The 57,671-nt window shown below is 69.7% G+C and carries 42 protein-coding genes and 3 pseudogenes (1 of these 45 cut by a window edge); 27 read left to right on the top strand and 18 right to left on the bottom strand.

Annotation, left to right across the window (positions count from 1 at the left end; all coding sequences use genetic code 11):
* Window positions 1-210 precede the first annotated feature (210 nt).
* Window positions 211-429 carry a hypothetical protein gene (locus OHA77_RS38235; protein ID WP_406314060.1) on the top strand — a complete coding sequence of 73 codons (219 nt, stop codon included), beginning with the start codon at window positions 211-213 and terminating at the stop codon, window positions 427-429.
* Here the strand turns inward: OHA77_RS38235 and OHA77_RS38230 are convergent.
* Entirely contained in the window at window positions 410-1,714 is a 1,305-nt protein-coding gene (locus tag OHA77_RS38230; RefSeq protein ID WP_406311517.1) for an ISAs1 family transposase, read from the bottom strand. The two genes, OHA77_RS38235 and OHA77_RS38230, sit on opposite strands and share 20 nt — an antisense overlap.
* Window positions 1,715-1,889: 175 nt before the next feature.
* Here OHA77_RS38230 and OHA77_RS38225 point away from each other — a divergent pair, with 175 nt between their 5' ends.
* Window positions 1,890-2,135, top strand: a complete 246-nt coding sequence (locus OHA77_RS38225) for a nuclear transport factor 2 family protein (RefSeq protein WP_406314058.1) — start codon at window positions 1,890-1,892, stop codon at window positions 2,133-2,135.
* Between the two features lie 9 nt (window positions 2,136-2,144).
* On the opposite strand, the pseudogene OHA77_RS38220 reads toward OHA77_RS38225, so the two are convergent.
* The 4 genes and pseudogenes from OHA77_RS38220 to OHA77_RS38205 form a co-directional block, all read right to left on the bottom strand.
* Window positions 2,145-2,273: pseudogene (locus tag OHA77_RS38220) on the bottom strand (IS5/IS1182 family transposase); the annotation flags it as partial.
* A gap of 159 nt (window positions 2,274-2,432) precedes the next feature.
* Entirely contained in the window at window positions 2,433-2,939 is a 507-nt protein-coding gene (locus OHA77_RS38215) for a hypothetical protein (RefSeq protein WP_326823328.1), read from the bottom strand.
* A 348-nt stretch (window positions 2,940-3,287) separates the two neighbouring features.
* The gene (locus OHA77_RS38210; RefSeq protein ID WP_406314056.1) at window positions 3,288-4,580 is read right to left on the bottom strand and encodes an ArsB/NhaD family transporter; all 1,293 of its coding nucleotides are present in this window, start codon (window positions 4,578-4,580) and stop codon (window positions 3,288-3,290) included.
* Entirely contained in the window at window positions 4,577-5,020 is a 444-nt protein-coding gene (locus OHA77_RS38205) for a CBS domain-containing protein (protein ID WP_326823330.1), read from the bottom strand. Before OHA77_RS38205 ends, OHA77_RS38210 begins: the two co-directional genes overlap by 4 nt.
* 116 nt (window positions 5,021-5,136) lie before the next feature.
* On the opposite strand from OHA77_RS38205, the pseudogene OHA77_RS38200 reads away from it, so the two are divergent.
* A pseudogene (locus OHA77_RS38200) lies at window positions 5,137-5,214 on the top strand (ABC transporter ATP-binding protein); the annotation flags it as partial.
* A 49-nt stretch (window positions 5,215-5,263) separates the two neighbouring features.
* On the opposite strand, the gene OHA77_RS38195 reads toward OHA77_RS38200, so the two are convergent.
* Complete coding sequence (locus OHA77_RS38195; RefSeq protein WP_406314054.1) at window positions 5,264-6,265, bottom strand: aldo/keto reductase; 1,002 nt, start codon at window positions 6,263-6,265, stop codon at window positions 5,264-5,266.
* A gap of 127 nt (window positions 6,266-6,392) precedes the next feature.
* On the opposite strand from OHA77_RS38195, the gene OHA77_RS38190 reads away from it, so the two are divergent.
* The gene (locus OHA77_RS38190) at window positions 6,393-7,037 is read left to right on the top strand and encodes a TetR/AcrR family transcriptional regulator (RefSeq protein ID WP_406314052.1); all 645 of its coding nucleotides are present in this window, start codon (window positions 6,393-6,395) and stop codon (window positions 7,035-7,037) included.
* Window positions 7,038-7,352: 315 nt separating this feature from the next.
* Here the strand turns inward: OHA77_RS38190 and OHA77_RS38185 are convergent, their stop codons facing one another.
* On the bottom strand, window positions 7,353-9,128 hold the full coding sequence (locus OHA77_RS38185; RefSeq protein ID WP_406314050.1) for a CARDB domain-containing protein: 1,776 nt from the start codon (window positions 9,126-9,128) through the stop codon (window positions 7,353-7,355).
* A gap of 617 nt (window positions 9,129-9,745) precedes the next feature.
* Here OHA77_RS38185 and OHA77_RS38180 point away from each other — a divergent pair.
* The 7 genes from OHA77_RS38180 (at window position 9,746) to OHA77_RS38150 (ending at window position 21,302) form a co-directional block, all read left to right on the top strand.
* The gene (locus OHA77_RS38180; protein WP_406319946.1) at window positions 9,746-10,552 is read left to right on the top strand and encodes an IS5 family transposase; all 807 of its coding nucleotides are present in this window, start codon (window positions 9,746-9,748) and stop codon (window positions 10,550-10,552) included.
* Between the two features lie 513 nt (window positions 10,553-11,065).
* The gene (locus OHA77_RS38175; protein ID WP_406314048.1) at window positions 11,066-13,120 is read left to right on the top strand and encodes a family 43 glycosylhydrolase; all 2,055 of its coding nucleotides are present in this window, start codon (window positions 11,066-11,068) and stop codon (window positions 13,118-13,120) included.
* A gap of 18 nt (window positions 13,121-13,138) precedes the next feature.
* Window positions 13,139-14,644: an endo-1,4-beta-xylanase gene (locus tag OHA77_RS38170; RefSeq protein WP_406314046.1), complete on the top strand. Its 1,506-nt coding sequence runs from the start codon at window positions 13,139-13,141 to the stop codon at window positions 14,642-14,644.
* 59 nt (window positions 14,645-14,703) lie between these two features.
* Entirely contained in the window at window positions 14,704-16,128 is a 1,425-nt protein-coding gene (locus OHA77_RS38165; protein ID WP_406319945.1) for a non-reducing end alpha-L-arabinofuranosidase family hydrolase, read from the top strand.
* A gap of 137 nt (window positions 16,129-16,265) precedes the next feature.
* Window positions 16,266-18,080, top strand: a complete 1,815-nt coding sequence (locus OHA77_RS38160; RefSeq protein WP_406314044.1) for a family 43 glycosylhydrolase — start codon at window positions 16,266-16,268, stop codon at window positions 18,078-18,080.
* 122 nt (window positions 18,081-18,202) lie between these two features.
* Complete coding sequence (locus tag OHA77_RS38155; RefSeq protein WP_406314042.1) at window positions 18,203-19,828, top strand: glycoside hydrolase family 27 protein; 1,626 nt, start codon at window positions 18,203-18,205, stop codon at window positions 19,826-19,828.
* A 409-nt stretch (window positions 19,829-20,237) separates the two neighbouring features.
* Window positions 20,238-21,302, top strand: coding sequence for a protein kinase family protein (locus OHA77_RS38150; RefSeq protein WP_406314040.1), 1,065 nt, complete (start codon window positions 20,238-20,240; stop codon window positions 21,300-21,302).
* Between the two features lie 124 nt (window positions 21,303-21,426).
* On the opposite strand, the gene OHA77_RS38145 is transcribed toward OHA77_RS38150, so the two are convergent.
* A complete protein-coding gene (locus OHA77_RS38145) occupies window positions 21,427-21,711 on the bottom strand; it encodes a DUF1540 domain-containing protein (RefSeq protein WP_326823339.1) in 285 nt (94 codons plus the stop codon).
* Window positions 21,712-22,316: 605 nt separating this feature from the next.
* On the opposite strand from OHA77_RS38145, the gene OHA77_RS38140 reads away from it, so the two are divergent.
* Together OHA77_RS38140 and OHA77_RS38135 are read left to right on the top strand one after the other, a co-directional pair.
* On the top strand, window positions 22,317-23,483 hold the full coding sequence (locus OHA77_RS38140) for a hypothetical protein (RefSeq protein WP_406314038.1): 1,167 nt from the start codon (window positions 22,317-22,319) through the stop codon (window positions 23,481-23,483).
* A gap of 160 nt (window positions 23,484-23,643) precedes the next feature.
* Complete coding sequence (locus tag OHA77_RS38135; RefSeq protein ID WP_406314037.1) at window positions 23,644-24,354, top strand: class I SAM-dependent methyltransferase; 711 nt, start codon at window positions 23,644-23,646, stop codon at window positions 24,352-24,354.
* Between the two features lie 179 nt (window positions 24,355-24,533).
* Here the strand turns inward: OHA77_RS38135 and OHA77_RS38130 are convergent.
* Both OHA77_RS38130 and OHA77_RS38125 read right to left on the bottom strand, forming a co-directional pair.
* Window positions 24,534-25,049 (bottom strand): annotated as a pseudogene (locus OHA77_RS38130) (IS5 family transposase); the annotation flags it as partial.
* Window positions 25,034-25,654: an LLM class flavin-dependent oxidoreductase gene (locus OHA77_RS38125; protein ID WP_406319944.1), complete on the bottom strand. Its 621-nt coding sequence runs from the start codon at window positions 25,652-25,654 to the stop codon at window positions 25,034-25,036. The pseudogene OHA77_RS38130 and the gene OHA77_RS38125, both read right to left, overlap by 16 nt.
* 602 nt (window positions 25,655-26,256) lie before the next feature.
* On the opposite strand from OHA77_RS38125, the gene OHA77_RS38120 reads away from it, so the two are divergent.
* Window positions 26,257-27,024: a MerR family transcriptional regulator gene (locus OHA77_RS38120; RefSeq protein WP_406314035.1), complete on the top strand. Its 768-nt coding sequence runs from the start codon at window positions 26,257-26,259 to the stop codon at window positions 27,022-27,024.
* A 414-nt stretch (window positions 27,025-27,438) separates the two neighbouring features.
* Here OHA77_RS38120 and OHA77_RS38115 read toward each other — a convergent pair whose 3' ends face one another.
* Both OHA77_RS38115 and OHA77_RS38110 read right to left on the bottom strand, forming a co-directional pair.
* Window positions 27,439-27,840 (bottom strand): hypothetical protein, encoded by a 402-nt coding sequence (locus OHA77_RS38115; RefSeq protein WP_406314033.1) that lies wholly within the window; start codon window positions 27,838-27,840, stop codon window positions 27,439-27,441.
* Window positions 27,837-28,085 carry a hypothetical protein gene (locus OHA77_RS38110; RefSeq protein ID WP_406314032.1) on the bottom strand — a complete coding sequence of 83 codons (249 nt, stop codon included), beginning with the start codon at window positions 28,083-28,085 and terminating at the stop codon, window positions 27,837-27,839. The genes OHA77_RS38115 and OHA77_RS38110 overlap by 4 nt, the downstream gene beginning before the upstream one ends.
* Before the next feature lie 293 nt (window positions 28,086-28,378).
* Between OHA77_RS38110 and OHA77_RS38105 the strand changes: the two genes are divergently transcribed.
* Entirely contained in the window at window positions 28,379-28,726 is a 348-nt protein-coding gene (locus OHA77_RS38105) for a hypothetical protein (protein WP_406314030.1), read from the top strand.
* 115 nt (window positions 28,727-28,841) lie between these two features.
* Here OHA77_RS38105 and OHA77_RS38100 read toward each other — a convergent pair whose 3' ends face one another.
* The gene (locus OHA77_RS38100; RefSeq protein ID WP_406314029.1) at window positions 28,842-29,576 is read right to left on the bottom strand and encodes an Lrp/AsnC family transcriptional regulator; all 735 of its coding nucleotides are present in this window, start codon (window positions 29,574-29,576) and stop codon (window positions 28,842-28,844) included.
* A 119-nt stretch (window positions 29,577-29,695) separates the two neighbouring features.
* Here OHA77_RS38100 and OHA77_RS38095 point away from each other — a divergent pair, with 119 nt between their 5' ends.
* From OHA77_RS38095 to OHA77_RS38070, 6 genes are read left to right on the top strand one after another with little or no spacing between them, the layout of a single operon-like run.
* On the top strand, window positions 29,696-31,303 hold the full coding sequence (locus OHA77_RS38095) for an ABC transporter substrate-binding protein (protein ID WP_406314028.1): 1,608 nt from the start codon (window positions 29,696-29,698) through the stop codon (window positions 31,301-31,303).
* A gap of 9 nt (window positions 31,304-31,312) precedes the next feature.
* The gene (locus OHA77_RS38090; RefSeq protein WP_326823355.1) at window positions 31,313-32,452 is read left to right on the top strand and encodes an ABC transporter permease; all 1,140 of its coding nucleotides are present in this window, start codon (window positions 31,313-31,315) and stop codon (window positions 32,450-32,452) included.
* Window positions 32,449-33,288 (top strand): ABC transporter permease, encoded by an 840-nt coding sequence (locus OHA77_RS38085; RefSeq protein ID WP_406314026.1) that lies wholly within the window; start codon window positions 32,449-32,451, stop codon window positions 33,286-33,288. Before OHA77_RS38090 ends, OHA77_RS38085 begins: the two co-directional genes overlap by 4 nt.
* Window positions 33,285-34,055: an ABC transporter ATP-binding protein gene (locus tag OHA77_RS38080; RefSeq protein ID WP_326823357.1), complete on the top strand. Its 771-nt coding sequence runs from the start codon at window positions 33,285-33,287 to the stop codon at window positions 34,053-34,055. The genes OHA77_RS38085 and OHA77_RS38080 overlap by 4 nt, the downstream gene beginning before the upstream one ends.
* Complete coding sequence (locus tag OHA77_RS38075) at window positions 34,052-34,966, top strand: ABC transporter ATP-binding protein (RefSeq protein ID WP_326823358.1); 915 nt, start codon at window positions 34,052-34,054, stop codon at window positions 34,964-34,966. Before OHA77_RS38080 ends, OHA77_RS38075 begins: the two co-directional genes overlap by 4 nt.
* The gene (locus OHA77_RS38070; protein WP_406314024.1) at window positions 34,963-35,937 is read left to right on the top strand and encodes a M24 family metallopeptidase; all 975 of its coding nucleotides are present in this window, start codon (window positions 34,963-34,965) and stop codon (window positions 35,935-35,937) included. The genes OHA77_RS38075 and OHA77_RS38070 overlap by 4 nt, the downstream gene beginning before the upstream one ends.
* A 20-nt stretch (window positions 35,938-35,957) precedes the next feature.
* Here OHA77_RS38070 and OHA77_RS38065 read toward each other — a convergent pair whose 3' ends face one another.
* Window positions 35,958-37,151, bottom strand: a complete 1,194-nt coding sequence (locus OHA77_RS38065) for an MFS transporter (RefSeq protein WP_406314022.1) — start codon at window positions 37,149-37,151, stop codon at window positions 35,958-35,960.
* Complete coding sequence (locus tag OHA77_RS38060) at window positions 37,148-38,212, bottom strand: alkene reductase (protein ID WP_406314020.1); 1,065 nt, start codon at window positions 38,210-38,212, stop codon at window positions 37,148-37,150. The genes OHA77_RS38065 and OHA77_RS38060 overlap by 4 nt, the downstream gene beginning before the upstream one ends.
* Window positions 38,213-38,286: 74 nt before the next feature.
* On the opposite strand from OHA77_RS38060, the gene OHA77_RS38055 reads away from it, so the two are divergent.
* Window positions 38,287-40,950, top strand: coding sequence for a LuxR C-terminal-related transcriptional regulator (locus tag OHA77_RS38055; protein ID WP_406314018.1), 2,664 nt, complete (start codon window positions 38,287-38,289; stop codon window positions 40,948-40,950).
* Here the strand turns inward: OHA77_RS38055 and OHA77_RS38050 are convergent.
* A complete protein-coding gene (locus OHA77_RS38050; RefSeq protein WP_406314016.1) occupies window positions 40,928-42,484 on the bottom strand; it encodes an MFS transporter in 1,557 nt (518 codons plus the stop codon). The two genes, OHA77_RS38055 and OHA77_RS38050, sit on opposite strands and share 23 nt — an antisense overlap.
* A 161-nt stretch (window positions 42,485-42,645) precedes the next feature.
* Here OHA77_RS38050 and OHA77_RS38045 point away from each other — a divergent pair, with 161 nt between their 5' ends.
* Window positions 42,646-45,948 (top strand): BTAD domain-containing putative transcriptional regulator, encoded by a 3,303-nt coding sequence (locus OHA77_RS38045; protein WP_406314014.1) that lies wholly within the window; start codon window positions 42,646-42,648, stop codon window positions 45,946-45,948.
* Between the two features lie 134 nt (window positions 45,949-46,082).
* On the opposite strand, the gene OHA77_RS38040 is transcribed toward OHA77_RS38045, so the two are convergent.
* Entirely contained in the window at window positions 46,083-49,088 is a 3,006-nt protein-coding gene (locus OHA77_RS38040) for an AfsR/SARP family transcriptional regulator (protein ID WP_406314012.1), read from the bottom strand.
* Window positions 49,089-49,295: 207 nt separating this feature from the next.
* Between OHA77_RS38040 and OHA77_RS38035 the strand changes: the two genes are divergently transcribed.
* From OHA77_RS38035 to OHA77_RS38020, 4 genes are all read left to right on the top strand, one after another.
* Window positions 49,296-50,279: a M23 family metallopeptidase gene (locus OHA77_RS38035; RefSeq protein WP_406314010.1), complete on the top strand. Its 984-nt coding sequence runs from the start codon at window positions 49,296-49,298 to the stop codon at window positions 50,277-50,279.
* A 77-nt stretch (window positions 50,280-50,356) separates the two neighbouring features.
* Window positions 50,357-51,790, top strand: coding sequence for an N-acetylmuramoyl-L-alanine amidase (locus OHA77_RS38030; protein WP_406314009.1), 1,434 nt, complete (start codon window positions 50,357-50,359; stop codon window positions 51,788-51,790).
* Window positions 51,791-52,206: 416 nt separating this feature from the next.
* A complete protein-coding gene (locus OHA77_RS38025) occupies window positions 52,207-55,938 on the top strand; it encodes a S8 family peptidase (protein WP_406314007.1) in 3,732 nt (1,243 codons plus the stop codon).
* A 164-nt stretch (window positions 55,939-56,102) separates the two neighbouring features.
* Window positions 56,103-57,548: an elongation factor G gene (locus OHA77_RS38020; RefSeq protein WP_406314006.1), complete on the top strand. Its 1,446-nt coding sequence runs from the start codon at window positions 56,103-56,105 to the stop codon at window positions 57,546-57,548.
* 50 nt (window positions 57,549-57,598) lie between these two features.
* Here the strand turns inward: OHA77_RS38020 and OHA77_RS38015 are convergent, their stop codons facing one another.
* Window positions 57,599-57,671 carry the 3' portion of a phosphodiester glycosidase family protein gene (locus tag OHA77_RS38015; protein ID WP_406314004.1) on the bottom strand. 3,374 nt of this gene lie beyond the right edge of the window, so 73 of the gene's 3,447 nt are visible here — the last part of the coding sequence; the start codon falls outside the window, past its right edge; it ends in the stop codon at window positions 57,599-57,601.

The raw sequence follows: 57,671 nt of genomic DNA, 5'->3' as shown, positions 1-57,671 counted from the left end.
TCCGGGCCTTGGATCCTCCCGGGCAGGTAGGGGTGAGCCGCCGTTGAGATCGGCCACGAGGACCACGCCGATGTCCTCTCCAGGTACGCACCGAACGAGGTGACCTGCCCTGTCCCGACCTCTGCGGGTCCCGTCTTACCCCGCTGGTAGGGTCCCGCTTTACCTCTTCGGTAATCGACGGGCCGTGCCCGGACCCGAGAGGGTTGCGACATGAGTGATGACACCCGTGACACCGTGCAAGAACTGCTGCGGCGGATGGCCGAGGGCGATCACGCCCGTACCGCGGAGTTGTTCGCCGAGCCGATCGACTGGCAGCTCAACTGGCCCGCTGAGGGGCATCCAGCGGTGCCGTGGATTCGCCCCCGGTCCGACCCAGGGCCCCGGCAAGTTTGTGATTTGGTCGGTGTGATCACTTCGGTCCGAGGTTGAACAGGTCAAGGACGCGCTGGTGGTCGTAGCCGTAATCGCGGCGGGCATGGGCGATATTGACATGGCCCGCTCGGCGTAGGGTGCCGGTGGCGAGGTTGCGGAAAGCAGCCAAGGCGCGGGGCAAGGTGGCGGTCCGCGCTTGGCAGGCGTCCTCGGCGAAGGTGACGTCGCGGACGTGATGGACGCCGTTTTCGATGGCCTTCCAGTGGCCGCGGACGTAGGCGGCGAGCTGGGCCGGTCCGGCCTGCCGCGGAGTCAGATCGGTGATGCCGTAGCAGACTTCCTTGCTGTGACGTATGCCGTCCAGGCCACCTCGATGGCGCAGGATGCGAAAGACCTGAGCGGCATGGGGGAAATCGATGTCGCCGGCCGGGGCTGTGCGAAGGATGCGGTGCTCGGTGCGGCCGTGTCCGCGGTCGAACTCGCGGTGGGTGACGGTAATGAAGTTGGCGTCGGGGCCGGTCAGTGCGGTGATGGCGGCGGCGCGCAGAGTGGGCTGATTGGCTTTGACGATCATGACGTAGTGCGCGTGATGGTCGTCGATCAGCAGTCGTGCGGAGGCGCGCTGGGTGTGCAGGGCGTCGGCGGTGATGACAGCGCCGGTCAGTTCGGTGTCGGTGGCCTGACGCAGCAGCGCGTCCAGGGCGCTGATCTCGCTGCTTTTGGCGGGGATCTGGCGTTGTGCGTGGACGGTGGCGTCGAGGTGGGCGGCCAGGCTGATCAAGTGAACGCGGCCGCCGCCGGGGTGGTGGGCACCTTTGAGGCGCTTGCCGTCGACGGCGTAGGCCGGCAATAGGCCCGGCGTCTGCGCGGGAGATCGGCGAGCGGCGCGGCGGGCTTCGCGCTCGGTGCGCCGGCTCACCGGTGCTGGGGCGCGCTCGTGCGGTTCGACGGTGGGCGGCTGGCCGAGGAAGGTTGCCAGGCAGGCGTCGAGTTCGTCACCGTCCAAGCCGGCCAGGACGCGGCGGATGGTGCGTTCGCTGGGCGGCTGGTGCAGGCCGGTGAATGGATCGCGCCAGATGTGCAGGTCGGCCAGGACCTGCTGGGGGGCGTTGTCGGCCCACTGTTCGATCGCGGTCAGGCAGTCGCCGCCCACCGCCACGGTGGCACATGCCACGATCGCCAGGATCGAGGCCAGCGAGTGGCGTCGCCCTCGCGCTGAGCGTGGGTCGGAAATCAGGGCGAACCGGTCGGTGAGCTTCAGCCGGGCGGAAGAATCGGTATCCGTTTGCCCAACTTGCTCGCAGCCGACAGCGTTGATCAGCGATGATGGCGCGACAGGCACGGTTTCCTCATTCGATCAGGCGGCTTTAGACACCTCTGATCTTCGGGAGCCGTGCCTTTCCGTCGTTGCGGGCTTGGTATTTCCTTACCCGCCCCTACTTACGCCGCTGGACGAATACGAACGAATCCGTTCAAAACATCAACTTGCCGGGGCCCTGCGGTCCGACCGGGGCGATGTGGCAGACCACTTCCGGTCGCTGGAGGCCCATCACGTGCCCGAGTTGAACGGCACCTCGGTGACACGGATCCTGGTCGACGGAGCGCATGCCGTCGTGCTCGGGGAGATCGTGCAGACGGTGCGGGACGGCGGCGTCGCGTACACCTCGCCGTTCGCGCTGCACCTCACCGTCGAAGACGGGCTCGTCACCCGCTACCACATCTACGAGGACAGCCTTACGGTCGCGCAAGCCCTCAGCGCTTAAGACCGTGACTCATTCGGTCATGCGGCGGTAGCAAATAAGGGCAGCGGCGATGGCAACGAAGGACGCGAAGTGGTCAGCGCGGCGTTCGTAGCGCCGGTGAAGGCGTCGGCAGCCGGCCGGCCAGGAGACGGTCCGCTCGGTGATGAGGTCGATTTTCGACCCGGCCTTGCCTCGATCGACGTCGCGGAGTTCCTCACGGGCGCCCGGCGCCGCGCACAACGCAGCGGCGCACAAAGAACCACGGGGACCGGCCGTGACGGCCGGATCCCCGCGGGCGGGACGAAAGGGCGGGGAAGGTTACCGGCTCACTCGGGTTTCGGTGCCTGCCAGCACGTTGCCCGTGTCGATGGCGACCAGGACGAACGACGCCCCGGAGGGGTCGGCGTACACGTTGAAGTTCGCCGAACTGTCGCCCAGGTGGAACGCCGCCTTCCCGCTGCAGTCGCTCTTGATGTTGTAGGAGAGCGTGATCGGGGTGTGGTCGTTCACCAGGGCGTCCTTCACCACGAAGGTGGCGATGCCGGTGCCGCCGCCCTTGCCGTCGAAGTAGTCGAGGCCGCCCGTGGAGACCGGGATGCTCTCGCCGCTCGGGGACACCGACGTGCCGTTGGCGCCGAAGATGTAGTGCCCCTTCAGCGTGGCGTTGCTGCACTGGATCGTCGACTTGCTGGGCGCTTCGGCGTCGGCGTCGGCGTTGGTGGGGCCGACGAACGTGAGGGTAGCCGCGGTGGCCAGGAGGCTGGCCGAGGCAAGGACGGCGATGCTCTTGCGCGGGCCGATTCTGGAGATGAGTGATCGGGACATGGGTCGCTCCACTTCTGGATGTTCGGGGGCGTGAAAGGCTCAGGCGCGCTGGAAATACTGACATCGTTCGCAAACCGACGCTTCTCCTTCTTTGCGGTCATGGTGGTTTGTTTTCGGCCGTGATAGCCGCCGCCCGGGGAAGGCGGCAGGAAGCCCGCTGAGGATAAGGAGGGGGCATGTGCTTTGTGACGCCGGCGCCGGGCGGAAGAGCAAGACCAGTACGGACAATGGCGCGGTATCCCGCCGATCCGCTCTCGCCGCGGACCGTGACGTCGCCGACCGGCGAAGCTTCATGGTGACAAGGGCTGCGTTTTCCGTCGCGGGGCCGGAGCCGGCCCCGGGAAGGGGTCACATCAGGTAGCGCAGCCACAGATAGGGCGTCACCAGCACCACGGTGACCGAGGCGACGATGAGGCCGTACTTGGTGAACTCCCAGAAGCTGATCGGGGTGCGGTTGCGGGCGGCGATGCCGATGATGACGACATTGGCCGCGGCGCCGACGGCGGTGGCGTTGCCGCCCAGATCGGCCCCGAAGGCCAACGCCCACCACAGCACCTGGGCGTGGGCGTGGCCGCCGTTCGCCTGCACCAGGTCGGCGACGATCGGGCTCATCGTCGCCACGTAGGGGATGTTGTCCACGATCGCCGAGATGCCGGTCGAGGCCCACAGCAGGCCGATCGCGGTCAGCCCCAGCCGACCCTCGGTGGCATCCACCGCGGCCTGGGAGATCTGCCCGATGACGCCGGTCTCGACCAGGGCGCCGACCATGACGAACAGCCCCATGAAGAACACCAGGGTGGGCCACTCCACCTCGGCGATGGCCTGCTCGGTGGTGACCTTGGTGGCCGCCACCAAGGTCCCCGCACCGAGGATCGCCACGACCGACGGTTCGTAGTGCAGCACCGGATGCAGCACGAAGGCGGCCATCACCAGGGCGAGCACGGACAGGCTCTGCCACAGCAGAGTGCGATCGGCGATCGCCTCGCGCTCGTCCAGGTTCATGATCTCGGCGGCACGTTCGGGATCGTAGACGAACGCCTTGCGGAACATGATCCGGCACAGGCCGATGAACACCACGACCAAGATGACGACCATCGGTGCCATGTGTGCCAGGAAGTCGTTGAAGCTCAGCCCGCCCCGGCTGGCGATGATGATGTTGGGTGGATCGCCGACCAAAGTGGCGGTGCCTCCGATGTTGGAGGCCATCGCCTCGGCGATGAGAAACGGCACCACCGGCAGCGCGAGCCGTTCACACACCAGGAACGTCACCGGTGCGATCAGCAGCACCGTGGTGACGTTGTCCAGCAGCGCCGAGGCCAGCGCGGTGATGACCACCAGCAGCACCATCAGCCGAAACGGACGGCCCTTGGCCCGTTTGGCCGCCCAGATCGCCAGGTATTCGAAGATCCCGGTCTGCTTCAGCACCCCGACGATCACCATCATGCCCAGTAGCAGAAAGATGACGTTCCAGTCGACGCCCGTCTCAGGGGAGAAGAACGCCGCTCCGGCGTCACTGGCATGAATCAGCAACATGATGCCGGCCCCGCCGAGGGCGGCGGCGACCCGGTGGACACGCTCGGTCGCGATCAGCGCATAAGCACCGAGGAAGACCGCCACCGACAGCCAGGCCAGAGCCGTCATGAGGCGAGCATCCGGTCCATGAGCGCCTGTAGCGTCACCGCGCCCCGCAGGCGGCCCTCGCTCACCACGGCCACCAGCGGGGTGTGGGTGCGGGCCATCAACGCGGCGATCTCCAGCACGGTGGCACCGGGGTCGGTGATCGGTAACTCGCGCGGTTTGGGCGGCAGCGCCTGGCGTACGGTCTGCCCGGCCACCGCGTGCAGGAAGGTATCGGCGTGGGCCTCGTCCACCACCCGGGCCAGCGCCGGATCATCCAGGCAGTAGCCGGGCACCGCCAGAGCCAGCACCTGGGTGCCCGCCAGGATGCTGAACGGCAGCCCGTCGGAGTCCACCACGATCAGGCCCGGCAGATCTTGGCCGGCCAGCAGCCGGGCGGCGTCCAGGACCGAGGTGTCCAGGGTCACGGTGGGAAAGTCGGTGAGCAGGTCGCGAGCGCGCATGGTGGCCCTCCGGGATCGACGAAAGAACTGCCGACCAGACTTCCCGGCGCACCTTCGGCAACCCTATCAATGATCACCGATCTGGGAGAGAGCGGGTCGGGGCCCGCGATCGAGGTGGCCGACCCGACCTGCTCATCCTGGACGAGCCCGGCAACGGCCTGGACCCCGCCGGCATCGTGGAAATCCGCACCCTGCACCCACATTGCGATGAAGCTGCTCACCCGCCTGCCGGGGCCGTCCGAGTCAGACGTTCGCCGCGGCGAAGACCCAGGGGGAAGTCTGCGCGATGAAGTCGTGCGGAAACCCGAGCTCGACGGGGGCTGTCCCCTCTAGCCGGGCCAGCGCCTCCGGACCGAGTTCCAGCTCCGCCGCCGCGAGGTTGTCACCCAGTTGCCCGGTGCTCCGGGCGCCCACAATGGGCAGTACGGCAGGCGAACGACTCATCGTCCACGCGATCGCGACCTGGGAAGGCGTGGCGCCCATCTCGTCGGCGACCTCCTGCACGGCCCGGGCGACGGCGTGGTCCCGCTCCGACACCGAGCCCGGCGACAGCCGGGCGGGACCGTTGGGCCCGCCCGGCCGCGTGTACTTGCCCGACAACACGCCACCGCCCAGCGGGCTCCATGCGGTGACCCCCAGTCCGAGCGACTCGGCCATCGGCAGCAGCTCGCGCTCGATGTCGCGCTGGAGCAGGCTGTAGGGGACCTGCAGACCGACGAAGGGGCTCCAGCCCCGCCATTCGGCCAGAGTGTTGGCCCGCGACACCACCCATGCGGGGGTGTCGGAGATCCCGACATGGAGCACCTTGCCTGCCCGGACGGCATCGTCCAGGGCGCGCATGGTCTCCTCCATGGGCGTGTGCCGGTCCCACATGTGCACCCAGTACAGATCCACATAGTCCGTGCCCAGCCGCCGCAGGCTGGTCTCCAGGGAAGCCCGGAGGTTCTTGCGGTGGTTCCCGGCGGCGTTGGGGTCGTCGCGGTCGCGGGAGACGGTGTACTTCGTGCCCACCACGAACGAGTCCCGCCGCCCGTGCAGCCACTGGCCGAGGATCTCCTCGCTGGCCCCGTCGCGGTAGTTGACCGCCGTGTCGATCGTGTTGCCGCCCGCCTCGCGGTACAGGTCGAGCATGCGCCGGCACTCCTCCGCCGGCGCGCCCACCCCGCCCTGTTCACCGAAGGTCATGGCGCCCAAGATCAGCTCGGAGACCCGAAGGCCGCTGGAGCCCAACGTCCTGTATTTCATGCCTGCATCCCGGGCTGCTCAGTAGTGGCTGGATAGGTCGTGAGTTGTCTCATAAGCGGGACCATACACGTTGTATGGACACCATGTATAGACGCAGTGTCCGGACGTGTTGTCCTAAGCTGGCGGCATGAGCAGCGAAGTCCCCGACGGTCGTCCCGGACGTCGATCCAGTCCGGTTCCCGCCACCGCGGAGACGCGGGAGCGCATCCTGACCGCCACCCGCGAACTGCTGGACGAACGCCGCTTCGACACCCTCAGCGTCGCCGACATCCTGGTCGCCGCGGGGGTGTCGAGGGCGAGCTTCTACTTCTACTTCCCCAACAAGCAGGCCGTGCTGGCCGATCTGGTGCGCGAGGCGGTGGCGGGAGGGCAGCGGGCCGCCCAGCCCTGGATCGGGGAGGAGCAGGATTCGGTCGCCGCTCTGCGAGCGGGCGTGCGCGACGGGGCCAGGCTGTGGCGGGAGAACGCCGGCGTGCTTCGAGCGATCGTGGAGAGCTGGGGCTCCGACGATGACCTGCGTGCCCTCTGGCTGGCGCAGATGAACCTGTTCACCGAGGCCGCCGCCGCCCGGATCGAGGCGGATCCGGAGGCCCGGCGGCGGCTCGGCGACCTCGACGGCCGGGCGGTCGCCGCGTCACTGTCGTGGCTCGGGGAGCGGCTCTACTACCTGGCCGCGGCCGGCGTGCCGCCCTTCGACGACGAGCAGGTCCTGGTGGACGTCCTCACCAACGCGTGGACCTCCGCCTTGTACGGCAGGGCGAACGTCGCCTGATGCGGTGTCCGGTCCGGGCGGAGATTTCCACCGGTCGCGGTGATGAACTGGGGGTGAAGAGTAGGGCCGAACGGGCCGATCTTGGTTTGTTCGGCCCTACTCTTCAATTTCGGTGCGCTGGGCTTGTCAAGCACGTCGTCGCCCGGGCACCCCATCAGTCTGATGGCGCCAGGGCAGGCGGAATGGGCTGCCGACGAAGGGGCGCGGCCCACGTCTCCAGATCGTTTGCGACGGCGTCGAGGTCGGCCGCGACCGATCGCTCGCCGGGGTGCCCGGCCGATGGGCTGGCGCCGATCGACCGGGCATCTCCAGCGTTCAGGGGCAGGTGGTCAGAGCGATGGAGATGACGGTGCAGGTGGCTGAGGCGGTGTCGTTGGCCGGGTTGAGGTCGGCGGGTGCGGAGGTGGTGCGCATGCCGGTGACCGTGACCTGGCCGAGGGAGAGCAACTGCAGCGGCAGGCGGAAGGTCTTACTCACGCTGGCGCCGCTGGCGATCGCGCCGTAGGTGCAGGTGACCGACCCGGCGGCGCTGGTGCATCCGGCTGCCAGGTTGGTGGCGGTCTTGCCCGGCGGCAGGGCTGCGGTGAGAGTGGCGGAGGTGACCGCGTTCGGGCCGGTGTTGTGGGCGGTCAGGGTGTAGGCGAGGTAGGGCACCAAGATGCCCAGATGCGGCTGGGCACCGAGATTGACGTCGATATCGGCGGCGGGCGGCGTGTTGACGGTGGTGTTTTCGGCGTCGGTGTTGTTGGCCGGGGTGGGGTCGGTTTCGGTGCCGGTGACCGCGGAGGTTGCGGTCAGGGTGCCGGTGGCGGTGGGCTTGACCGTGACGGTCACCGTGGCCGAGGCGCTATTGGCCAGCGCGCCGAGCGGACAGGTGATGACCGGCGCGGCGATGGCGCACGAGCCTTGGGAAGCGGTGGCGGAAATGATGGTGCGGGCCGTACCGGACAAGGTGGTAGACAGGCTCACCCCGGTAGCGGCGTCGGGTCCGTTGTTGGTGATGGTCGCGGTATAGGTGAAGGAGTCGCCCTGGCTGACGGGGTCGGCCGAGTCGGCGACGGTGACACCGAGGTCGGCTTCGGCGGGAACGACGGTTGCGTCACCGACCGCGATACCGAACGGGAAGCTGCCGACGCCGATGGTGGCGGTGACGGTGTTGGCGGCGGTGTCGATCACCGACACGGTGCCGTCGTCGAGGTTGGCGGTGTAGGCGAAGGCGGAGTTGACCGCTATTCCGCCGGGACCGTTTCCGACGCCGACGGTCGCGGTGACGGTGTTGGCGGCGGTGTCGATCACCGACACGCTGGCGCCGTAGCGGTTGGAAGTGTAGGCGCGGGTGCCCGCCGGGTTGAGGGCGATCTCGTAGGGGTCGGTGCCGACGGGAATGGTGGCGGTGACGGTGTTGGTGGCGGTGTCGATCACCGACACGTTGTCGGAGTTGACGTTGCTGGTGTAAGCGCGGGTGCCCGCCGAGTTGAGCACCACCCCGTAGGGTGCGCTTCCGACGCCGATGGTGGCGGTGACGGTATTGGTCGCGGTGTCGATCACCGACACGGTGCTGGAGCCGTCGTTGGCGATGTATGCGAGAGTTCCGGCCGGGTTGACCACGACTCCGCGGGGCCTGCTTCCGACGCCGACGGTGGCGATGACGGTGTTGGTGGCGGTGTTGATCACCGACACGCTGCCACCGGAGAAGTTGGTGACGTAGGCGCGGGTGCCCGCCGGGTTGAACGCGACCCCGTACGGGCCGGAGCCGGCACCGATGGTGGCGATGACGGCGTTGGTCGCGGTGTCGATCACCGACACGTTGTCCGAGCCGTTGTTGGCGACGTAGACGCGGGTGCCGGCCGGGTTGAACGCCGTCTTGATCGGGCCGGAGCCGACAGCGATGGTGGCGGTGACGGTGTTGGTCGCGGTGTCGATCACCGACACGTTGTCCGAGCCGTTGTTGGCGACGTAGGCCAAGGCCGGAGCGGCCGCGTGCACGGGCAGCGCGGTGAGGCCGGTCATGGCTAGGGCGGTCAGCAGCGCGCACAGGGCTGCCATCATGCGCCGCCGTAGGGCCGTGGCGACGTGCGTGGTGGAAAGCATGACGTTCCTCAGGGTGAGTCGAAGGAGGATGCCGCGCGCGATGACGCCTTCACACGCCTGGGTGCCCCCGCCACCCTCGCCCGCGGTGGAACCGGCCCGGATCAGGCAGCGGGACTGACCCGCCGCATGCGTCGTGGCCGTTGACGCGTAACCAGACGCTGAATGTCGCGGTATCGGGGAGGCCCTCGCGCTCGCCGCAACCTCATCCGCTCTCCTGCCGGTTACGGCAGGTCCACGCACACCCGACGTGTGACAGGGCACATGACAGGGAGCGATACGCGTAGAACCTTCCGTTATTTACCTACATCGCCGCCCCCGGCCTGACAACCGTGCTGACCTACACCGGACACGCTCCTTGACTAAACGACCACATACGGTTACGGCGCCCGCGATGACCGGTGGCTGCTCACTGACATCACGTCCGCGCGACCCGCTGACATTAAGTTCGCGCATTCACCGCCGGGTCGCAGCCTAATCGGGACAGAGCCGTTTACCCCTTACTGGACAGACCCGCCCCCGGAAACCTAAGTGGGTGTTTGAGAGGTGATCGTGAAGCCATCCCGTGAGGGGGGGTAGGGGTGCAGGCATGACACGCCGCCCCTTTCTACCCCTCTGATCTGACCGATGAGCAGTGGGCGCTGATCGAGCCGCTGCTGCCCGCCCCGCACTGGGACGGCCGCAAGGAGAAACATCCGCGCCGGGAGATCGTGGACGCGATCGCCTATGTCGTGCGTACCGGCTGCGCCTGGCGGCAGCTCCCGGCCGATTTCCCGCCCTGGCAGACGGTGTACTGGCACTTCGTGCGCTGGGAGGACCAAGACGTGACCCAGCGGGTCGTCGACGTATTACGGCGACGGGTCCGCCGGAGCGCCGGCCGCCAGGACGAGCCGTCGGCGGCGGTCATGGACAGCCAGAGCGTCAAGGGCGCCGACACCATCGGGGCTGACAGTCGCGGCTATGACGCGAACAAGAAGATCAATGGCCGTAAGCGGTTCGTAGTCACCGACACGCTCGGGTTGTTGCTGGCGGTGATGGTGCGTCCGGCCAGTGTGCAGGACCGCGCCGGGGCCACCACCCTGTTGCTGGGGTTGTACCTGAGCGGTGCCTGCCGGGTCGTCTTCGCCGACCAGGGTTTTTCCGGGCGTCTGGTGCTCTGGGCGCGCGAGGTGCTGGGCATCATCGTGCACATCGTCGCCAAGCCCGCGCACCAGCGCGGTTTTCAGGTGCATTCCCGGCGCTGGGTGGTAGAGCGGGCGCTGGCCTGGCTGATGTTGCATCGGCGGCTGGCCCGCGACTACGAGCGGCAGGTACCGACGAGCGAGGCGATGGTTCGGTGGGCGGCGATCAGCACGCTGCTGCGGCGCATCACCCGGGGACATCCCGTCCAGCGGCCCGGACCGCGCCCACTCGAATGGGCCCGCTGAAGCCGATGATCAGCTCTCAGACACGTTCTAAGTCCGGAACTGGAAGAGATCACGCGAACGGGACATGCGGCACTGGATCCGGTCCGAGACCTGCCGTTACCAAGTCGTAACTTCTGTGAAACTTTCACCTGCGCGGGCCCCGTTAGGCGATCTCTCTCCGGACGAATGTCCAGGCAGGGAAACGCACCGACGGCGATGCCCAGGTCAGCGAGGACCGCAGCTCGTTGACGCCGATCGGCCAGTCGGATGTACTCCCCGACACCACCCTTTCCGGAGCAGGCCATGGAGATCTGGAGTCTCAAATGTTAGCGATAACAACTTTTAATGGCCGACGCCTGACCTCTGATCGGCCTGGGAGCACTGCATGCGTCTCGGTCGTTCGTTCCGCTCCCACAACTTCCCGATCCACCACCTGCGGCATCAGGGCCACCTGCCGCGGACCGGCAGGCCGCCGTCTTCCGGATAACTTCACGACCGTCATGTTAGCGCTAACAACGCCTTGAAGGGAGAACGATGCGCCCCACCAGACGAAATCGCCTGCACGTGCTGATCGCCGTCATCACGTCGGTCGTGCTCACCAGCGCCCTGCTCACCCTCGCCACCCCCTCCGCGACCGCGGCGACCGTCGACACCAACGCCTGGTACGTGCTGGTCAACCGGACCAGCGGCAAGGCCCTGGACGTCTACAACCTGGCCACCAACGACGGCGCCCGCATCACCCAGTGGGCCCGCAACAACGGCAACCAGCAGCAGTGGCAGTTCGTCGACTCCGGCGGCGGCTACTACCGCGTCAAATCCCGCCACTCCGGCAAGGTCCTGGACGTCAGCAACTTCTCCACCGCCAACGGTGGAGCGGTCGTGCAGTGGTCCGACCTCAACGGCACCAACCAGCAATGGCGCCTGGCCGACTCCGACGGCGGCCACGTCCGCCTCATCAACCGCAACAGCAACAAAGCCCTGGAGGTCCAGGGCGCCTCCACCGCCGACGGCGCCAACATCGTCCAGTACGACGACTGGGGCGGCGGCAACCAGCAGTGGCAACTCGTCCAGGTCGGCACCGGACCGAATCCCGGCGGTAACTACAACAACCCGGTCGTCTGGCAGGACTTCGCCGACGGCGACATCATCCGGGTCGGCGACGCCTACTACTACTCGGCCTCGACGATGCACTACTCCCCCGGCGCGCCGATCCTGCGCTCCTACAACCTGGTCGACTGGGAGTATGCCGGCCATTCGGTACCCCGGCTCGACTTCGGCTCGAACGCCTACGACCTCAACGGCGGACGGGCCTATGTGAAGGGCATCTGGGCCTCCACGCTCAACTACCGGCCGAGCAACAGCACGTACTACTGGATGGGCTGCGTCGAGTTCAACCGCACCTACGTCTACACCGCGTCGGCGGTCGACGGCACCTGGACCAAGCGCTCCCAGATCAACAACTGCTACTACGACGCCGGCCTGCTCGTCGACGACGACGACACCATGTACGTCGCCTACGGCAACTCCACCATCAGCGTCGCGCAGCTCTCCGCCGACGGGCTCAGCCAGGTGCGCAGCCAGCAGGTGTTCCAGACGCCCTCGAACGTCGGGACCCTGGAGGGCGCCCGCTTCTACAAGCGCAACGGCTACTACTACATCTGGCTGACCCGCCCCGCCAACGGCCAGTACGTGCTGCGCTCCACCAGCCCGTTCGGCCCGTACGAGATGCGCCAGGTCCTGCTCGACATGCCCGGCCCGATCTCCGGCGGCGGAGTGCCGCACCAGGGCGGCCTGGTCCAGACGCAGAACGGCGCCTGGTACTACATGTCGTTCGTCGACGCCTACCCCGGCGGCCGGGTGCCCGCCCTGGCGCCGATCACTTGGAGCGGCGACTGGCCCACGGTGCAGACCGTCAACGGAGCGTGGGGAGCTTCGTATCCGAAGCCGAACATCCAGACCACCAAGACCGTGCAGTCGATGATCGGCCCGGACACGTTCACCTCGGGCAGTCTCGGTCATCGGTGGGAGTGGAACCACAACCCCGACACCAGCCGCTTCTCCACCGGCAACGGCCTGCGCCTGCAGACCGCGACCGTCACAGGCGACCTGTACAACGCCCGCAACACCCTGACCCACCGCATCCAGGGCCCGTCGTCGACGGCGACGATCGAGCTCGACTACTCGCAGATGGCCAACGGCGACCGGGCGGGCCTGGCCATGCTCCGCGACCAGTCGGCCTGGATCGGCGTCAAACGCGACAACGGCGCCAACCGGGTGGTGATGACCAACGGGCTGACCATGAACAGCAACTGGCAGACCACCGGCACCGGCACCGAGGCCGCCGGTGCGAACATCTCCGGCGGCCGGATCTGGTTGCGGGTCAATGCCGACATCCGGCCGGGTTCCGGCCGGCAGGCCCGGTTCTCCTACAGCACCGACGGGACGAACTTCACCGCCCTCGGGCCCGCCTTCACGTTGAACAACGCCTGGCAGTTCTTCATGGGCTACCGCTTCGGAATCTTCAACTACGCCACCCAGTCCCTGGGCGGAGCGGCGACCGTACGCCGCTTCGACCTCACCACCCCCTGAGAAACGAAAGGCACCTTCATGACGACCGAACCACGTCAGCCGGCCGCCCCGCCCGGACGCCGACGGCCGACGAAACTGCTGTCGCTGCTGACCGCGGCGCTGCTCGCCGCCGGCGCCTCCATGGCGCTGGCCGCTCCGGCGAGCGCCGCCTCCACGCTCGGCGCATCGGCGGCCGAACGTGGTGGACGCTACTTCGGCGCCGCCATCGCCGCCGGCAGGCTCGGTGACTCCACCTACGTCAACATCCTGAACCGCGAGTTCAACTCGGTGACCCCCGAGAACGAGATGAAGTGGGACGCCACCGAACCCCAGCGCGGTAACTTCACCTACACCAATGCCAACCGGATCGTGAACCACGCGACCGGCCAGGGCATGAAGATCCGCGGCCACGCGCTGCTCTGGCACTCCCAGATGCCCGGCTGGGCCCAGGGCCTGTCCGGCTCCGATTTGCGCAGCGCCGCCATCAACCACGTCACCCAGGTCGCCACCTACTTCCGGGGCAAGATCCACTCCTGGGACGTGGTGAACGAGGCGTTCGCCGACGGCGGCTCCGGCGGACGGCGTGACTCGAGCCTCCAGCGGACCGGGAACGACTGGATCGAGGCGGCCTTCCGAGCGGCGCGCGCCGCCGACCCCGGGGCCAAGCTCTGCTACAACGACTACAACACCGACGGCGTCAACGCCAAGAGCACCGGCATCTACAACATGGTGCGCGACTTCAAGTCGCGCGGCGTGCCGATCGACTGCGTCGGCTTCCAGTCCCATCTCGGCACCTCGGTGTCGAGTGACTACCAGGCCAACCTCCAGCGCTTCGCCGATCTCGGCGTCGACGTCCAGATCACCGAACTCGACGTGGCCCAAGGGTCCAACCAGGCCAACGTCTACGCCACGGTGGCCCGGGCATGCCTGGCGGTGTCCCGGTGCAACGGCATCACCGTCTGGGGCATCCGCGACAGCGACTCCTGGCGTACCGGGGAGAATCCGCTGCTGTTCGACTCCTCAGGCAACAAGAAGGCCGCCTACACCAGCACGCTCAACGCCCTCAACGGCGGTTCCACCAACCCCACTCCCACGCCGACTCCGGGCCAGATCGACACCAATGCCTGGTACGTGCTGGTCAACCGGACCAGCGGCAAGGCCCTGGACGTCTACAACCTGGCCACCAACGACGGCGCCCGCATCACCCAGTGGGCCCGCAACAACGGCAACCAGCAGCAGTGGCAGTTCGTCGACTCCGGCGGCGGCTACTACCGCGTCAAATCCCGCCACTCCGGCAAGGTCCTGGACGTCAGCAACTTCTCCACCGCCAACGGCGGAGCGGTCGTGCAGTGGTCCGACCTCAACGGCACCAACCAGCAATGGCGCCTGGCGAACTCCGACAGCGGCTACCTGCGCCTGATCAACCGCAACAGCGCCAAGGCCCTGGAGGTCCAGGGCGCCTCCACCGCCGACGGCGCCAGCATCGTCCAGTACGACGACTGGGGCGGCGGCAACCAGCAGTGGCAACTCTCCCGCATCGGATGAAACCGGAGCACATTGTGCGAATCAAATCCTTGGCCGTCATCGTCACGGCGGCCACGTTATTGGTGGGCCTCTTCGTGGCCACCCAGTCCGCCAACGCCGCGACCGTCGACACCAACGCCTGGTACGTGCTGGTCAACCGGACCAGCGGCAAGGCCCTGGACGTCTACAACCTGGCCACCAACGACGGCGCCCGCATCACCCAGTGGACCCGCAACAACGGCAACCAGCAGCAGTGGCAGTTCGTCGACTCCGGCGGCGGCTACTACCGCGTCAAATCCCGCCACTCCGGCAAGGTCCTGGACGTCAGCAACTTCTCCACCGCCAACGGTGGAGCGGTCGTGCAGTGGTCCGACCTCAACGGCACCAACCAGCAATGGCGCCTGGCCGACTCCGACGGCGGCCACGTCCGCCTGATCAACCGCAACAGCAACAAGGCCCTGGAGGTCCAGGGCGCCTCCACCGCCGACGGCGCCAACATCGTCCAGTACGACGACTGGGGCGGCGGCAACCAGCAGTGGCAACTCGTCCAGGTCGGCACCGGACCGAACCCCACACCGACCCCGACACCGACCGGTATGTGTGCTCTTCCGTCGACGTACCGCTGGACATCGACGGGCTCGCTGGCGAACCCGAAGTCGGGATGGGTCTCGCTCAAGGACTTCACCACCGTCCCCTACAACGGCAGACATCTCGTCTACGCCACGACGCACGACACGGGCACGAGCTGGGGTTCGATGAACTTCGGCCTCTTCACCAACTGGTCCGACATGGCCTCGGCCAGCCAGAACACCATGTCCTCCGCCACCGTCGCGCCCTCACTGTTCTACTTCGCCCCGAAGAACATCTGGGTGCTGGCCTACCAGTGGGGCGGGCCCGCCTTCTCCTACCGCACCTCCAGCGACCCCACCAACCCCAACGGCTGGTCCTCACCGCAGACCCTCTTCTCCGGAAGCATCTCCGGCTCCGGAACCGGACCCATCGACCAGGCCGTCATCGGTGACAGCACCAACATGTACCTGTTCTTCGCCGGCGACAACGGCAAGATCTACCGGGCCGGCATGCCCATCGGCAACTTCCCCGGCAGTTTCGGCACGACCTCGACCGTGATCATGAGCGACACGACGAACAACCTCTTCGAAGCCGTCCAGGTCTACAAACTCCACAACCAGAACCGATACCTCATGATCGTCGAGGCGATCGGCTCCCAGGGCCGCTACTTCCGCTCCTTCACCGCCACCAGCCTGGACGGGACGTGGACACCACAGGCCGCGACCGAGAGCAACCCCTTCGCCGGCAAGGCCAACAGCGGCGCCACCTGGACCAACGACATCAGCCACGGCGAACTGATCCGCACCAACCCCGACCAGACCATGACCGTCGACCCCTGCAACCTGCAACTGCTCTACCAGGGACGCAGCCCTAGCTCCGGCGGCGACTACGGCCTCCTGCCCTACCGGCCGGGCCTGCTGACCCTACAGCGCTGACGGCATGACACAGGTCCGGCTCCAACGTTCCTGCTGATCACCCCTGAATCGGTCCCGGGCGCGAGGGGGAGGGAGCGCCCAGCGCCCCCGGGACCACCAGTACCCCCTGTCAAACACGTGTCCGAGGGAGACGACAGGTGAGACCTGCTCTGCGCACGGTCCTGTGCACCGTGGGCCTGCTTCTTGCCACCATGCTGTTCCCGTCCTTGGCCAGGGCGGACAACCCGATCGTGCAGACGATCTACACCGCCGACCCGGCGCCGCTCGTCCACAACGGCCGCCTCTACCTCTATACCGGCCACGACGAGGACGGCTCGACGTACTTCACCATGCGTGACTGGCGGGTGTACTCCACCACGGACATGGCCAACTGGACCGACCACGGCTCACCGATGAGCCTGGCCACCTTCGCCTGGGCCGACGCCAACGCCTGGGCCGGCCACGTCGCCTACCGCAACGGCAAGTTCTACTGGTATGTCCCGGTGCGGAACCGGGCGACCGGCGGCATGGCCATCGGAGTCGCGGTCGGCGACAGCCCCACCGGGCCCTTCCGTGACGCCCTGGGCCGCCCGCTGGTCGAGAACGGCGAGATCGACCCCAACGTCCTCATCGACGACAGCGGCCAGGCCTACCTGTACTGGGGAAACCCCCGCCTCTGGTACGTCCGGCTGAACACCGACATGATCTCCTTCTCCGGCAGCCCGACCCAGATTCCGCTCACCACGGCGGGGTTCGGCACGCGCAACGGCAACGCCAGCCGTCCCACCCTCTATGAGGAGGGGCCGTGGGTCTTCAAACGCAACAACCTCTACTACAACGTGTTCGCCGCTGAATGCTGTTCGGAGTTCATCGGCTACTCCACGGCCCCCAGTGCCACCGGGCCGTGGACCTACCGTGGAACGGTCATGCCGAAGCAGGGGTCGAGCTTCACCAACCACCCCGGGATCATCGACTTCGCCGGGAGCCCGTACTTCTTCTACCACAACGGCGCTCTCCCCGGTGGAGGCGGTTACACCAGGTCAGTGGCCGTGGAGAAGTTCACCTACAACGCCGACGGCACCATCCCGACCATCAACATGACCACCGCCGGACCACCGCAGGTCGGCACCCTCGACCCGTTCGTCCGTCAGGAGGCCGAGACCGTCGCCTGGGCATCAGGGGTGGAGACCGAAGCCTCCGGCGAAGGCGGTATGAACGTCGGTTTCATCGAGAACGGCGACTACGTCAAGGTCAAGGGCGTCGCCTTCGGCACCGGAGCCTCCTCCTTCACCGCCCGCGTGGCCTCGGGCGCCAGCGGCGGCCAGATCGAAGTCCGCCTCGGCAGCGCCACCGGCACCCTCGTGGGCACCTGCACCGTCCCCGGCACCGGCGGCTGGCAGAACTGGACCTCGGTCACCTGTCCCGTCTCCGGTGCCACCGGCACGCGCGACCTCTACCTCCGGTTCGCCGGCGGCAGCGGCTACCTGCTCAACCTCAACTGGTGGCAGTTCACCCCGAGCGGCGGCAGCGGCGGCGGGAACCTGCTGGCCAACGGCACGATGGAGGACGGCACGACAGGCTGGACCAGCTCCGGCGGCACCCTGTCCTCCGCCACCGATGTGGCTCACGGCGGCAGCCGGTCCCTGCTCAACTCCGGCCGTACGGCCGCCTGGCAGGGCCCCCACCAGAACGTGACCGCGCGGCTCACCAACGGCAAGAGCTACACCACGAGCGTCTGGGTCCGCTCGCAGAGCGGCACCCCCAGCGCGAAGGCGACCCTGGCGCTCACCGCGAACGGCACGACGAACTACGTGCAGCTCACCCCGGCGCAGACGGTCAACGCCAACGGGTGGACCCAGCTCACCGGTACCACGACCGTCTCCTGGACCGGGACGCTGACCAACGCCTCCTTCTACGTCGAAACGGCCGCGGGCACCGACGGCCTCCACATCGACGACGCCTCCTTCCAGTGACAGGAGTTGCGCCGGTCGGTGATCCTGACGCGTTTTCCCACCGAGTAACCGCCGGGGCCACGGTGCGGTAAGTGCTGTCCCGCCCCGTGTGTCCGATCTCCATCCACTGAGGAGCGATGTCCATGAGAAAACGAACACGCGCGCTGCTGACCACCGCGGTGTTGGCCATGGTGGCGGTCACCCCCGCCCTTCCCGCGCAGGCGCTGGAGAACGGCGTGGGCCGTACCCCGCCGATGGGGTGGAACAGCTGGAACACCTTCGGCTGCAACATCAACGAGACCCTGATCAGGCAGACGGCCGACGCCATGGTCAGCAACGGCATGCGCGACCTGGGCTACCAGTACGTCGTCGTCGACGACTGCTGGTTCGACCCCAACCGCGACTCCGCCGGGAACATCCAGGCCAGTCCGTCGCGGTTCCCCAGCGGCATGAAGTCGCTCGGCGACTACCTGCACGCCAGGGGCCTGAAGTTCGGCCTCTACCAGGGGCCCCTCGACAAGACCTGCGCCCAGTACTTCAACTCCTACCCGGGCGCGACCGGCAGCCTCAACCACGAGGCCCAGGACGCCCGGCAGTTCGCGGCCTGGGGCGTCGACTATCTCAAGTACGACTGGTGCTCACCCACCGGCACCATCGACGACCAGGTGCGCACCTTCGCCAAGATGCGCGACGCGCTGGCGGCGACCGGGCGGCCGATCCTCTACAGCATCAACTCCAACAGCATCCATTCGAAGACCGGCCCGCAGCGGAACTGGGGCGACGTCGCCAACATCTGGCGCACGACCGAGGACATCACCAACGCCTGGGACACGGGCCAGAGCAACGGCTACCCGATGGGCATCCAGAACATCGTCAACGTCACCGTTCCGCTGGCCTCGTACGCCAAGCCCGGCCAATTCAACGACCCCGACATGATGGAAGTCGGCCGCGGCGGCATGAACGACACCGAGATGCGCAGTCACTTCGCGCTGTGGGCCATGATGGCCTCGCCCCTGATCGCCGGGAACGACGTCCGGAACATGGACAACGCGACCAGCACGATCATGAAGAATCAGAACCTGATCGCCATCAACCAGGACCCGCTCGGCCTCCAGGCCACCCAGATCGGCAACGACGGAACCCGCCGCATCCTGGCCAAACGGCTGAGCAACGGCGACCTCGCGGTCGCCCTGTTCAACCAGGGCGGCAGCACCACCACGATCAGCACCACCGCGTCCGCCATCGGCCTGTCCGGCGACTCCTTCAGCCTGCGTGACGCCTGGACGAACACCGTCACCACGACCACCGGCGCCATCTCGGCGAGCGTCCCATCTCACGGCACCGTCGTGTTCCGGGTCAGTGGCGGCACGATCAATCCCACGCCCACATCTCGCATCCAGGGCGTGGGGTCGGGCCGGTGCCTGGACGTGACCGGCGCCTCCCAGGCCAACGGCACCCAGGTGAACATCTGGGACTGCAACGGCCAGAGCAACCAGCAGTGGACCTCCACATCCGCCGGTGAGCTGCGGGTCTACGGCAACAAGTGCCTGGACGTCAACAACAACGGCACCGCCGACGGAACCGGCGTCCTCATCTGGGACTGCAACGGGCAGAACAACCAGAAGTGGCGCCTCAACACCGACGGCACCATCACCGCCGTCGGCGCGAACAAATGCCTGGACGTCGTCAACAACTCCACGGCCAACGGTGCCAAACTCCAGATCTGGACATGCACCGGCGCCGCCAACCAACGGTGGACCCGCGTCTGACCACAACGCGCTCAAGGTCCGATTCTCCGTACCACGTGAACCGCCAGATCCTGCTCTCAAGGATGTAGCGGTGTAGACGGACGACCACGGGCTCCTGGCCGCTGAGCTGCTTGGACAGCACCTCAGCTACCGGGAGCCCGCGCGCTGAAGGACCGGGGCGTCCCCTACTCCCACTCCGGAATAGCGCCACAGCGCGCCCGACAGCATCGCGCTCGCCCACGGCCCGGTAGCCCGATCGAGTTCATGGTTTCCCGGCTGCCAAGCGTCGCCGAACACCGGACAGAGTGGTCGTGTCCCGTGTGCCGACTGCCGTTGCCCCTTTGACGCTTATCTTGTCCGCCCCCCGGATAGGGTCGATCATGCCGATAGCTCGCCAACGTCTGGCGGGGAGGCTCAGGAGCCACCACTGATGCCCGACCCGGACTCGCGGTACGCCGCGCGCCTGGCCGCCTACGGAGCGGTCTCCACCTGGCTGTCGCTGCTGAGCGACCGCCGACTCGGCCAAGTCGTGGCGGAAGCCACCGCGCTCGGGTCCGGCATCGGCGGCAGGTCGGCGGAGATGGACATCAGCGGGAGGCGGGTCTTCATCAAACGGATCCCGCTGACCGGCATCGAGCTGCGGCCGGAGAACGTGCGCTCGACGGCGAACCTGTTCGAGCTGCCGCTGTTCTACCAGTACGGGGTGGGCTCGGCCGGCTTCGGAGGCTGGCGTGAGCTGGCCGTACACACCATGACCACCAACTGGGTCCTCGGACGGGAGTATGAGGGCTTTCCGCTGATGTACCACTGGCGGGTGCTGCCCGACTCCCCACCCGAGGGGTTCATCGACGAATTCGGCGGCATCGATGGGGCGGTCGCGCACTGGGAGGGCTCGTCTGCCGTCCGTGAACGCCTGGAGGCTCTCGGCCGCTCAACATCCAGCCTGGTGCTCTTCTTGGAACACGTGCCGCAGACTCTCGCCGCCTGGCTGGCCGACTCGCGGAAGACCGCGCCGCGCAGCGGAGAAGGCTCGCCGTACCCCTGGGTGGAGGAAGCTCTGACGCGTGGAACCGCTTTCATGAGCTCTCGCGGGCTCGTCCACTTCGACGCCCATTTCGCCAACATCCTGACCGACGGCCGACTGCTCTACTTCGCCGACTTCGGGCTCGCCCTGAGCGCCGGCTTCGAGCTCACCGCGGCCGAGGCCGCGTTCCTGTCCGAGCATCTCGACTACGACCACTGCTACACCACGGCCCATTTGCTGCGTCACCATCTGCTCGACGACCTGCGCGGCGACATCGACCACCAGGCGTTCCTGCGGGAATGGGTCGCGGGACGACAGCCCTGTGAGGTCCCGCCCGCGACTGCCGCGATCATCGACCGGCACGCCTCGGCGGCCATCGTCTTGAACGAGTTCCACCACCGCCTGGTCAAGAAGAGCAAGCGGACGCCGTTTCCAGCCACCGAGATCAAGCACGCCAGACAAGCCACCTGAGACGGCCTCTCGGCCGCCCAGCCCCGGCGGGCCTGGAAAGCCCCATCGCCGGGCTCTCCATCCGAGGCGTCACTGTATGATCCGAAGCCTTGACCCGCCTGAAGATCCGAGCACAGAACAGGCCCTATGCAGGTGCGTAGGTGAGGCAGTCGACGTCGCTCTGCGTGTAGCCGACGACGATGCCCGGGGCCTGGCATTCGAACTGCACGTTGTGATGGCAGTCGGCCATCCTGCAGGCGCCCACGTGGCCGTTGGCGGTCGGGTCACCGCCCTTCGACTCGACCTTGAAGAAGGTCTCGCACTCCGCGTGAGAGCTGTTGCCGATCGTGATGGCCAGCGCGTGGCAGGTGTGTTCCGTGTTGTACGCGCACGCATCGACTCGACACTCGTTGATGACGGGCATGTCCATGGCTGAAGTCTCCTTCTGCTCGGGCAGTGCCCGGATGCTCCGTTTCTCGGGGCCTGCCGACCAATGGTCTGTTCGGTACCACCGCAGGGCGGTACCGACGCGTCCGGTTGGCACTGGACCGTCGATTCCGCCTCGCGCGTCGTGTCCTCATCGCGGCCTTCGATGCTCACGGTCGGACATGACGCAGCCATGTGCCCCGTGGGGCACACGGTCTCTCCGTCTCATACCGCGTCTGAATCACCCGCACGCTCATGCCGGGCTCAAAGCTTCTCCAAGAGCGGCCGTAGCGGAGTGGAGCCGCCTGGCCTTCCCCCGCCCTCCCGGCGGCTCACTCGCCCACCCCGAGAAGCCGTGACGTCTGAGCCGGTCGACCTGCTCGGCCATGCCAACGAACCGGACATTACGCGTTCAGCGCACCTGAGCCACCGCTCCGGGTGTAGAAAGTGCCTCACAGCGCGAAAGCAGTTGTGAACAGACCGCAGGAGCCCATAAGGGTGCGGCCGGAAATCCGGTCACCTGCACAGACGAAGACGGCCTTGAGCCGGTGCTATCAACACCGGCCCAAGGCCTTGATCAATCAGCCTGCTACCACAGGAGAAAGATCCATGCCCAAGGCTATCGGTGCGCCCGCGCCCATTTCAAACAGCCCCTCTGACCAGGCGTTCAGCACCCGCTGTCGACCCCGTCCCCCGTTTTCGGAGCGCGGACGGAGCGTCCGGCGGGCGGCACCCCCTACCAGCCGGTTCAGCAAGATCGACCACCGGTGGTCCCGCGACGAACGGCTGTCATGGAAGGCTCGCGGTCTCCTGACCTGGCTGAACTCCCACGCACCCGGGTTCCGGGTCTCGGAGAGGAGCATCATCCGCGCCGCCCCCGACGGCCGCGACGCGACCCGCACCGCCATCAGGGAGCTGGAGTCCCACGGCTACCTCGTGCGCGAACGCGAACGAGGTAGCGACGGCAGGCTCGGCGGGGTCGACTACATCCTGTGCGAGCCCTGGGCACCCCCACCCGACCCCACCACCGAAGACACCGCTCCGGCCCTGAACCCGTACCCGGTCCCGGTCCCGGTCCCGGTCCCGGCTCCGGCTCCGGGGACCGTCCCGTCCTCACCTGCGACGGGAAACCCGCCGTTGGCCGCGACCAGCACGAACACGGTGAACCCGCAGGTCACCACCTACGACGGGAAAACCAACGTTGGAAAACCCACCCCCATAAGAAGAACAGACAAGCAAGAAGACCAGCACCCCGAGAAGACCAGAAAAGCCCTTCCTCTTCTCGCCGCAGGCGAGCGTGCGGACCGTAACGCGCGAGACGCCGCCACGACGCCTGCGGCGAAGCCCGAAGAACGCACCCGGATCGCCGCCACCGTCCTCGGCCTGCTGCCCGGCCACTACCGCCACACCCCGGCCTGGCTCCGCTCCCGCCTGCTGAAAAAGATCACCGGGGCCCTGGCCCACCACGCCCCGGAAGCCATCGCCGACTACTGCGCCAAGTTCGCCGCCGACCCGGCGTTCGGGCCCTACGAGCACCTGCGCCGCTTCGACGACACCCTCCGGAAACTGGCCGCCGACATCGCCGACGGCACCGCCTGCCCCGGCTGCGGACGCGACCCCCGCCACCCCTTCTGCACCGCCCGCAGCGAAACGGCCCGCGACGGATATACGCATGACAGCCGGACATACGACGTGCACACCGACTCGGATGCAATGCCGCGTCAGAGACCATTTGCCCTGTGTGGCGCTAATCGGCACCCACGGAGCGCAGGATGATCGTGAAACACCCGATGCCGGACAGGCCGAGCGTGCCAAGATCGCCCGTATGACTTTCGCTCCCAAGGGTTCTGCCGGGCAAGCAGACACCGCAGCCCCCACGCAGCCGTCGTGGATCCGTCCTGTTTCCGAGGGTTCCGCTGGGTCCGCAGAGCAGGCTGTGCCCAACGACTACGACAGGATCGCCGAGGGGTATGCGGCCGAGAACGAGACCAGCCTCCTGAACGCGTACTACGAGCGGCCCGCGATGCTGGAGCTCGCCGGGGACGTGACCGGCCGGCACATCCTCGACGCCGGCTGCGGCTCGGGCCCCCTGTTCCACGCGCTGCGCGATCGAGGCGCCATCGTGACCGGCATCGACGCGAGCGCCGGGATGCTGGAGCTGGCCCAGCAGCGGCTAGGCGCCGACGCGGACCTGCGGGTCGCCGACCTGGCCGACCCACTGCCCTTCCCCGACGACGCGTTCGACGACGTCGTCGCGTCTCTGGTGCTGCACTACCTGGAAGACTGGGGACCGACCCTGGCCGAGCTGCGACGCGTACTGAGGACTGGAGGCCGACTCCTCATCTCGGTCGATCATCCATTCATGAGCACCCTCATGCAGCACATGGCTGGGGAAAAGCCCACGTACTTCGGGACCCGTAACCGGATCGAAGAATGGACCTTGGGCGGGCAGACCGCCCAGATGAGCTTCTGGGACCGGCCGCTGCACGCGATGACCGAGGCCTTCACCGCAGCCGGCTTCCGAATCGCCGTCATCAGCGAACCGTTCCCCGCACCGGGCGCCCGCGAATTGTTCCCCGACGTCTTCGCGGACAAGCCCTCGGGGGCCTTCCTGTGCTTCCTGTTCTTCGTTCTTCAGGCCGACTGACCTGTATCAGGTCACGTTTGCCTTGGCGACGACCGCTCGGAAGCGGCGGTCTTCGGCATCGCGGTTCCGCCAGATCACGTAGCGGCGGATCATTGGGCCGCCGCCAGGTCACCATCGACCCGGTGCCCCCTGCGGATGATCCGTGGCAGCCGTCTAGGGCCTGTTCTGAGTTCGGATCTTTAGGCGGGGTCAAGACTTCGGATCCATAGGATGGCGCCTCGCATGTAGAGCCCAGCGATGTAGCTTTCCGGCGTCTTATCGAAGCGGAAGGCCAGCCCCCGCCACTCCTTCATCCGGTTGATGCAGCGCTCGGCAGTATTGCGTTCCTTGTACAGCGCCGCATCGTGACGGATGGGGCGGCCTCCACGTGAGCCTCGCTTCTTGCGGTTGGCCGCCTGGTCCTTCTTCTCCGGGATGACCGCTCGGATACCGCGCCGACGCAGGTAGCGGCGGTTGGCGCGGGAGGAGTAGGCCTTGTCCGCGGCCACCGCGCCGGACCGGGTGCGGGGCCGGCCGAGCCGGAGGCGGATTTTGATGCCGGCCACAATGGCGATGAAACGAGGACTGTCGGCGGCTTGGCCGGGAGTGAGCAGAAACGACAGTGGACGGCAGCGCCGGTCGGCCGACAGGTGTACTTTGCTGGTCAGCCCACCCCGGGAGCGGCCCAGCTCGGCTGCTTTCAGTCGCACCCGTCGCTATCGAGTACCGGTGGCCCCGCCTCGATGCGCCGCAGCACCGGAGCCAGGCAGTCCACATCGGGGCCGGGATCGAGTTGCCTTTCGTCCCACCAGGTGGCACCCGCGTCGCGCAGCGGGCCGATCACATCCTTGGCCTTGGCCGCGTCCGCCGGAGTGGCGCCACCGACTACGAGGTCGAAGGGGCGCTGGGTGTCGCCTTGTCGATGACCACACACATAGGTGATCAACTCCCGCACGTCCTCGCGGTCCGGCGGGTATCCGTGCAGGGCGTTCTTGAACAGGGGAACCGCGCCGTCCCACCGCGCGGCCCGTCGCATGGGCGGACGGTTCGGCCAGAATCCCCCGATCCACACCGGCGGCCGGGGCCGCTGCACAGTGGCGGGCTGCAGGCTCACGTTCCGCGCCTGGTAGTGCCGACCGTGATGGTCGACGGCCTCGCCCGTCCAAAACCGCCCCAACAACTCCAGCCCTTCGTCCAGCCGCTCGGCGAGCACACGTCGATCGGTGGAGTCGCCGAAGCTGCCGTACTCGTCCTCGACCGGCCCACCCAGCCCCGCGGCGAAGACGACCCTGCCTCCGCTGAGGTTGTCCAGGGTGGCCACCTGCCGCGCGAGTTGCTGCGGCCGATAACGAGCTACCGGAGTGAGCAGCGTCCCCACCTGTTCAGGCAACGGATTATGCGCGGTCACCCAGTGGGGAAGGTACAGCCTGCCCGTGACGCCTATCGCACCTGCCTGGACGGCCCTCCGCTCGGGTCGGTGTCATAGGCCGCAAAGTAGGGGTGTATCCCCAGGTCAGGACAGCGCGCGAGGCCTGTCGGAATCCGCTCACCGACCCGTTTACCGATGTTGATTCTCGGCACGAGTTCTCGACGCTCACCACCTGCGACCTCGTAGTTTCCCGACGAAGTGTCGACAGGCGAAGTCTCGTCTGCCGACACTGACACGCGATTACACAGAGCTACTTTGCGTCCTATGACGCCGACCCGAGCGGAGGGCCTCGTGATCTGAACTCCTAAAGGCCGTAGTCGTATCTCTGCTTGGCCCCTCGTCTCGCCTTGAGGACCTCATCGCCCGCGCGTAACCGCCTTGTGAAAGTCCCCGCTTCCTGATCGCTATTGACCTTCTTGTTACGTCAACTTCTATGGTCGTGAATGAGCCGGAAAGCACCGGCTAGGCGATGGACAAGGACGGGTGAGCCGGTCATGGCATGGTCGATCGCACAGGTGGCCCAGATGTCGGGAGTGACATCTCGGACGCTGCGCCACTACGACGAGATCGGGCTGCTACCGCCTGCACGGGTCGGCGGGAACGGCTACCGCTACTACGAGGAGGACCAGTTGCTGCGCTTGCAGCAGGTCCTGGTGCTGCGTGAGCTGGGCCTCGGCCTGACCGAGATCAAGGAGATCGTCGAGCGGCACACCGACCCCATCGCAGCGCTGCGTGAGCACCACCAGCGCCTGCTGGCGGAGCGTGACCGGCTGGACGAGGTTGCCCGCATGGTGGAGCGCACCATCGCCGAACTTCAGCAGAACGAAGGGAAGACGACCATGTCCAAGATCAGCAGACCGGAAAACCTGTTCGAGGGATTCGACGGTGCACGGTATGAGGCCGACGCCCGCGATCGGTGGCCGGAGGAGTGGCAGCAGAGCGGGCAGCAGGAGCTCCTGTCCAGCCGCACTCCACAGGAGCTGGAGCAGATGCAGCGGGAGGCGACGGCAGGGATGATACGGATGGCCGAGCACATGCTCGACGGCACCCCCGTCGACGCCCCGCAGGTCTTCGCCGACCTCGACGTCCACTATCGGCACCTGAGTGAGTCCTGGACGCCGACCGCGGCGCAGTATCTACACCTGGCCCGGATGCAGGCGCAGGAGGAGCAGTTCCGGGCGAACTACGAGCAGGTCGCCGAAGGCCTGGCCGAGTACATGCGCGACGCCATGACCGCCTACGCGCACGCCCGGCTGAGCTAAACGCGCAATCGCGATTCCCTTGGCAGCTCCTCCGTATCGTCTCAGTCCGCCGTTCGCTGGCGAAGCTCATCCTGACCGTCGCCATAGGCGCGACCGGCCGTAGAGCGCCTGCCGGCGCAGGCATCGACAGATAACTCGTGGTACTCGGTCAAGATGGCCTGCACCTGGTCGGCCAGGAGAGCAGTGACAGGGCGTGGCCGCCTCACTCATCGAACCTGCTGGGCTGGGGCGGCACCGCCCAGGTGAATCCACAACCCGTGATCCGAACCCAGAACAGGCCCTAGCCTCGTCATCATCGATCTCGCGTACATGTGCTTGTTCCGCCACCCAGCCAGGGTGACGGCCACGCGCCGTCCGGCACAGCACCTGGACGGCGTGTCACACCGCAACAGGCAAACGTCGCCCGATCCGGCACTAACCAGCGAGGAGCTTACTGACCGCCTGATGGGAGACCCCGAGCAATGCACCGATGTCCCGATGGGGAAGCCCCTGCTCATGAAGCCGGCGGGCGGCCTCGCGTGAATGACTGACCGCGTCGTCACGCAAACGGTCCGCCTCCCGGCGGATCTCCCTGGTCCGCGCGACCTCCGCGGCGAGTTCCTCGCTTAGGACGGGAACCACCGTGATCTGCCAGGTCGTCGCAGACCGATCGTCGACGTCGGTGTCGAAGCGGACGGCCAGCAGATCACGCACCGTCTCCTCGGCCTGATCAAGCCGCCGCGCCTGCGTATGCGCCGGACGACGCAACCCCGGCCCCTCGATCTCCAACGCCCACCAGCCGCCGGACCGCTGGGCCGTGACCCGGAACTCGTTCACTCGCCCTCCTCCTCGTCATCCTGGCTCATGTCCTGTTGCGCTTCGGCGAGCAGGGCGCCCCACTCCTTGAGAATGCCCCTGGCCGTCAACTCGTTGACTTCAGCGTGACGCGGCACGATGACCGCGTCTCCCCGGACATACCACTTGTCGTGGCCACCGCCATGCACATCGGGCGTCTTCGAAAACTCGAAGCCGTATTGCTTGGCCAGGCGCGCCGTCCGGCCAAGCAGCGCGTTCCGTTTCATTCAGCATGGTCAATGCGGTTGCCAGCATCAAGGCAACTGGCTTGCCTAAGCATCCGAATAGATCCTGTCTGCGGCTATCTCGCCCATGCATGCCGCAAAGCGGGTGGTAGCGGCCACAGCGCCTCCACCACCCGCTCCTGAGCATACGGACGACAGCCGCCGAAGGGCGTGCGGATCTCGTCCGCGCCGCCGGACCGGCACCTGACTGGACAGATCATCGTTCCCGAATGTCGTAGTGCGCAGAACGTCCAGCCTCGGTTGCGGATGCCCGCTGGAGCGGCACGATGCGAGACGTGAACGACAACAACCTTCTCAACGACCGCAGGTTCGTCATGGTCAGCTCGACGGCCAGCGCGGTGGATCCGGACGGGCCGACCACGTTCGCCTACCGGGAGTCCGACGGGATCATCTGGGGCGACTACACCGGCGACACGGTGGTTCACGGACGATTCGTCGGCACCAGGGACGGCGACCGGCTGGAGATCACCTACGTCCACCTGCTCAAGACCGGAGAGCGCGCCGGCGGGCAGGGCGGCAGCCGCATCGAGACCCTCCCCGACGGACGGCTGAACCTGGTCGAGGAGTTCCAGTTCGCCGGGGACGACACGCTGCACGTGAGCGTGTGCGCCGAGGTGGCCTGATCGGGACTTCTCCGTGGCGATCCGCTGCCGGGAAGCGTACGGCCCGTGCCCGCGCGCCGAGGGGTGCGCTTCCCGGCGGACGGTCACCGGCGGGCAGGCCGCCGCGCCGGACGGTTCAGGCGTCCCGCTGGAGCTGGGCGCGGCCCTCGGCCGCACCCACGAAACGCATCATGCCCAGCGGCACCTCTCCCCCGGGACCCGTGGGGCCGCCGGCTCCGGAACCGCCGGAGCCACCGGCGCCGCCCGATCCCCCGGCGTTCCTGGCCCCTCCGGGGCCACCGGCGGACTCGGCGGGGTCATGAGCCGGGCGGCGGGCGGACCTGCCCGGGCCCCGGTCGCTCGGCAGGACGTAGGGCCGCCTGAGCACCTCGTCCAGGATGAAGACCGTCTCGGTGGCCTTGACCGCGGGGATGTTGGCCAGCCGGTCGGTCACCATCGCGTGCACGGCGGCGACGTCGGTCACCCGGACCTGGATCATCGCGTCGTGCTGGCCCGTCGTGATCGCGCAGTACTCCACCTCGGGCATCGCCGCGAGCTGGGCGCGGAACTGGCGCCACATCTGCTGCCGGACGGTTACGAAGATCAACGCGGTGATGCCGAGACCCGCGCGGACGTGGTCGATCTCCGCCGTGAACCGCTTGATCGCGCCGTCGGCGCGCAGCGCCTCGAACCGGGTATAGGCGTTCGCCCGGGAGATGCCGACCCGTTCGGCCAGAGCCGCCACGGAGATCCTGCCGTTCTCGCGCAGCACCTCAAGGATCTTCAGGTGTGTCGCGTCAAGTTCCAGGCCGATGCCGATCCGTCCAGGTTGACCACCCTCGGGAGCCGAGTTCCTTGACGTTTCGGACATCGCCCTACCCCTTAAGTCAGATTTGTCTCAGCTTAACCCCATGAGCTGGACTTTCTGCCGGACAATCCTCGAACATCGGCGACCAAACGTCCACAAGGACCTTTTTCGGAGGACACAGAATGGCGATCCGTTCACGGCGCCCCGGAGCGAAGGCAGCTCTGCTGCCGGTGCTGCTCACCGGCGCCCTCGCCCTTGCCGCCTGTTCCAGCGGCGGTTCGTCCACGTCGTCCCAGAGCGGTGGCACCACCGCCGCCAAGACGCTCGTGATCGACACCTCCTTCGACCTCAAGACGGCCGACCCCGGGCGCACCTATGAGCCGACCGGCCTGTTCATCGGCAAGGCGGCCTACGAGACCCTGCTGACGTTCGAGGGTTCCGACGTCACCAAGCCGGTGCCGGCTCTCGCCGAGTCGTTCGAGCTGTCCGACGACGGCAAGGAGCTGACGCTCAAGCTCCGCAAGGACGCCACGTTCGCCGACGGCTCGCCGCTCACGGCCGACGACGTCGTCTTCTCGCTGGACCGCGTGCGTGACATGAAGGGCACGCCGTCGTTCCTGCTCGACGGTGTGAAGGTGGCCAAGACCGACGCGGACACGATCACGCTCACCTCGAAGAACCCCAACCCGGCGCTGCCGTACATCCTGCCCAACCCCGCGCTGGGCATCCTCAACTCCAAGGTGGCCAAGGAGCACGGCGCCACCGCCGACACCGGCGACAAGGCCGAGCAGTACCTCAACTCCGCCTCGGCGGGCTCGGGTCCGTACACGATTGAGTCGTTCAACGTCAGCAGCCAGGTCGTGCTCAAGGCCAACGCCAAGTACTGGGGCGCGACCAAGCCGGTCTACCAGAAGGTCGTGATCCGCAACGTCGAGGCCGCGACGCAGAAGCTCAACATCTCGCGTGGCGACAGCCAGGTCGCGCTGAACCTCTCCGGCGACCAGGTCACCGGGATCACGGGCGATCTGCAGGTCCAGAAGACGCCGTCGGCCAACGTGATCTTCCTGCTCGCCAACCAGGACTCCTCGGTCAGCAAGGTCACCTCCAACCCGAAGTTCGCCGAGGCCGTACGCAAGGGCGTCGACTACGCGGGACTGCTGGAGCTGGCCGGCGAGGGCTCGGTGCAGGCCCCCGGAATCATCCCCTCGATGCTCCTGGGCGCGCTCCCGCCGGAGCAGGCGGCCAAGCGTGACGTCGAGGGCGCGAAGGCGGCGCTCAAGGAGAGCGGGGTGACCGACCCGACGGTCAAGCTGGAGTACCCCAGCGAGCTGACCGTCAACGGCCTGTCCTTCCAGCCACTCGCCGAGCGGGTCCAGGCCAACCTCAAGGAGGTCGGCATCACGGTGGAGCTCGCTCCCGCGCCGATCACCACGGCCCTGGACAACTACCGCAACGGCAAGGAGGAGCTGGGCCTGTGGTACTGGGGCCCCGACTACCCGGACCCCAGCGACTACCTGGCGTTCCTGCCGGGCAAGCTCGTGGGTCTGCGAGCCGGCTGGAAGGCCGGGGCCGACAAGGAGCTGGAGGCGGCCGGCGCCAAGACGGCCGCCACGGTCGGCGACGAGGCGCGTAAGAAGGCCTACGTCGATCTGCAGACGGGGCTGAACGCCTCGGGGGCGTTCATCCCGCTCATCCAGCCCAGCCAGAACATCGTGACGGCCGCGTCCGTCACCGGCCTGGAGTACCACCCGGTGTGGACCGTCGACGTCGCCGACCTCGGCACCAAGTAAGGACCACCCGTGCCGAGTAAGAACCCGCAGGCGCCGGGCGACAGGTCACCGGTGCCGGGTGAGAACCCGCCGGTCCCGGGCGGCTCCGCCGGATCGGACCGGCGCCGGCCGGCCCGATCCGGCGGCCGGCGCCCGCTGGTCCGCTTCCTGGCCCGCAGGGTGCTCACCGCGCTCCTGCTGGCCGTGGGCATCACCCTGGTGACCTTCGTCCTGACCAACCTGGTCCCCGGCGACCCCGTCTCGGCCAACCTCGGCCAGCGGGCGCTCGGCGACCCGGCGATCGTCGCGCAGTGGCGGTCCGAGCACGGCCTGGACAGACCGCTCCCCCAGCAGTACCTCCTGCACCTTCAGGGCGTCCTGCAGGGTGACCTCGGCACGAGCCAGCAGAGCCACCGTCCGGTCCTCGACGACCTGGCGGAGTCCGTGCCCGCCACGCTCGAACTGGCCGGGGCCGCGATCCTGATCTCCCTCGTGACGGGTGTGGCGTTCGGCGTGGTGGCGGCGCTCCGCCGCGACCGGCTGTCGGACCACGTGCTCCGGGTCCTCAGCCTGATCGGCATCTCGGTGCCGACGTTCTGGCTGGCGCTGATGGCGTTCTACGTCTTCTTCTACCGGCTGCAGGTCACTCCGGGCAGCGGCCGCATCGACCCGAGCCTGAACCCGCCCCCGCAGGTCACCGGGCTGTACACGGTCGACTCCGCGCTGGCGGGGCAGTGGGACGTGTTCTCCTCGGCGGTCGGCCACCTGATCACCCCCGCACTGGTGCTGGCCCTCTACACGATCGGCCTGCTCACCCGGTTCACCCGGTCGGCGGTGCTGGAGGTGCTGGGCCAGGACTACGTGCGCGCCGCCCGGGCCAAGGGCCTGCCCTCCCGGGTGATCCTGTTCCGCTACGTGCTGCGCTCGGCACTGGTACCGATCATCACGGTCGCGGGCCTGGCCTTCGGCAGCCTGCTGTCCGGCACGGTGCTCGTCGAGGCGATCTTCGCCTGGCCGGGCGTCGGGCAGTACGCCTACAAGAGCGCGACCACCCTCGACCTGCCCGCCGTGATGGGCGTCGGCCTGGTGGTGGGCGGCGTCTACCTCGTCATCAACCTGATCGTCGACGTGCTGTACGGCGTCATCGACCCCAGAGTGAGACTCCAGTGAAACTCCCCCACGCCTGGCGGCAGCCGCTGGCGATCGTCGGCGGGGTGATCGCGCTCGCCTGGATCGTGATCGCGCTGGCCGCCCCGCTGCTGGCGCCGCACGACCCGCTCGCCCAGGACCTGCCCCGGCTGGCCGCGCCCGGACCGGGGCACTGGTTCGGCACCGACCAGCTCGGCCGCGACATCCTGAGCAGGGTGATGTACGGTGCCCGGCTGTCGATCCCGCTGACGCTGCTGCTGGTCGTGCTCTCGGTGCTGATCGGCGGCCTACTCGGGGCCTGCGCCGGATATTTCGGTAAATGGGTTGATGAGACGATCATGCGGTTCGCCGACCTCGTCTTCGCCTTCCCCACCGTGATCCTGGCCATGGTCGTCGCCGCGGCGCTCGGCGCGAGCCTCACCAACGCCGTGCTCGCCGTACTCGTCGTCGCCTGGCCCGCCTACGCCCGCGTCACCCGCGGTCTGGTGCTGGGCGTGCGTGAGCGCGAGTTCGTGGTGAGCGGGCGGCTGCTCGGCTTCTCCGCGTGGCGCTCGCTCCGGGTGGACGTGCTGCCGAACGTCACCGGGCCGATCCTGGTGCTCGCGACCCTCGACATCGGCACCGCGCTGCTGCTGCTGTCGGGCCTGTCCTTCCTCGGGCTCGGCGCGAAGCCGCCGTCTCCCGAGTGGGGCGCGATGGTCGCCTCCGGAGTGGAGGTCTTCGACAGCTGGTGGGTGGCGACCTTCCCCGGCCTGGCCATCCTGACCGTCGTCCTCGCCTTCAACTTCCTCGGCGACACGCTGCGCGACGCCCTCGACCCCCGTACGGCCCGCGCCATCAAGGAGCGTGCGCTTTGACCCTCACCATCTCCGACCTGAAGGTCTCCATCGGCGGCAAGGAGATCCTGCGGGGCGTCGACCTCGACCTCCAGGCCGGCCGCGTGCACGGCCTGGCCGGCGAGAGCGGCTCGGGCAAGACGATGACCGGCCTGGCCGTGCTCGGACTGCTCCCGCACGGCGCCCGCGTCAGCGGCCGGATCGGCCTGGGCGAACGCGACCTGCTCACCATTCCGCCCAGGGAGCTCAACGCGGTGCGCGGCGGCGAGGTCGCCATGGTCTTCCAGGACCCGGCGACCAGCCTGCATCCGATGCTCTCGGTCGGCCGCCAGCTCACCGAGCACATGCGCCACCATCTCGGCCTGGACCGGAGGCAGGCGCGTGCCAGGGCCGTCGAACTGCTGGGCCAGGTGCGCATCCCCGCTCCCGAATCGGCGATCGGCCGCTACCCGCACCAGTTCTCCGGGGGCATGCGCCAGCGCATCGCGATCGCGATCGCGCTGGCCTGCTCGCCGAAGGTGCTGATCGCCGACGAGCCCACGACCGCGCTGGATGTGACCGTCCAGGCCGGGGTGCTGCGGCTGCTGCGCGGCCTCTGCGACGACCTGGGGCTGGCCGTGCTGCTGGTCACCCACGATCTCGGCGTGATGTCGGCGGTCGCCGACGAGGTGAGCGTGATGCGGGAAGGCCTGGTCGTGGAGACGGGACCGCGCGGCCAGGTGCTGCGCGAGCCGCGCCACCCCTACACCCGCACCCTGCTGGAGTCGTTGCCCGGGGAGACCGCATGACACTGCTGAGCGTGGACGACCTCGTCGTCGAACACCGCACTCCCGGCCGGCCCCTGGTGCGCGCCGTGGCCGGAGCCAGCCTGACCGTCGCGGCGGGCGAGGTCGTCGGCCTCGTCGGCGAGTCGGGGTGCGGCAAGTCGACACTGGCCCGCGCGGTGTGCGGGCTCAACCCGGCCACGGCCGGGTCGATCACCTTCGACGGGCATCCGGTGACCCCGCTCGGCCTGCGCCGCAGGAACCGGTCACTGGCCGGGATCCAGATGGTCTTCCAGGACCCCTACGCCTCGCTGAACCCCCGGCGCCGGGTGGGCGCGCAGATCGCCGACGGGCTGCGGGCGGTGGGCGACACCACGACCGCGCCCGCCGACCTGCTGGAGCGGGTCGGGCTCCCTCGCGACTTCGCCGGCCGTCACCCGCACGAGTTCTCCGGCGGCCAGCGGCAGCGGATCGCGATCGCCAGGGCGCTCGCCGCCCGGCCGACCCTGCTGATCGGCGACGAGCCCATCTCCGCGCTCGACGCGTCCGCCCAGGCGCAGGTGGCCAGGTTGATGCGGGACCTCGCGGTCTCCTCGGGCGCCGGGTTGCTGTTCATCAGCCACGACCTGTCGGTGGTACGGCTGATCGCCGACCGGATCGCGGTGATGTATCTCGGGAAGATCGTGGAGGTGGGCCGTACCGCCGAGGTGTGGTCCGACCCCCGCCACCCCTACACCCGAGCCCTGCTGGGCGCGATCCCCGCCCCCGACGGCGCCGGGGTGCTGCCGGCGGAACTGCCCGGAGACGTGCCCGATCCGGCCGACCCGCCGGCCGGCTGCCGGTTCCATCCGCGCTGCCCGGTGGCGATGGACGTCTGCCGGGAGCGCGAGCCCGCGTTCGGCCCCGTCGCCTGCTGGCTGCACGAGCCTGCATGATCGACGAGGTGCGTCTGCGGATGGCCGAGGAGGGGATCGACGCCCTGGTGCTGCGCCCCTCCCCCGACTTCCGCTACCTGGGCGGCCGGGGCGACGGATATCTCGTGGTGACCGCCGACCGGCCGCCCACTGCGGCGAGCGGTCCACTGGAGGCGGCGGCGCTCATCCCCGCGGCCGCCCGCCGCGTCGGGGTGGACCCCGAGATGCGGGCCGTGGAGCTGTTCTCGCTGCGGGTGGAGGCCGAGCTCGTGCTGGCCTCGGCCGTACTCGCCCCGCTCCGGCTGACCAGGGGGCCCGCGGAGGTCGCGGCGTCGGAACGCGCGGCCTCGGCGGCGGACGCGGTCCTGCTCCTGGCCCGTGAGCTGGCCTGGTTCGGCGCCACCGAGCGCGCGATGGCCCGGCGGCTGCGGGCCATGATGGCCGAGACGGGGTGCGAGGAGGTGCTGTCGGTGCTCGTGGCGGCCGGCGAGCACAGCGCCGCCGCCCGGCACACGCCGGGCGACCGGGTGATCAATCCGGGCGACGCGCTCCTGGTCGCGGTGTGCGGGAGGTGGGGCGGCTACTGCGCGGAGGTCGCCCGCGTCTTCGCGGTGGCCGAACCGCCCGAGGACTTCGAGGCGATGTACTCGGTGGTCCTGGCCGCGCAGCGCGCCGCCCTCGACCTGCTGCGGCCCGGCGTGCCGGCGGCGGCGGCCGGGCGGGCGGCGCTGGAGGTGATCGAGGGCAGCGGTTACGGCCACTACGCCGCCGAACGGCCGGGACGCGGCGTCGGGCTCGGCCACGACGAGGGTCCATGGCTCGACCCCGGCGACCCGACCGTGCTCGCCCCCGGCATGACGGTGTGCGTCGAGCCGGCGATCTACCTGCCCGAACTGTTCGGCGCGCGGGTCGCCGACGTCGTGGTCTGCACCCCGGCCGGAGCCGAACGGCTCAGCGGGAGCTCCCAGGCCCTGCACGTCATCGACCACTGAGCGGGCGGGCCGGTCTGTCGTCAACCGGCCGGCAGCGCCACGATGGCGGGCCCGAACGCGGTCCCCAGCAGGTAGCACAGGGTGAACAGGCCGATCGCGGCCGGTCTGTGCGCTTCGGGGGCCGCCGCGGTGGCGCGGACCGCCAGCACGCCCTGGCCCGAGGCCGCCGCGATCGAGGCGGCGGCCTGGGCGATCAGCAGGCCGGGAACCCATGAGGTGAACGCGGCGGCCAAGGCCGCCGCGACGCCGGTGACGGCCAGTACCGTGATCATCAGGCGGGGCCGGATCCGGGTGGACGCCGCCACCACGAACCACGACAGCGCGCCGCCGAACAGCAACGGCCACACCATGGCCACACCGATCTGCGCGGACGACCAGGTCGTCAGCTCCGACAGCCGGACCGGAAGCGCGTAGATCAGCCCGAAATTACCCACAGCCAGGGCGAAGGCCAGTCCTGCGGCCCCCAGGAAGCGGGGCGCGCGGACCAGGGCGGCCGGCACGAAACCCGTCGGCCGGATCCGCAGACGCAGCCCGAGCGCCACCGCCGCGGCGACCGCGCACAGTCCGGCGGCCACCGGCTGGTGGGGCACGGACACCAACGCGGTGACCAGCCCGGTCAGCACCACCACCCCGATCACGTCGAACCTGCCGGGCGACGGCTCGGACCGGACCGCCTGCCGCAACACGGCGGGCACCGCCAGCACGGCCACGACCGGCAGGGCGAGCACGACTCGCCAGGACAGCAGGTCGCTGACCAGCGATCCGGCCAGCGGGGAGACGGAGCCGACCACGGCGAGCGAGGCCGTGGCCACGCCCATCCGGCGAGGGGAGTCGGCCAGTTGCATGGCGATCGCCGTCAGCCCCGCGGCGCCCAGCGCCTGCGCGGCGGCGGCGAGGAGGAGGACGGGCAGACCGGGGGCGACGAGAGCGAGGCCCGCGCCGGTCAGGGCGAGCAGGGCGCAAGCCGTCGCCGTGCCGCGCATACCGCCGTGGCCGACCAGCCCTGACATCAGCGGCGTCCCCACCGCGATGCCCCACCCGAACACCGTCACCAGCCAGGTCGCCGACCCCGTCGAGACCCCCAGGCCGCCGGCCGCCTCGCCCAGGATGAGCGCCGGTCCCGCGATCCCGAACGACATCGGCCCGGCCAGCACCGCCAGGGAGACCGCGGAGACCCCGGTCTGCCGCGCCGGAGCCGCGGGCGGAGCGCTCATCGGGCTTCCAGCGTCGGATAGTCGGTGTAACCGCGGTGGTCGCCGCCGTAGAAGGAGGCGGGGTCGGGCTCGTTGTAGGGCCCCCCGGCCTTGACGCGCTCGGGCAGGTCGGGGTTGGCCAGCCACAGCGAGCCGAGGCTGACCGCGTCGCACAGGCCCTTGCGGAGCACCGCGACCGCCGAGCCGATCCTCTCCCCGGTGGTGGCGTGCGGGTTGAGGATCAGCGTGCCCGGCCATGCGGCCCGGACCAGTTCGGTGATCTCCCGGTCGAACTCCATGATGTGCACGTAGCCCGGCTCGAACGGCGCCAGCGCGCGCATCAGGGCCGGATACACCGTGGCCGGGTCATGTTCCCGGATGCCGTTGGCGGGGTTGGCCGGAGAGATGCGGACGCCGACCCGCTCCGGCCCGATCGCATCGGTGACCGCCCTGACGACCTCGGCCGCGAAGCGGATCCGGTTCTGCACCGGACCGCCGTAGGAGTCGGAGCGGACGTTGGTGCTGCCACACAGGAACTGATGGAGCAGGTAGCCGTTGGCGGCGTGCAGCTCCACCCCGTCGAACCCGGCCGCCATCGCGTTCCGCGCGGCCGCGACGAAGTCCTCGACCGTCGCGGCGATGTCCGCGAGCGTCATCGCCCGCGGGGTGGGGTGGTCGAGCATGCCTTCCCTGGTGAAGATCCGCCCGCCGGATGCGATCGCCGACGGGGCCATGGGCAGTGCCCCGTCCGGGTAGAGACACGGGTGGCCGATCCGGCCGGCGTGCATCAACTGCGCGAAGATCCGGCCGCCTCCGCCGTGGACGGCATCGGTGACCCGGCGCCACGCTTCGACCTGCTCCGGCGAGTGCAGGCCCGGGGAGTCGATGTAGCCCTGGCCGATCACCGAAGGCTGGATGCCCTCCGTGATGATCAGGCCGGCGGCGGCCCGTTGCGTGTAATACTCGGCCGTCAGGTCGGTCACCAGCCCGCCACTCGCACGGCTGCGTGTCATCGGCGCCATCACCAGGCGGTTGGGGAGGGTCAGCTTGCCTATGATGACCTGCTCGAATAGCTCGTTCATGGTAATGAAGCTAGGAGTGGGGAGCCGCACGACGAATCAGTAATATCTACTGGTTCTGGATACGTGGAGGGTGCGTGCTGTACGGGCGGTCCACTGAGCAGGCCGAGATCGAGGTCCTGGTCACCGCGGCGCTGGAGGGGCGCAGCGGCGTCCTCGTGGTGCGCGGCGAGGCGGGCATCGGCAAGACCGCGCTACTGGACTGGGCGGCCGGGACTGCGGCCGGGCACGGGCTGCGGGTGGTGCGGGTCACCGGCGTCGAGCAGGAGGCCGACCTGGCGTTCGGCGGTCTGACACAGCTGCTGTGGCCGCTGCAGGATCGTCTTGACGCGCTGCCGGGGCCGCAGGCCGCCGCGCTGAAAACCGTACTCGGAGCCGAGTCGGCCGGGGGCCGGGACCGCTTCCTCACCGGGCTCGCCGTACTCACGCTCCTGGCCGACCTGGCGGAGGACGTCCCGGTGCTCTGCCTGGTCGACGATGCTCAGTGGCTCGACCAGGCCAGCGCGGAGCCCCTGCTGTTCGCCGCCCGGCGGCTCGCGGCCGAGGGGGTGGCGATGGTGTTCGCCACCCGGGAGGACGGCTTCGCCGCGCCCGGGCTGGGCGAGCTGCGGCCTTCCCGGCTGGACGGCCGGGACTCGGCACGCCTGCTGGCCGAGCACCAGGTGGCGCCGGTCCGGCGGGAGAAGATCATCGCTGAGTCCGCGGGCAATCCCCTGGCGCTGATCGAGTTCGCCGCGGGACAGCGCGGCCAATCGGCTGAGCCGCTGTTTCCGCAGGTCGCCGACCGGGTGCTGGCGTCGTTCCGGGTCCAGATCGGGCGGTTGCCCGAGCGGACCCGGCTGATGATGCTGATGGCCGCCGCGGAGGGAAGAGGCGACCTGGCGCTGGTGCTGCGGGCGGCGCACCTGATGGGCACCGGCCTCGCCGACCTTGAGGAGGCGGAACGGGCCGGGCTGATCCAGGTGACCGAATCGGCCGTCGTCTTCCGGCATCCGCTGATCGCCACCGCCGCCTACCAGGGAACCGTGTCGTCCCGGCGCGTCGCCGTGCACCGGGCCCTCGTCGAAGTGGCCGAAGACCCCGACTGCCGCGCGCACCACCTGCCCGCCGCGACGATGGAACCCGACGCGGGCGTCGCATCCGAGCTCGCGGCGGCGGCCGAGCGGGCCGGCGCCCGCACCGCCTACACCGCCGCCGCCCGCCTGTACGAGCAGGCCGCCCGGCTCGCCGTCACCGGACAGGACCAGGTCGGCTGGCTCGCCCGCGCGGCGGCGGCGGCCCTGTCGGGCGGCCGGCCCGACCAGGCCGCCGAACTGGCCGAAAGGGCCGAAGATATCGCCGGGCCCTCCGCGGGAGGCTCCGCCCGGTCAGGCCCGCCCCCCGAAGGGGAGCACCACGACGCCGTGGCGGAGCTCACCTCGGTGCGCGCGGCCGCGATGTTCGAGCTGGGCGAGGAGGAGAAGGCCGTCCGCCTGCTCCTGGACCGCGCCGATCGAGCGGCCCCGCGCCAGGGCGGCGCCATGCTCCGCACCGGCGCGACTTACGCCTGGTTCGCCGGTGACGAGGCCGCCGTGTCGGCCGCCGCCCGGAAACTGGCCGCCCTCGGCGAACCCGACCAGATGGCCGAAGGCCTGGCGCACCTCATGCGGGCCGACTACGCCCGCGGCCTCCCGCTGCTGACGGACTTCCTGGCCCGGACCCCCGACACCGAGCGCGCCCTGTTCACCGGGATGATCATCGGTAACGACGCCACCACCATGGCGCTGGCCGCCGCCGAAGTGGCCCGCTGCCGTGAACAGGGCCTCATCGGCGCCCTGCCCCAGGTGCTCCAGATCCTGGCCCAGACCCAGGTATGGGCCGGCCTGCACCGCGAGGCCGAGGCCGCGGTGGCGGAGGCCGCCGGGATCGCCTGCGACAGCGGCCTGCAGCAGCGCATCGCCTGGCTCAACGGCGTCCCCGCCCGGATCGCCGCCATCGAAGGCGACGAGTCCCGCTGCCGCCGCCTGGTCGGCGAAGCCCCCGGCGCCTATCAGGCGACCGGCGACGCCATCCTGAGCCTGCTGGAGCTGTCCATGGGCGACCACGAGTCGGCCCTGGACCGCCTGGAAGCCGCCTGGTCCGGCCCGGGCCGCAACGCCGCGGTGCTCCTGTCCTCCGCCCCCGACCAGATCGAGGCGGCGGTACGGCTGGCGCAACCGCACCGCGCCGAGCAGCCGCTTCGCCGCCTTCGCGCCTGGGCGCAGGCCTCCGCACAACCCTGGGTCCAGGCCGTCGCGCTCCGCTGCCAGGCCCTGACGAGCGACGACGAGACCTCGTTCCAAGCGGCTCTCACCCTGCACGAGCAGAGCGGCCGCCCCTTCGAACACGCGCGCACCCAGCTGCTCTACGGCGAATGGCTCCGCCGTGCCCGCCGCCCCGGCGACGCCGGCGCTCCCTTGCACGCGGCCCTGGAAACCTTCACCCGCCTGGACGCCGCTCCCTGGATCACCCGCGCCCGGTCCGAACTCCACGCGAGCGGCGAGACCCCCCGAACCGCGCACCCCTCCCCCACCGCCCCCGCCGCCCCGCTCACCCCGCGAGAGCTCCACGTGGTGCGGCTGGCCGCCGCCGGCCGCAGCAGCCGCGAGATCGCCGCCCAGCTCTTCCTGAGCCCCCGTACGGTCGAATACCACCTGTACAAGGCCTATCCCAAGCTGGGCGTCACCTCCCGCCGCGAACTCAGCCGCCTGAACCTCCCCTGACCGCGTCCGCCTGGCCGGACCCCACCCGCCGGAGCGTGGTGACCGCGATGAGCGCGGTGGCGACCGCGAACACCGCGCACACGACGGCGACCGTGTTCAGCCCGCCGGTGTAGGCGTCCCTGGCGGCGGCCAGCACCTGGTCGCCGATCCCGGCGGGAAGCTTTCCGGCCACCGCCAGCGCGCCTTCGAGGCTGTTGCGGGCGATCTCAGCGGCGTCCGCCGGGACGCCGGACGGCACGGTGATCACATCGCGGTAGACGACGGCGCCGAGACTGCCCAGCCCGGCGATGCCCACCGCCACACCGAGGTGACTGCTGGTCTCCTGCAGCGAGGCGGCCGACCCTGCCTGCTGCGGCGGGGCGGAGCTCACGACCAGGTGGGTGCCCAGCGCCCCGATGGGGCCGGTGCCGAAGAAGCTGACCACGAAACCGGTCACCAGCAGCGGTAGCCCGCCGACCGGATCGACGAAGGCGACCAGCGCGTAACCCACCGCGGCGACGGCCAGTCCCGCTCCGATGACGATCCCCATCGAAAACCGCTTCGCCAGGGCCGGAGCCAGCTGCGCGGAGACGATGGACGCGATCGCCGACGGCACCATCCACAGTCCTGCCTGCACCGGGGACAGACCCTCGACCATCTGGAGGAAGCCGGTGATGAACAGGTAGCTTCCGGCCACGGCGACCATGAGGAGAGTCGTGATCAGCAGCGAGGCGGTGAAGGCGGCGTTGCGGAAGAGGCGGACGTCCAGCACCGGATGGGTGAGCGTGCGCTGCCGCGCCACGAACACGGCGCCGACGGCCAGGCCGGCCACGACCGTCAGGATCGGCAGCGGCTGCCAGCCGTACCTGGTGATCTCCTTGAGTCCGTAGACGACCGGGAGGATCGCGGCCAGCGAGAGCGCCACGCTCAGCAGGTCCAGCTTGCCGCCTTCGGGGTCACGGTACTCCGGCAGCAGGATCGGCGCCGCGACCAGCAGGACCAGCATGACCGGCACGCCCAGGAGGAACACCGAGCCCCACCAGAAGAACTCGAGCAGCATCCCACCGATCACCGGGCCGAGCGCGGTGCCGGCCATGAAGCAACTGGCCCACAGCGCGATGGCCCTGCCGCGCTGCTGCGGGTCCTGGAACATGTTGCCGATCAGCGCCAGGGTCGACGGCATGAGCGTCGCCGCGGCGACACCGAGCAGCGCGCGGCTCACGATCAGCATCTCGGCGCTGGTCGAGTAGGCGGCCAGCAGGGAGGTGACGCCGACGGCGACGGCGCCGATCATCAGCAGCCTCCGGCGGCCGATCCGGTCCCCGAGCGTGCCCATGGTGACCAGGAAACCGGCCATCAGGAACCCGTAGACGTCCATGATCCACAACGTCTGCGTGCCGGTGGGCTGCAACGCCTCGGCCAGCGGCGGCAACGCCAGGAACAGCACGCTCTGGTCAAGGGACATCAACAGGGTGGGCAGCGCCAGTACGGCGAGGCCGGTCCACTCCCGGGACCCGGCCTTGCGGCCGACGGCCCCAACGGTCTGCGACGACATGGGAAATCCTTCCGTGGTCCGCGGATCCGCTCGTGATCCGCTCAGCACGACCACCGTGCACGCCGGGACTCCCGGTCTTCTCTCGGTCCGCTCCCGGCCCCCTCCCGTCCCGATGTCGGCCTGCGGGACGGGCGCCGGCGGCGTTCGGTTACCGTGGCTGCATGCGTTTCGGAGTGCTGGGCCCACTGGAGGTGTGGACGGCGGACGGGCGGCCGGTCAGGGTCCCGGAGCTCAAGGTCCGCGCGTTGCTCGCCAACCTCCTGGTGCACCGCGGGCGACCGGTGTCCGCGGACAGGCTGATCGATGACCTGTGGGGCAGCGCACTGCCGAACAATCCGCTCGGCGCGTTGCAGAGCAAGATCTGGCAGTTGCGGCGCGCACTTGAGGACGCCGAGCCGGGCGGCCGGGACCTGGTGATGTCCCGCCCTCCCGGATACCAGCTGCTGGCCGAGCCCGACGCGGTGGACGCGGACCGCTTCCACGGACTGGCGGCGCGGGCACGGGCGAGTGACGACTCCCGGGTGCGCGCCGCCCTGCTGGCGGACGCGCTGGCGGTGTGGCGCGGCCCGGCGTTCGCCGACTTCGCCGACGAGGAGTTCACCCGGCCGGCGATAGCGCGGTTGGCGGAGCAGCGGCTGACCGCGTTGGAGGAGCAGGCCGAGGCGCGGCTGAAACTGGGAGAACACGCGCTGCTGGCCGACGAGCTCGGCGACCTGGTCGCCCGGCACCCGCTCCGGGAACGGCTGCGCGCCGCTCACGTACGCGCGCTGTATCTCGCGGGTCGGCAGAGCGACGCGCTGAACAGCTACGGCGACCTGCGTGAGCAGCTGGCCGAGAGTCTGGGCCTGGCCCCCGGCCCCGAGCTCGCGGCCCTGCACCAGGCGATCCTGACCCAGGACCCGGCACTTACGGCGGCGCCCTCCCCGACCACGGCCCGTCCGCCGACGAACGTGCCGAGTGCGCTCACCGACCTCATCGGCAGGGCCGAGGCGGTCGATGAGCTCCGCTCGCTGCTGAAGACGGGCAGGCTGGTGACGCTCACCGGTGCGGGCGGGGTCGGCAAGACCCGGCTCGCGCTGGCGATCGCCGCACAGGCCGGCCGGTTGTTCCCGGGAGGGGTGCGGCTGGTCGAGTTCGGCGCGCTCGCCCCACCCTCACGTGCACCGGCCCACCCCCGAGGGCAGCGGGCCACGGCTCCGACGACCGAGGTGCACGACGTGGTCGGCGAGGTCCTCGGGGTACGGGATGCCATGACGGCGAACACCGAGCACCTCTCGCTGACGGACCGCATCGTCCACGCGCTGGGAGACCACCCGACCCTGCTGGTGTTCGACAACTGCGAGCATGTGATCGAGCCGGTCGCCGAGCTGGCGGAGCGGTTGCTCAAGGCCGCCACCCGGCTGCGGATCCTGGCGACCAGCCAGGAACCGCTGGGCATCACCGGCGAACACCTCCGGGCGGTGCGCCCGCTGCGGCTTCCCGCGCCCGCGACGGACCTCGGCCCCGCCGCCGCGCTCCGGTTCAGCGCGGTGGAGTTGTTCGTGGCGAGGTCGAGCGCGGCGGCACCGGGCTTCATCCTCGACGAGACCAACGTCGAGGCGGTCGTCTCGATCTGCCGGCGGCTGGACGGCATCCCCCTCGCGCTGGAAATGGCCGCCACCCGGGTCCGGGCACTGGGCGTGCACGAGGTGGCGGCCCGCCTCGACGATCGGTTCCACCTGCTGGCCGCGGGGGCGCGCAGCGCCCCCGCGCGGCAGCGAACGCTCCGGGCGGTGATCGACTGGAGCTGGGGGCTGCTCGGCGAGCAGGAGCGCGCGGTGCTCCGGCGGCTGGCCGTACATCCCGGCGGCTGCACACTCGCCGCGGCCGAAGAGGTCTGCGCCGGTGACGACCTGGATCGCACGGAGGTCCTCGACCTGCTCGCCCGGTTGGTGGACTGCTCGCTGGTCGTCATGTCCGACGGCACGGACGGGCCCCGGTATCGACTGCTGGAGTCGGTCACGGCCTACTGCGTCGAACGCCTCCGGGAGGCGGACGAGCTCGAAGAGTTCCGGCTCAGGCACCGCGACTACTACACCGACCTGGCCGAACGCGCCGAACCGCGGCTGCGGGGCCACGACCAGCGACTGTGGCTGCGGCGCCTGGACGCCGAGACCGCCAACCTGCGCGCCGCGCTCGAAGGGGCGGCGCGGCTCGGTGACGCGGACCGCGCGCTGCGCCTCGCGAACGCGCTGACGTGGTACTGGTACCTGCGCGGCCGGATCAGCGAGGCCAAGCGGTCGCTGACCATGGCGCTGTCGGCCGGCGACACGGCCCCCGCCGCCACAGTGGCCAGGGCCACCGCCTGGCTGGGCGGCATCAGGCTGCTCGGCGGTAGCGCGGATCCATCGGCGGAGTACCGCACCACGCTGCGCTCCTACGACCAGATCGACGACCCGGGCGGGCGGGCCCGGATGGAGTGGTTCCTCGGATCGCACACGTACGGCATCGGCGATCTGTCGCCGAGTGAGGATCTGATCGGCCGCGCGCTGGCGACGTTCCGGTCACTCGGGGATCGCTGGGGTACGGCCGCGGCCCTGAGCAGCCGCAGTTTCCACGCGAAACTGCGCGGAGACTTCCAGGCGCTGCGACGGGACGGCGAACAGAGCCTGGAGCTGTTCCGGGACCTGGGCGACCAGTGGGGGGAACTCCAGGCCGTGACACCGCTGGCGACGCTGGCCGAGGTCGTCGGCGACTACGAGCGGGCCGGGCGACTGTACCGGGACGGGCTGCGGATGGCTGAGGATCTCGGTCTGTGGCCCGAGGTCTCCTTCACGCTCTCCGGGCTGGGCCGGATCGCCCTGCTGTCGAAGGACTACCCGACGGCCAGGGAGTTCCACGAGCGGGCCAGACGGCTCGCCATGGAGCGGTCGGACACGTTCGGGGAGCAGTTCGCCGAGATCGGGCTCGGGCTGGGGGCGCGCAGGGAAGGAGATCTCGACACCGCCGAGGCGCACCTGCGCAGCGTGCTCGACCTGCACCGCCGGATGGGCTATGAGCCCGGCGTTCCCGCGTTGATCCTGGCCGAGCTCGGATTCATCGCGGAGCACCGGGGCGATGCGCGCGCCGCCCTCGCCCTGCAGCTCGACGGCCTCGCCGCCGCCCGGACCGTCGGCGATCCCCGATCGGTCGCGCTGGCGCTGGAGGGCCTGGCCGGGGCGCAGATGCTGGCCGGCCATCCTGACCATGCCGCCCGGCTGCTGGGGGCCGCCGCGGCGGCCAGACTGTCGGTGCGGATACCGCTGCCGGCCGGCGAACGGTTCGACGTGGAGCGCATCGCCGCCAGGGCCGGGGACGCACTCGGTGATGCGGATTTCGCCGCCGAGTTCGACCTCGGCGGCGCGCTGCGGCCCGACGAGTACCTGGCGCACCCGTCCCTGGCCGGGCACACGCGACGGACACCGGTCAGGTCCGCGACGACCTGACAGAGGCGGCGATCCGGCCGAGGCCTTTCGCCGGCCGGTCGACGCCCGGTGGAACCGCCTTCCACCGGCGGTTGTGCGCAGCGGATCCGGCGGACGTCGTTCCGAGATCCTTCAGAACCGGGGCCGGCCGGTGATCACTCCACGGCGTTGCCGTCGAGGACGAGCGGTGGCCGCCCGGTGTCGCGGCTCCACCGGCCGTCGCCGGAGGGTGCCGCCGGTTCGGCTCCCCCGGAGAGGCCTGTGCCTCCCCGCAGTTCGCGGCGGAGTGTGAGGGCGTGGTGCAGGTAGTCCTGCGCCAGGCGGGTACGGCCCGCCGACCGGTGCAGCTCGCCCAGCGACTGGACGGTGGCCGCCTCGCCGCTCCGGTCACCGAGCCGTTGAAAGATCAGCAAAGACCGCTCCAGTTGGTCGGAGGCGTGCGACGGGTCACCTCGGGTCGCCTGGAGCCCGCCCAGCCCCTGCATGGCGTAGGCCCCGCAGTGGAGGTCGCCGAGGCTTTCGAAGATGTCCAGTGCGTGTCCCTGGAACCGCATCGCCTGGTCGGGTTCCGCCACCAGGTCGTGCAGCCGCCCGAACTGCATGGACACGCAGCCCTCACGGTGGGAGTCCCCGATCTCCTTGGCCAGTCGCAACGCCTCACCCAGCCACTTCGAGGCCTGCTGCAGGTTGCCGGAGGCCAGGCAGGCCCGCCCGATGGCCTGCCGCGCGTAGGCCTCGCCGCTCTGGTCGCCCATGGCGAGGAACATGGCGAGCGCCTGCCGGAAGTACGCGAGCGCCCTGAGGTGTTGGCCGCAGAACTGGTTGACCGCCCCCAGCCCGCAGATCGAGGTCGCCTCCCCCCGCACGTCCCCCAGCTCGTGGAAGATCGTGAGGGATCGCCGGAACATCTCTCTCGCCTCGGCGTAACGGTCCTGGTAGAGGCCCACCTGGGCCAGGCCGCGGAGCATGGCCGCCTCACCGTGGCGGTCCTCCGCCAGGCGCGCGGCGTCCAGGGCGACCCGGTGGGTGGAGTGCCACTCGTCGAAGTGACAGCGCAGGTCGAAATAGGGAACCAGGGCCGCGGCGAGCCCCCACGCCGATTCGGCCAGCCCGGCGTCGGCGGCCAGGCGCACCGCTCCGACCAGCGCGTCGTGTTCGGCGTCGAACCACGACAGCGGGTCGGCGGTCAGGCGCCTGAGGGTGTCCTCGGCCAGGTTCCAGCGGGTGGCTCTGATCGATGTCAGGCTGAAGAGCGTGGTCGGCAGCCGCGCTGTGGCGCTCTCGGCGGTGGCCATCCACGCGCCGAGCACCCGGATGAGGGCATGCCGCTCCGGGGCGCCGCCTGCCTTCTCCCTGGCGTTGCAGCGGACCAGGTCGTGCAGCCGGTAGCGCGGCTGGCCGATCGGGTCGGTTCCGACCAGTTGGAGCAGGTTCACGTCGACCAGGACATCCGTGACGTCGTCGGTCCGCTGCCGGTCCAGCGCGGCGTCGACCACCCAGCCGGGCAGGGACTGCGGGCCCAGAAGCCCGAGCACCCGGAAGGCCCTTGCCGCGTCATCCGGCAGCAGCCGGTAGCTCCGGTCGAGGCTGCCCCGGACCTCCAGGTCTCCGGCGCGCAGTTCGCTGAGGCGGTTCGACTCGTCCTTCAGCCGCTCCCGCAGCACTCCGAGCGACCAGTTGGGCCGTCCCGCCAGCCGTGCTCCGGCGATCCTGACGGCCAGCGGCAGATAGCCGCAGGCATTCAGGATCTCCGAGGCGGCCTCTTTTTCCGCCGCCAACCGCTCGGGGCCCACGATCCTGCCCAGGAGCTCCTCGGCCTCCGCGGGCGTCAGGAGGTCCAGTTCGAGTTGGAGCGCACCGGGCAGCTCGGTGATCCGCCGCCGGCTCGTCACGAGCACCGCGCAGGCGTTGCCGGGCAGCAGCGGCCGCACCTGGGCGGCGTCGGCGGCGTCGTCGAGGAAGATGAGCATCGGGCGTTCGGCCAGGAGGGACCGGTACAGCGCGGAGCGCTCGTGCACCGTGCCCGGCAGGACGGCCTCACCGACCCCCAGCGCCCGTAACGCCTCGGCCAGCAGCTCGCCCGGGTCGGCCGGCACGTGCTCGGTCCCGCCGAGGTCCAGGTAGAGCTGTCCACCCGGATACCCGATCCGTACGGCGTGCGCGCAGTGCACGGCCAGCACCGACTTGCCGATGCCCGGCGCCCCCGCCACCACCACGATCGACGGCGGCCCGTCCGGCCGGCGCTCCACGGGTGACAGCGCCCGGGTGAGGACGACGACGGCCTCTGCCCTGCCGGTGAAGTCCGGCACGTCCGGGGGGAGCTGCTGGGGCGTGGAGACGGGCGCGATGACGGCCGGCGGCTGGTGCGGTGCGACCGCGGCATCGGGTGCGAGAGGGTGGGTCACCCGCACGGCCGGTGGGAGCTCTCCCGCCAGGATGGCCGCGTGCGCCTGGCGCAGGTCCGCGCCGGGTTCGACCCCGAGCTCGGTGACCAGTTGCCGCCTGACCGTGGCGTAGGTGTGCAGGGCCTCGCCCTGCCGGCCGCTCCAGTGCAGAGCGAGCATCAGCTGCTGCCAGAGATCCTCGCGGAAGGGATGTTCCTTCAGCAGCCGGCGCAGCTCGCCGATCGCGTCGGCGTAGTGGCCCCGGTCCATTCTCAGGGCGACCAGTTCCTCGGCGGCTCCCAGTCTCATCTCCGCCAGCGACTGGAGCCGGCCGTCCCAGAGCGGACTGGCCGGCAGGTCGGCGAGCGGGGTGCCGCGCCACAGCGCGAGCGCCCGGCAGAGCCGGTCGAAGGCCTCGTCCGTACGGCCCGCCGCCCGTGCCCTGACGATCAGATCCTCGAAGATCAGCGCGTCCAGCTGCCCGGGCGGCAACTCGATCACGTAGCCGGCCGGGCGGGCCTGGATCCGGGCGCCGGCCGTCTCCAGCAGGCCGCGCAGCGAACTCACATAGGTGCGGAGGTTCGCGTGGGCGGACCGCGGCCGGTTCCGGGGCCACAGGATCTCGACGAGGAGGTCCGCGCCGACCACCTGGCCCGCGTCGAGCAGTAGTGACGCCAGCAGGATCCGGGGCTTCGTGCCGGCGATGTGAAGAGGCTGTCCCGAAGACCGGACGTCCAGGGTACCGAGCACGCTGAATGAGGGCTTATCAACCACCATGACCGCACTTACTCCTTTTGGGAGGCGCTGCAACCATTCATCGGGTTGTGGCGTACGAGCCGGGTAGGCCTTTATATCGATTTTGGATGATTTTTGTACCACTAATCCAGACCCTGGACCCCAGTAAGAGCCTTTCGGAGAGATCCAACAGACAGTGCACGGTGCCGGTCAAGGCTTCGCCCACCGGACCTGCGGGAAAGGATCCGCATGAGACTCAACGGGGTACTCGCAGCGGGGTTCGCCCTGCTGATCGGCCTCGCGGGCGGCGCCGTCATGGCACCGAACGCCGGCGCGACGACAGACACGGCGGGCGTCACGGCCGCCGTCCCCACGCCGGACCCGGCCAACAACCCGGCAGACGATCCGGCTGCCGAACCGCCGACGATCATGGCGACCAACTTCCAGTTACCCTTCCCCTGCGGGCAGGTCTGGACGGGCAACTCCAGCGCGAGCAGTGCGCACCAGTCATGGGAGATCGACTTCAACCGGGGCAGCACGGCCGACGCCGACCTGGGAGACCCCGTCATCGCCGCGGCGGCGGGCACGGTGGCCATCTCGGCCCACCAGGGATCGACCAACGGCTACGGCAACCTGGTCAAGATCGACCACGGCGGAGGATGGTCCACCTACTACGCGCACCTGAACTCGCGCGCGGTGAGCGCGGGCGCCACGGTCTCCCAGGGCCAGAAGATCGGCACGGTCGGCAACACCAGCAAGCCGGGCAACAACATCTCCCCGCATCTGCACTACGAGGTCCGCTCGGGCAGCAGTTACCCGTCCAACATCCAGAAGGCCGTCTTCAACGGGACCACGTTCGGCTACCCGGCCCAGACGGTGACCTCCAAGAACTGCGGCGGCACCAGCAACCCCTACACCCCGCAGGAGGTCTGCGGCAGCGGCTACGACGTGATCGACAGCGCCGCGCTGGGTACGGCCGGCACCGTCTACCTGCTCTACAACAACTCCAACGGCTACAACTGTGTGACCACCATCAAGAAGACCTCGCTCGGTGCGGCCACCGCCGTCAGCGCCTACCTGGAGGTGCAGGGCAAGACCCGCGTCACCGACTCCGGCAACTTCTCCTACTACGCCGGCCCGGTGCGCGCCGCCGCGGCCGACAAGTGCGTCAAGTGGGGCGGCAAGGCGGGCTCCTCCGCCTATGACAGTCCCTTCGAACACTGCGGTAGCTGATCTACCGAAGGGCCGTCTCCGTCCCCGCAGGCCGGAGGCGGCCCCTTCGACGAACCCCCATTTGTTGAGGAGAACCTGTGAAGGCCCGACTCCGCCGTTCAGCCGTGCTGCTGGCCGGCTCGCTCATCCCCCTGGTGTGCCTGATGGGCCGGCCCGCGAGCGCCGCTCCCGCAGACCCCCTGACCGACGCCTTCACCCATGCGGCCGCGACCTACGACGTGCCCCGTGACCTGCTGGTCGCGGTCGGCTACGCCGAGACCCATCTCGACGGGCACCGGGGCGAGCCGAGCGCCAGCGGCGGCTACGGGGTGATGCACCTGGTCAGCAACCCGACCGTGCACGCCCTGGAACAGGCCGCGAAACTGACCGCCCAGCCGGTGGAGACGCTCAAGAGCGACGACGCGGCCAACGTCGCCGGCGGCGCTGCGGTGCTGCGCGCCCACGCCGATGAGCTCGGACTGGACGCGACCGCCCGCAAGGACGCCGGGAAGTGGTACGCGGCGGTGGCCGAATACGGCAACGCCTCCTCCCCCGAGGTGGCCCGGCTGTACGCCGACACCGTCTACGACCTGCTCGCCAAGGGCGTCACGGCGGCCACCCCGAGCGGCACCGTGACCGTGCAGGCGCAGGCCGTGACACCCGAGCGCGGCACCTACGCCCAGGCCCCCGACCTGAACGCCCCCCGCCTGGCGGCGGCCGTGGACTACCCGGGAGCCAAATGGGTGGCCGCCAGTTCCAGCAACTACACCGTCTCCAACCGGCCGACCAGCAACGCGATCGACCGCATCGTCATCCACGTGACCCAGGGCTCCTACGCCGGCACGATCTCCTGGTTCCAGAACCCCGCCGCCCAGGTCTCGGCGCACTACGTCGTCCGCTCCTCCGACGGTGACATCACCCAGATGGTCCGCGAGAAGGACCGGGCCTGGCACGCCCGCGACTGGAACAGCCGCTCCGTCGGCATCGAGCACGAAGGCTACGTCGACAACGCCTCCTGGTTCACCGACGCGATGTACCGCGCCTCGGCCGCGCTGACCCGCAACATCGCCGACCGCTACAACATCCCCAAGGACCGCACCCACATCGTCGGGCACGTCGAGGTGCCGGGCAACGACCACACCGACCCGGGCCCGTACTGGGACTGGGCGAAGTACATGCAGTACGTCGGCGGCAGCAACGGCGGTGTCAACCCCTACACCCCGCAGGAGGTCTGCGGCAGCGGCTACAGCGTGATCGACAGCGCCGCGCTGGGTACGGCCGGCACCGTCTACCTGCTCTACAACACCTCCACCGGCTACAACTGCGTGGCCACCATCAAGAGCAGCTCCCTCGGCACGGCCACCGCCACCAGCGCCTACCTGGAGGTGCAGGGCAAGACCCGCGTCACCGACTCCGGCAACTTCACCTACTACGCCGGTCCGGTGCGCGCCGCCGCGGCCGACAAGTGCGTCAAGTGGGGCGGCAAGGCGGGCTCCTCCGCCTATGACAGCCCCTTCGAACACTGCGGCTAGGTTCGCCGCCGGCGTGACGGTGCGAACCGGGACCACCATCGCCTGAACGACCCGCAAGCCGCACCTCCCGCAAGCCCAGGTCGCCCCCAACGACCTGGGCTTGCGTCATGGAAGGGGCGCTTCCGCCCGGCCGGCGGTCTCCTGCGCGGACAAGCGGTGCGTGGTCCGCGGGGTTCCGCCGTCGCCGGCCAGCCGCCGTCGTATTTACGACAAGTCGCGACTTGGCCATCCGAAAAGGATGGACGACGCAACGGCCTGACCTCTATGAATTCGGACCATCCACTTATCTGAATTTCGGAGGTCCGTTCATGCGACGTTGGGTGGCGACGGCCGTCGCGTCGGCAGCGGCGTGTGCCCTCGGGCTGAGTGCTCCCGTCCCGGCGGGGGCCGCACGCGCACCGGCCGGGACCACACCTGTGTCCCCGTTCACGGCCAGGCCGGACACCTACGACGTCACGCTGGTCACCGGCGACCGCGTGCACGTCACCGACCTGGCGGACGGTCACCGGGCCGCGACGATCACTCCTGCCCCGCGTGCGGACGGATCCGTCCCCACCTTCCAGGTGCTGGAGAACGCGGGCAGGCTGAGCGTGGTCCCGGACGACGTGGCGAGCCTCGTCCCCCTGCGCCTCGACCCGCACCTGTTCGACGTGACGACGCTCACGGAGCAGGGGTACGCCGATTCGGCCAGCGGCGCGGTCCCGCTCATCCTCACCTACACCAAGGCCGTCTCGCTGGCCGCACCGCCCGCGGTGCCGGCGACGAAGCTGCTGCGCCGTCTGGAGAGCATCGGCGGGGCCGGGGTCTCCGCGGAGAAAAGCCAGGTGGCGCAGCTCGGTGCGGCCCTGGCGGAGCTCGCCCGTGCCGGGGACGGGGGCCTCACCGGCCCGCTCGCCGGAGTGGAGAAGATCTGGCTGGACCGCCGGGTGGAGGCGGTGCTCGACCACAGTGTTCCGCAGATCTCGGCACCGGCCGCCTGGGCCGCCGGATACGACGGGTCCGGCACGACCGTGGCCGTGCTCGACACCGGGATCGACTCCCAGCATCCCGATCTGGCCGGCAAGGTCGCCGACGAGCGTGACTTCACCGGCGAGGACAGCACCCGCGACGTCCAGGGGCACGGAACGCACGTGGCCTCCACCATCGCGGGCAGCGGCGCGGCCTCGGACGGCCGGCTCAAGGGTGTCGCACCGGGCGCCGAACTGCTCAACGGCAGGGTGCTGGACAGTGCCGGCGAGGGAGCCCTGTCGTGGATCATCGAGGGCATGGAGTGGGCGTCCGCCGACAAGCACGCCGACATCGTGAACATGAGCCTCGGCGGCCCCGAAGCGGGTGGCCCACTCACCGAGGCCGTGGACAGTCTGGCCAAGCGGTACGGCACGCTCTTCGTGATCGCGGCGGGCAACATGGGCTGCGACGGCTGTGTCGGAACCCCCGGCGACGCGTCGGCGGCCCTGACCGTCGGAGCCGTCGACGCCGAGGACAAGCTGGCCGACTTCTCCAGCCGCGGCCCGGTCGCGGCCGACCTCTCGGTCAAGCCCGACGTCACCGCGCCGGGTGTGGGCATCGTCGCGGCGCGGGCGGGCGGGACCTCCCTGGGCGAGCCCGTCGACGCCGCCTACACCCGGCTGTCCGGCACGTCGATGGCCACTCCGCACGTGGCGGGCGCCGCCGCGCTGCTGCGGCAGGCCCGCCCCGGCATCCAGGCCGGCGAGCTCAAGACGCTGCTGATGGGTACGGCCGAGCACCAGGACGGCACCTCCGTCGACGAGCAGGGCACCGGGCGGATCGACGTCGCCGCGGCACTCACCGACCCGGTCGCGGCCTCTCTGGGGTCGGTGAACTTCGGCGCGTTCACCGCTGCCTCTCCCTCCCCCGCGACCCGGGTCGTGTCCTACCGCAACCTCTCCGGTGCACCGGTCGAGCTGAGCTTGAGGAGCACCGGCGCCTTCACCGTCTCTCCCGCGGCACTCACGGTGCCGGCGAAAAGCACGGCCGAGGTCACCGTCTCCCTCGACGTGGCGAAGGTCCCCGAGGGGCGTGTCCGGGAGGAGCTGGTCGCCACCGCCTCCCCGGGCCATGACGTGCGCACGCTGCTCACCGCGACCAAGGAGGGACCGCGCGTCGAGCTCCGGGTGAGCGGCATCGCCCGGGACGGCCGGCCGGGGCGCGGCGGTTTCACCGTGCTCAACCTGGACGACGGCACCCTCGCCGGGCGCATGCTGCCCGGCGACGCCGCCGAACCCTGCTCCGGCGAGCCCTACGGCTCCGGCACCTGCCTGCGAGTGAAGCCCGGAAACTACTCCGTACTCGGCCACATCTTCACGGCACCGTCGTGGCAGGACAGCACCGAGGAGGGGCAGGTGCTGAACCAGAGCCTCGTCGGCGATCCCGAAATGAAGATCACGAAGAACACCGAGGTGGTGCTCGACGCCCGCAAGGCCGTCGAGGTGCGGATCGAGACACCCGACCACAAGACGAAGCGGAACACGGGCGCCGCCGAGCACATCTCGTGGTATCGGGCACCGGCCCAGGGGGGTGGCGCGCTGCGGGGCGGCACCTACCTCGCGCCGGGCGCGCAGCTGGAGGAGCGGCTCTTCATCCAGCCGACCAAGCGCGTCACCAAGGGCGTGTTCTCCGTCGGCACCCGGTGGCGGCTGGACGCACCGGCCATCACGATGCGCGCGCTCGGGACCACGCTGAACCCGGAGTACTACGTACCGACGTGGTTCAGCGACCTCTCCGACGAGTTCCCCCGCCTCGACGGGGCCGCGCTGCTCCAGCTCGCCGACGCGGGACAGGGCAGGCCCGAGGACATCAAGGGCAGGAACCTGCGCGGGAAGCTGGCGCTCATCCGGCGGACCGACGGGATCCCGGTCTCGACCCAGTCCAACAATGCCGCGGCCGCCGGAGCCAGGATGGTCGCGATCTACAACGACCGCCCGGGCGTCGACCTCGATCCCGGGGGGTCGGGGGTGAAGCTCTCCGTCCCGACCGTACGGCTGTCGCAGGAGGAGGGACGGAAGCTGCTCTCCCGGCTGCGGTACCTGCCCGTCCCCGTTCTGGCCGAAGGTGTCGTCGCCAGTCCCTACCAGTACGAGCTGTTCCTGCGCGAGCAGGGCCGGGTCCCGGACGACCTGCGATATGTCGTCCGCGCCACGTCACTGGCCAGGGAGGAGACCGGCTTCCACAGCCAGCTCGCCGACAACGTGACGATGAACGAGGCGCGGTGGGCGTTCGAGCCGTGGGACACCACCTCGCTCACCACGAACCGGCCGGTGCTCCGCGCCCCGCGGACTCAGGTCACCTACGTCACCCCCGACCCGGACGTCCGGTGGAGCACCGGAGTGGGCGCTCCCGAACTGCCCTACAACAACATGTGGGAACGCCCGCAGACACCGCGTGTCGAACTCACGGCTCCCGGGTTCCACATCTACCGCGAGGGTGAGAAACTCAGCCGCACCTGGCTCAGGCAACCGCTCACCCCGGGCGTCGACCCGTTCGACCCGCTGCGCAGGGAGGGGAACAGGCTCCACGTCTCCGTCAAGGGTTTCGTCGACGCCGACGGCAACGTCGGCGACGCCTACAGCAGCGACTTCGAGCAGGGCCTGCGCACCGGCTTCCGCCTCTACCGCGGCGAGACGCTGCTCGCCCAGACGGACTACCTGCCGGTGGGGGACGTGGCTCTGCCTCCCGGCAGGTCGGACTACCGGATCGAGTACGAACTGGAGAACCGTGCGACGTGGGCGAAGCTGTCCACCCGGACGGACACGACCTGGACGTTCCCCTCGGAGCAGACCGCCGGTGGGGCGACCGAGGTGGTCCCCCTGCTGCTCGCCGACTACGACGTCCCGGCCGACCTGAAGAACCGCGGCGGCGGGACGCAGCTGGGACTGTCGCTGTACCACCAGCCGGGCGCGCCCGCCAGCGCGATCAAGAAGGTCTCGCTGGAGGTGTCCTATGACGACGGGGCGACCTGGCGGGCCGCGAAGCGGCTGACCCCGGCGGGCACCGGATCGTACAAGGCGGTGCTCGACCGGCCCGCCCCGGGCGCCGAGTCCGTCTCGCTCCGGGTCCGCGCATCGGACGAGAAGGGCGCGACCCTCACCCAGGAGGTGATCCGCGCGTACGCCCTCCCGGGCCGCTGACCACGCACGGTCTCCTCTCACTCCGCCGGCCCTGTGCGACCCGCCCCGAGCGGGCCGCGCAGGGCCGGCGTGCGCACGGTGGGACGGGTCGGCTCGCCGAGCCTCGCCTGCCGGACGCCCTGCGGGAAGAGGCGCATCGGCGCCGCCGGCTGCTTGAGGAGTCGGTGGCCGAACTGCACCCGATCGCGTTGGAGGAGTTCTGCGCGGAGTCGGCGCTCTCCGCGCAGACTCTCGCCGCCGCGCTGCGCGACCTGATCCGTACCGGTGAGGGCGTGGTGGTGCTGTGCGGATCGGTCTACCGCAACCGCGGGATCGAGCCGCTGCTGGACGCCGTCGTGGCCTACCTGCCCTCGCCGCTGGACGTGCCGGCGGTACGCGGCACCCAGGGCGGCGCGGTGCGGGAGCGGATCGCCGACCCGGCGGCACCGTTCGCCGCGCTGGTGTTCAAGGTGAATTCGACCGCCACCGGGCGGTTGACCTACCTGCGCGTGTATTCGGGAACGATCCGGAAGAGAGACGCGGTGCTGGACGCCGGCGTGCGGCGCACCGAGCGGATCGGCCGGATCCTGCGGGTACAGGCCGACCGGCACACGGAGATGGACCTGGCGGTGGCCGGGGACATCGTCGCGGTGGTCGGGCTGAAGGCGGCCCGCACCGGGGCCACCCTGTGCGCACCCGGGGCACCGCTGGTCCTCGAACCGCCGAACGCGGCCGACCCGGTGGTCTCCGCGGCGATCGAGGCTCGCAGGAGCACCGACGCCGACCGGCTGGCGTCGGCGCTGGCCCGGCTGGTCGAGGAGGATCCTTCGCTGGCGGTCCGGACCGACTCCGAGACCGGTCAGACGGTGCTGTCGGGGATGGGCGAGCTGCATCTGGAGGTCGCCGTGGAGAAGATCCGTCGCGCCCACGGGCTGGACGTCAGCGTCGGCCGGCCCCAGGTGGCCTACCGGGAGACGATCGCCCGCGGGGTGTCCGGGCTGCTGCACCGGCACGTCAATCAGGACGGGGGCGCCGGCCAGTTCGCCCATGTCGTCCTCGACGTGGAGCCGCTGGAGACCGCCCCGGACGCCGGTGACAACGGCGGCGGCGGCGCGGTGGGCTTCGTGTTCCGCTCGACCGTCGTCGGCGGACGGGTGCCACGGGAGTACGTCCGGGCGGTGGAGGCCGGGTGCCGGGACGCGCTGGCCGAGGGCCCCCTCGGCGGTCATCCGGTGACCGGTCTGCGGGTCACGCTGACCGACGGTGCCACCCATCCCAAGGACTCCTCGGAGATGGCGTTCCGGATGGCCGGCCGGCTCGCGCTGCGAGAGGCGCTGCGGGCCTGCGCGATGGTGCTGCTGGAACCGGTGGTCGAGGTCACGGCCACCGTTCCCGACGACGCCGTCGGCGGGGTGCTGGGCGACATGGCGGCACGGCGCGGCCGGGTCTCCGGCTCGACCGCGCGGGCGGGCACGGTGGTGATCACCGCGACCGTGCCGCTGGCCGAGTTGTTCGGCTACGCGACCCGGTTGCGTAGCCGGACCCAGGGCCGGGGGACCTTCACCACCCGGGCCACCGGTTACGCCCCGGCGCCGAGCGCGGTGCCGGTGTCCGACGGGACGTCCCGGTAGGAGACGACGATGGCCCCGCCCGCACCCGCGTGCGGGGCCATCTCAGGGGATCAGGCCGCCGAGCGCGCCGACAGCGCGACCGTCACCTGACGGGTGACGCCGTTGACGGTGACCGCGACGGTG

The sequence above is a fragment of the Streptosporangium sp. NBC_01639 genome, from assembly GCF_045209755.1.
Classification (GTDB): Bacteria; Actinomycetota; Actinomycetes; order Streptosporangiales; family Streptosporangiaceae; genus Streptosporangium.
Note: the sequence above shows the minus strand (reverse complement) of the source record. Positions and strands in the feature narration are given on the sequence as shown.

What these genes read in the sequence shown, in the direction of transcription:
- OHA77_RS38145 (WP_326823339.1), bottom strand. Translation starts at nt 21,711, where the DNA reads ATGGACATGCCCGTCATCAACGAGTGTCGAGTCGATGCGTGCGCGTAC.
- OHA77_RS38215 (WP_326823328.1), bottom strand. Translation starts at nt 2,939, where the DNA reads ATGTCCCGATCACTCATCTCCAGAATCGGCCCGCGCAAGAGCATCGCC.
- OHA77_RS38040 (WP_406314012.1), bottom strand. Translation starts at nt 49,088, where the DNA reads ATGGTGGTTGATAAGCCCTCATTCAGCGTGCTCGGTACCCTGGACGTC.
- OHA77_RS38195 (WP_406314054.1), bottom strand. Translation starts at nt 6,265, where the DNA reads ATGAAATACAGGACGTTGGGCTCCAGCGGCCTTCGGGTCTCCGAGCTG.
- OHA77_RS38045 (WP_406314014.1), top strand. Translation starts at nt 42,646, where the DNA reads ATGCGTTTCGGAGTGCTGGGCCCACTGGAGGTGTGGACGGCGGACGGG.
- OHA77_RS38070 (WP_406314024.1), top strand. Translation starts at nt 34,963, where the DNA reads ATGATCGACGAGGTGCGTCTGCGGATGGCCGAGGAGGGGATCGACGCC.
- OHA77_RS38190 (WP_406314052.1), top strand. Translation starts at nt 6,393, where the DNA reads ATGAGCAGCGAAGTCCCCGACGGTCGTCCCGGACGTCGATCCAGTCCG.
- OHA77_RS38150 (WP_406314040.1), top strand. Translation starts at nt 20,238, where the DNA reads ATGCCCGACCCGGACTCGCGGTACGCCGCGCGCCTGGCCGCCTACGGA.
- OHA77_RS38065 (WP_406314022.1), bottom strand. Translation starts at nt 37,151, where the DNA reads ATGAGCGCTCCGCCCGCGGCTCCGGCGCGGCAGACCGGGGTCTCCGCG.
- OHA77_RS38075 (WP_326823358.1), top strand. Translation starts at nt 34,052, where the DNA reads ATGACACTGCTGAGCGTGGACGACCTCGTCGTCGAACACCGCACTCCC.
- OHA77_RS38205 (WP_326823330.1), bottom strand. Translation starts at nt 5,020, where the DNA reads ATGCGCGCTCGCGACCTGCTCACCGACTTTCCCACCGTGACCCTGGAC.
- OHA77_RS38050 (WP_406314016.1), bottom strand. Translation starts at nt 42,484, where the DNA reads ATGTCGTCGCAGACCGTTGGGGCCGTCGGCCGCAAGGCCGGGTCCCGG.
- OHA77_RS38120 (WP_406314035.1), top strand. Translation starts at nt 26,257, where the DNA reads ATGGCATGGTCGATCGCACAGGTGGCCCAGATGTCGGGAGTGACATCT.
- OHA77_RS38210 (WP_406314056.1), bottom strand. Translation starts at nt 4,580, where the DNA reads ATGACGGCTCTGGCCTGGCTGTCGGTGGCGGTCTTCCTCGGTGCTTAT.
- OHA77_RS38175 (WP_406314048.1), top strand. Translation starts at nt 11,066, where the DNA reads ATGCGCCCCACCAGACGAAATCGCCTGCACGTGCTGATCGCCGTCATC.
- OHA77_RS38100 (WP_406314029.1), bottom strand. Translation starts at nt 29,576, where the DNA reads ATGTCCGAAACGTCAAGGAACTCGGCTCCCGAGGGTGGTCAACCTGGA.
- OHA77_RS38140 (WP_406314038.1), top strand. Translation starts at nt 22,317, where the DNA reads ATGCCCAAGGCTATCGGTGCGCCCGCGCCCATTTCAAACAGCCCCTCT.
- OHA77_RS38170 (WP_406314046.1), top strand. Translation starts at nt 13,139, where the DNA reads ATGACGACCGAACCACGTCAGCCGGCCGCCCCGCCCGGACGCCGACGG.
- OHA77_RS38235 (WP_406314060.1), top strand. Translation starts at nt 211, where the DNA reads ATGAGTGATGACACCCGTGACACCGTGCAAGAACTGCTGCGGCGGATG.
- OHA77_RS38155 (WP_406314042.1), top strand. Translation starts at nt 18,203, where the DNA reads ATGAGAAAACGAACACGCGCGCTGCTGACCACCGCGGTGTTGGCCATG.
- OHA77_RS38060 (WP_406314020.1), bottom strand. Translation starts at nt 38,212, where the DNA reads ATGAACGAGCTATTCGAGCAGGTCATCATAGGCAAGCTGACCCTCCCC.
- OHA77_RS38095 (WP_406314028.1), top strand. Translation starts at nt 29,696, where the DNA reads ATGGCGATCCGTTCACGGCGCCCCGGAGCGAAGGCAGCTCTGCTGCCG.
- OHA77_RS38110 (WP_406314032.1), bottom strand. Translation starts at nt 28,085, where the DNA reads ATGAAACGGAACGCGCTGCTTGGCCGGACGGCGCGCCTGGCCAAGCAA.
- OHA77_RS38035 (WP_406314010.1), top strand. Translation starts at nt 49,296, where the DNA reads ATGAGACTCAACGGGGTACTCGCAGCGGGGTTCGCCCTGCTGATCGGC.
- OHA77_RS38185 (WP_406314050.1), bottom strand. Translation starts at nt 9,128, where the DNA reads ATGCTTTCCACCACGCACGTCGCCACGGCCCTACGGCGGCGCATGATG.